54 protein-coding genes and 2 pseudogenes (1 of these 56 cut by a window edge) are annotated in these 55,876 nt (G+C 69.4%); 30 read left to right on the top strand and 26 right to left on the bottom strand.

The window, feature by feature from the left end; all coding sequences use genetic code 11:
- Together ABZ208_RS31215 and ABZ208_RS31210 are read left to right on the top strand one after the other, a co-directional pair.
- Positions 1-429: the 3' portion of a DUF4232 domain-containing protein gene (locus ABZ208_RS31215; RefSeq protein ID WP_356912813.1), read on the top strand. The gene continues 246 nt to the left of window position 1, outside the view; the window shows 429 of its 675 coding nt (coding positions 247-675); its start codon lies off the left edge, out of view; its stop codon occupies positions 427-429.
- Positions 430-568: 139 nt separating this feature from the next.
- Complete coding sequence (locus ABZ208_RS31210; RefSeq protein WP_356912812.1) at positions 569-1,078, top strand: DUF3592 domain-containing protein; 510 nt, start codon at positions 569-571, stop codon at positions 1,076-1,078.
- Positions 1,079-1,169: 91 nt separating this feature from the next.
- Here ABZ208_RS31210 and ABZ208_RS31205 read toward each other — a convergent pair whose 3' ends face one another.
- A complete protein-coding gene (locus tag ABZ208_RS31205; protein WP_356912811.1) occupies positions 1,170-1,586 on the bottom strand; it encodes a signal peptidase I in 417 nt (138 codons plus the stop codon).
- Between the two features lie 274 nt (positions 1,587-1,860).
- On the opposite strand from ABZ208_RS31205, the gene ABZ208_RS31200 reads away from it, so the two are divergent.
- A complete protein-coding gene (locus ABZ208_RS31200; protein ID WP_356912810.1) occupies positions 1,861-2,673 on the top strand; it encodes an SDR family NAD(P)-dependent oxidoreductase in 813 nt (270 codons plus the stop codon).
- 50 nt (positions 2,674-2,723) lie between these two features.
- Here ABZ208_RS31200 and ABZ208_RS31195 read toward each other — a convergent pair whose 3' ends face one another.
- Complete coding sequence (locus tag ABZ208_RS31195; protein WP_356912809.1) at positions 2,724-2,927, bottom strand: ferredoxin; 204 nt, start codon at positions 2,925-2,927, stop codon at positions 2,724-2,726.
- A gap of 349 nt (positions 2,928-3,276) precedes the next feature.
- Positions 3,277-4,524, bottom strand: coding sequence for a SpoIIE family protein phosphatase (locus tag ABZ208_RS31190; protein WP_356912808.1), 1,248 nt, complete (start codon positions 4,522-4,524; stop codon positions 3,277-3,279).
- 410 nt (positions 4,525-4,934) lie between these two features.
- Here ABZ208_RS31190 and ABZ208_RS31185 point away from each other — a divergent pair, with 410 nt between their 5' ends.
- The 3 genes from ABZ208_RS31185 (at position 4,935) to ABZ208_RS31175 (ending at position 7,147) form a co-directional block, all read left to right on the top strand.
- Positions 4,935-5,915 (top strand): alpha/beta hydrolase, encoded by a 981-nt coding sequence (locus ABZ208_RS31185; RefSeq protein ID WP_356912807.1) that lies wholly within the window; start codon positions 4,935-4,937, stop codon positions 5,913-5,915.
- A 153-nt stretch (positions 5,916-6,068) separates the two neighbouring features.
- Entirely contained in the window at positions 6,069-6,761 is a 693-nt protein-coding gene (locus ABZ208_RS31180) for a hypothetical protein (protein ID WP_356912806.1), read from the top strand.
- A gap of 236 nt (positions 6,762-6,997) precedes the next feature.
- Positions 6,998-7,147 carry a hypothetical protein gene (locus ABZ208_RS31175; protein ID WP_356912805.1) on the top strand — a complete coding sequence of 50 codons (150 nt, stop codon included), beginning with the start codon at positions 6,998-7,000 and terminating at the stop codon, positions 7,145-7,147.
- 167 nt (positions 7,148-7,314) lie between these two features.
- On the opposite strand, the gene ABZ208_RS31170 is transcribed toward ABZ208_RS31175, so the two are convergent.
- Positions 7,315-7,806, bottom strand: a complete 492-nt coding sequence (locus tag ABZ208_RS31170) for a hypothetical protein (protein ID WP_356912804.1) — start codon at positions 7,804-7,806, stop codon at positions 7,315-7,317.
- A 510-nt stretch (positions 7,807-8,316) separates the two neighbouring features.
- Entirely contained in the window at positions 8,317-9,276 is a 960-nt protein-coding gene (locus tag ABZ208_RS31165) for an NADP-dependent oxidoreductase (RefSeq protein ID WP_356912803.1), read from the bottom strand.
- A gap of 96 nt (positions 9,277-9,372) precedes the next feature.
- On the opposite strand from ABZ208_RS31165, the gene ABZ208_RS31160 reads away from it, so the two are divergent.
- Positions 9,373-10,470, top strand: coding sequence for a helix-turn-helix domain-containing protein (locus ABZ208_RS31160; RefSeq protein WP_356912802.1), 1,098 nt, complete (start codon positions 9,373-9,375; stop codon positions 10,468-10,470).
- Positions 10,471-10,711: 241 nt separating this feature from the next.
- Here the strand turns inward: ABZ208_RS31160 and ABZ208_RS31155 are convergent, their stop codons facing one another.
- Both ABZ208_RS31155 and ABZ208_RS31150 read right to left on the bottom strand, forming a co-directional pair.
- Positions 10,712-11,797 (bottom strand): crosslink repair DNA glycosylase YcaQ family protein, encoded by a 1,086-nt coding sequence (locus tag ABZ208_RS31155; protein ID WP_356912801.1) that lies wholly within the window; start codon positions 11,795-11,797, stop codon positions 10,712-10,714.
- A 142-nt stretch (positions 11,798-11,939) separates the two neighbouring features.
- Positions 11,940-12,296 (bottom strand): DoxX family protein, encoded by a 357-nt coding sequence (locus tag ABZ208_RS31150; RefSeq protein WP_356912800.1) that lies wholly within the window; start codon positions 12,294-12,296, stop codon positions 11,940-11,942.
- A 108-nt stretch (positions 12,297-12,404) separates the two neighbouring features.
- Between ABZ208_RS31150 and ABZ208_RS31145 the strand changes: the two genes are divergently transcribed.
- Both ABZ208_RS31145 and ABZ208_RS31140 read left to right on the top strand, forming a co-directional pair.
- A complete protein-coding gene (locus ABZ208_RS31145) occupies positions 12,405-13,307 on the top strand; it encodes a LysR family transcriptional regulator (protein WP_356912799.1) in 903 nt (300 codons plus the stop codon).
- Positions 13,308-13,462: 155 nt separating this feature from the next.
- Positions 13,463-14,284 carry a DUF427 domain-containing protein gene (locus ABZ208_RS31140; protein ID WP_356912798.1) on the top strand — a complete coding sequence of 274 codons (822 nt, stop codon included), beginning with the start codon at positions 13,463-13,465 and terminating at the stop codon, positions 14,282-14,284.
- Between the two features lie 135 nt (positions 14,285-14,419).
- Here the strand turns inward: ABZ208_RS31140 and ABZ208_RS31135 are convergent, their stop codons facing one another.
- On the bottom strand, positions 14,420-15,955 hold the full coding sequence (locus ABZ208_RS31135; protein ID WP_356912797.1) for a SpoIIE family protein phosphatase: 1,536 nt from the start codon (positions 15,953-15,955) through the stop codon (positions 14,420-14,422).
- A gap of 123 nt (positions 15,956-16,078) precedes the next feature.
- Between ABZ208_RS31135 and ABZ208_RS31130 the strand changes: the two genes are divergently transcribed.
- The 3 genes from ABZ208_RS31130 to ABZ208_RS31120 all read left to right on the top strand — a co-directional run bounded on the left by ABZ208_RS31130 (position 16,079) and on the right by ABZ208_RS31120 (position 18,609).
- A complete protein-coding gene (locus ABZ208_RS31130; protein ID WP_356912796.1) occupies positions 16,079-16,354 on the top strand; it encodes a hypothetical protein in 276 nt (91 codons plus the stop codon).
- 663 nt (positions 16,355-17,017) lie between these two features.
- Entirely contained in the window at positions 17,018-17,425 is a 408-nt protein-coding gene (locus tag ABZ208_RS31125; protein WP_356912795.1) for a YciI family protein, read from the top strand.
- A gap of 8 nt (positions 17,426-17,433) precedes the next feature.
- Positions 17,434-18,609 carry a DUF6596 domain-containing protein gene (locus ABZ208_RS31120; protein ID WP_356912826.1) on the top strand — a complete coding sequence of 392 codons (1,176 nt, stop codon included), beginning with the start codon at positions 17,434-17,436 and terminating at the stop codon, positions 18,607-18,609.
- Between the two features lie 406 nt (positions 18,610-19,015).
- Here the strand turns inward: ABZ208_RS31120 and ABZ208_RS31115 are convergent, their stop codons facing one another.
- From ABZ208_RS31115 to ABZ208_RS31105, 3 genes are all read right to left on the bottom strand, one after another.
- The gene (locus ABZ208_RS31115; RefSeq protein WP_356912794.1) at positions 19,016-20,683 is read right to left on the bottom strand and encodes a hypothetical protein; all 1,668 of its coding nucleotides are present in this window, start codon (positions 20,681-20,683) and stop codon (positions 19,016-19,018) included.
- 238 nt (positions 20,684-20,921) lie between these two features.
- Positions 20,922-21,635 carry a hypothetical protein gene (locus tag ABZ208_RS31110; RefSeq protein WP_356912793.1) on the bottom strand — a complete coding sequence of 238 codons (714 nt, stop codon included), beginning with the start codon at positions 21,633-21,635 and terminating at the stop codon, positions 20,922-20,924.
- A gap of 418 nt (positions 21,636-22,053) precedes the next feature.
- Positions 22,054-22,992, bottom strand: coding sequence for an aminoglycoside phosphotransferase family protein (locus tag ABZ208_RS31105; protein WP_356912792.1), 939 nt, complete (start codon positions 22,990-22,992; stop codon positions 22,054-22,056).
- Positions 22,993-23,482: 490 nt separating this feature from the next.
- Between ABZ208_RS31105 and ABZ208_RS31100 the strand changes: the two genes are divergently transcribed.
- The gene (locus ABZ208_RS31100; RefSeq protein ID WP_356912790.1) at positions 23,483-23,689 is read left to right on the top strand and encodes a DUF4236 domain-containing protein; all 207 of its coding nucleotides are present in this window, start codon (positions 23,483-23,485) and stop codon (positions 23,687-23,689) included.
- A gap of 214 nt (positions 23,690-23,903) precedes the next feature.
- Here ABZ208_RS31100 and ABZ208_RS31095 read toward each other — a convergent pair whose 3' ends face one another.
- Entirely contained in the window at positions 23,904-24,338 is a 435-nt protein-coding gene (locus ABZ208_RS31095) for a subtilase-type protease inhibitor (protein WP_356912788.1), read from the bottom strand.
- 668 nt (positions 24,339-25,006) lie between these two features.
- On the opposite strand from ABZ208_RS31095, the gene ABZ208_RS31090 reads away from it, so the two are divergent.
- From ABZ208_RS31090 to ABZ208_RS31075, 4 genes are all read left to right on the top strand, one after another.
- A complete protein-coding gene (locus ABZ208_RS31090) occupies positions 25,007-26,071 on the top strand; it encodes a tetratricopeptide repeat protein (protein WP_356912787.1) in 1,065 nt (354 codons plus the stop codon).
- Positions 26,068-27,117: a polyprenyl synthetase family protein gene (locus ABZ208_RS31085; RefSeq protein WP_356912786.1), complete on the top strand. Its 1,050-nt coding sequence runs from the start codon at positions 26,068-26,070 to the stop codon at positions 27,115-27,117. Before ABZ208_RS31090 ends, ABZ208_RS31085 begins: the two co-directional genes overlap by 4 nt.
- A 1,219-nt stretch (positions 27,118-28,336) precedes the next feature.
- Entirely contained in the window at positions 28,337-28,711 is a 375-nt protein-coding gene (locus tag ABZ208_RS31080) for a peptidoglycan-binding protein (protein ID WP_356912785.1), read from the top strand.
- Positions 28,712-28,957: 246 nt separating this feature from the next.
- Positions 28,958-30,328, top strand: coding sequence for a pyridoxal-dependent decarboxylase (locus ABZ208_RS31075; protein WP_356912784.1), 1,371 nt, complete (start codon positions 28,958-28,960; stop codon positions 30,326-30,328).
- Positions 30,329-30,395: 67 nt separating this feature from the next.
- Here ABZ208_RS31075 and ABZ208_RS31070 read toward each other — a convergent pair whose 3' ends face one another.
- From ABZ208_RS31070 to ABZ208_RS31040, 7 genes are all read right to left on the bottom strand, one after another.
- Complete coding sequence (locus ABZ208_RS31070) at positions 30,396-31,523, bottom strand: tetratricopeptide repeat protein (RefSeq protein ID WP_356912783.1); 1,128 nt, start codon at positions 31,521-31,523, stop codon at positions 30,396-30,398.
- Complete coding sequence (locus ABZ208_RS31065) at positions 31,520-32,833, bottom strand: ATP-binding protein (protein ID WP_356912782.1); 1,314 nt, start codon at positions 32,831-32,833, stop codon at positions 31,520-31,522. The genes ABZ208_RS31070 and ABZ208_RS31065 overlap by 4 nt, the downstream gene beginning before the upstream one ends.
- A 353-nt stretch (positions 32,834-33,186) precedes the next feature.
- Positions 33,187-33,789 carry a GNAT family N-acetyltransferase gene (locus ABZ208_RS31060; RefSeq protein ID WP_356912781.1) on the bottom strand — a complete coding sequence of 201 codons (603 nt, stop codon included), beginning with the start codon at positions 33,787-33,789 and terminating at the stop codon, positions 33,187-33,189.
- 108 nt (positions 33,790-33,897) lie between these two features.
- Positions 33,898-34,857 carry a threonine/serine dehydratase gene (locus ABZ208_RS31055; protein WP_356912780.1) on the bottom strand — a complete coding sequence of 320 codons (960 nt, stop codon included), beginning with the start codon at positions 34,855-34,857 and terminating at the stop codon, positions 33,898-33,900.
- 371 nt (positions 34,858-35,228) lie between these two features.
- Entirely contained in the window at positions 35,229-35,612 is a 384-nt protein-coding gene (locus ABZ208_RS31050) for a peptidase inhibitor family I36 protein (protein ID WP_356912779.1), read from the bottom strand.
- Positions 35,609-36,127, bottom strand: coding sequence for a hypothetical protein (locus ABZ208_RS31045; protein ID WP_356912778.1), 519 nt, complete (start codon positions 36,125-36,127; stop codon positions 35,609-35,611). The genes ABZ208_RS31050 and ABZ208_RS31045 overlap by 4 nt, the downstream gene beginning before the upstream one ends.
- A 26-nt stretch (positions 36,128-36,153) precedes the next feature.
- Positions 36,154-36,531: a hypothetical protein gene (locus ABZ208_RS31040; protein WP_356912777.1), complete on the bottom strand. Its 378-nt coding sequence runs from the start codon at positions 36,529-36,531 to the stop codon at positions 36,154-36,156.
- Positions 36,532-36,938: 407 nt separating this feature from the next.
- Here ABZ208_RS31040 and ABZ208_RS31035 point away from each other — a divergent pair, with 407 nt between their 5' ends.
- Both ABZ208_RS31035 and ABZ208_RS31030 read left to right on the top strand, forming a co-directional pair.
- On the top strand, positions 36,939-37,265 hold the full coding sequence (locus ABZ208_RS31035; protein WP_356912825.1) for a hypothetical protein: 327 nt from the start codon (positions 36,939-36,941) through the stop codon (positions 37,263-37,265).
- 447 nt (positions 37,266-37,712) lie between these two features.
- Positions 37,713-39,203, top strand: coding sequence for an FG-GAP-like repeat-containing protein (locus tag ABZ208_RS31030; protein ID WP_356912776.1), 1,491 nt, complete (start codon positions 37,713-37,715; stop codon positions 39,201-39,203).
- A 159-nt stretch (positions 39,204-39,362) separates the two neighbouring features.
- On the opposite strand, the gene ABZ208_RS31025 is transcribed toward ABZ208_RS31030, so the two are convergent.
- Both ABZ208_RS31025 and ABZ208_RS31020 read right to left on the bottom strand, forming a co-directional pair.
- A complete protein-coding gene (locus ABZ208_RS31025; RefSeq protein ID WP_356912824.1) occupies positions 39,363-40,295 on the bottom strand; it encodes a sensor histidine kinase in 933 nt (310 codons plus the stop codon).
- Entirely contained in the window at positions 40,295-40,588 is a 294-nt protein-coding gene (locus ABZ208_RS31020; protein WP_356912775.1) for an STAS domain-containing protein, read from the bottom strand. The genes ABZ208_RS31025 and ABZ208_RS31020 overlap by 1 nt, the downstream gene beginning before the upstream one ends.
- Positions 40,589-41,018: 430 nt before the next feature.
- Here ABZ208_RS31020 and ABZ208_RS31015 point away from each other — a divergent pair, with 430 nt between their 5' ends.
- The 3 genes from ABZ208_RS31015 (at position 41,019) to ABZ208_RS31005 (ending at position 42,288) form a co-directional block, all read left to right on the top strand.
- Positions 41,019-41,180 carry a hydrophobic protein gene (locus tag ABZ208_RS31015; RefSeq protein ID WP_356912774.1) on the top strand — a complete coding sequence of 54 codons (162 nt, stop codon included), beginning with the start codon at positions 41,019-41,021 and terminating at the stop codon, positions 41,178-41,180.
- 289 nt (positions 41,181-41,469) lie between these two features.
- Complete coding sequence (locus ABZ208_RS31010) at positions 41,470-41,826, top strand: PRC-barrel domain containing protein (RefSeq protein ID WP_356912773.1); 357 nt, start codon at positions 41,470-41,472, stop codon at positions 41,824-41,826.
- Positions 41,827-42,006: 180 nt separating this feature from the next.
- Positions 42,007-42,288 (top strand): hypothetical protein, encoded by a 282-nt coding sequence (locus ABZ208_RS31005; protein ID WP_356912772.1) that lies wholly within the window; start codon positions 42,007-42,009, stop codon positions 42,286-42,288.
- Between the two features lie 261 nt (positions 42,289-42,549).
- Here the strand turns inward: ABZ208_RS31005 and ABZ208_RS31000 are convergent, their stop codons facing one another.
- From ABZ208_RS31000 to ABZ208_RS30990, 3 genes and pseudogenes are all read right to left on the bottom strand, one after another.
- Positions 42,550-43,386: a hypothetical protein gene (locus tag ABZ208_RS31000; RefSeq protein ID WP_356912771.1), complete on the bottom strand. Its 837-nt coding sequence runs from the start codon at positions 43,384-43,386 to the stop codon at positions 42,550-42,552.
- Positions 43,387-43,416: 30 nt separating this feature from the next.
- Positions 43,417-44,419, bottom strand: a pseudogene (locus ABZ208_RS30995) (IS5 family transposase).
- 133 nt (positions 44,420-44,552) lie between these two features.
- Positions 44,553-45,656 (bottom strand): Ca2+-dependent phosphoinositide-specific phospholipase C, encoded by a 1,104-nt coding sequence (locus ABZ208_RS30990; protein ID WP_356912770.1) that lies wholly within the window; start codon positions 45,654-45,656, stop codon positions 44,553-44,555.
- Between the two features lie 345 nt (positions 45,657-46,001).
- Between ABZ208_RS30990 and ABZ208_RS30985 the strand changes: the two genes are divergently transcribed.
- From ABZ208_RS30985 to ABZ208_RS30970, 4 genes and pseudogenes are all read left to right on the top strand, one after another.
- Positions 46,002-46,622 (top strand): hypothetical protein, encoded by a 621-nt coding sequence (locus ABZ208_RS30985; protein ID WP_356912769.1) that lies wholly within the window; start codon positions 46,002-46,004, stop codon positions 46,620-46,622.
- A 43-nt stretch (positions 46,623-46,665) separates the two neighbouring features.
- A pseudogene (locus tag ABZ208_RS30980) lies at positions 46,666-47,432 on the top strand (transposase).
- Positions 47,433-47,975: 543 nt separating this feature from the next.
- Positions 47,976-48,407, top strand: coding sequence for an NfeD family protein (locus tag ABZ208_RS30975; RefSeq protein WP_356912768.1), 432 nt, complete (start codon positions 47,976-47,978; stop codon positions 48,405-48,407).
- 3 nt (positions 48,408-48,410) lie between these two features.
- Positions 48,411-49,439 carry an SPFH domain-containing protein gene (locus ABZ208_RS30970; RefSeq protein ID WP_356912767.1) on the top strand — a complete coding sequence of 343 codons (1,029 nt, stop codon included), beginning with the start codon at positions 48,411-48,413 and terminating at the stop codon, positions 49,437-49,439.
- A 395-nt stretch (positions 49,440-49,834) separates the two neighbouring features.
- On the opposite strand, the gene ABZ208_RS30965 is transcribed toward ABZ208_RS30970, so the two are convergent.
- Entirely contained in the window at positions 49,835-50,776 is a 942-nt protein-coding gene (locus ABZ208_RS30965; protein WP_356912766.1) for an AraC family transcriptional regulator, read from the bottom strand.
- A gap of 130 nt (positions 50,777-50,906) precedes the next feature.
- Between ABZ208_RS30965 and ABZ208_RS30960 the strand changes: the two genes are divergently transcribed.
- The 4 genes from ABZ208_RS30960 (at position 50,907) to ABZ208_RS30945 (ending at position 53,659) form a co-directional block, all read left to right on the top strand.
- On the top strand, positions 50,907-51,788 hold the full coding sequence (locus ABZ208_RS30960; protein WP_356912765.1) for an MBL fold metallo-hydrolase: 882 nt from the start codon (positions 50,907-50,909) through the stop codon (positions 51,786-51,788).
- Between the two features lie 522 nt (positions 51,789-52,310).
- Complete coding sequence (locus ABZ208_RS30955; RefSeq protein ID WP_356912764.1) at positions 52,311-52,790, top strand: VOC family protein; 480 nt, start codon at positions 52,311-52,313, stop codon at positions 52,788-52,790.
- Positions 52,791-52,810: 20 nt separating this feature from the next.
- A complete protein-coding gene (locus ABZ208_RS30950; protein ID WP_356912763.1) occupies positions 52,811-52,999 on the top strand; it encodes a bleomycin resistance protein in 189 nt (62 codons plus the stop codon).
- Between the two features lie 195 nt (positions 53,000-53,194).
- On the top strand, positions 53,195-53,659 hold the full coding sequence (locus ABZ208_RS30945; protein WP_356912762.1) for a hypothetical protein: 465 nt from the start codon (positions 53,195-53,197) through the stop codon (positions 53,657-53,659).
- 557 nt (positions 53,660-54,216) lie between these two features.
- Here ABZ208_RS30945 and ABZ208_RS30940 read toward each other — a convergent pair.
- The gene (locus ABZ208_RS30940; protein WP_356912761.1) at positions 54,217-55,656 is read right to left on the bottom strand and encodes an NAD(P)/FAD-dependent oxidoreductase; all 1,440 of its coding nucleotides are present in this window, start codon (positions 55,654-55,656) and stop codon (positions 54,217-54,219) included.
- Between the last annotated feature and the right edge of the window lie 220 nt (positions 55,657-55,876).

Genomic DNA, 55,876 nt, shown 5'->3' with positions numbered 1-55,876 from the left:
GGCACAGTGAACGCCGCCATGGGACTCCGCGCCATGCCCGTGACACTCACCAACTGCAGTGACCGCGACCACCGGCTGAACGGCTACCCCGACGTACGGGTACGGGACGTGGACCACGAGCCCATGGACGTAACGGTGCTCAAGGGCCCGGAACCGATCACACAGCTCGACGCCCCGGGACCGCACCCCGTGACGCTGCGGCCCGGGGAGTCCGCGCGCAGCGTGTTCGTATGGCGCTACTCGGCCGTCGACGCGGCGACACAGCGTGGGAGCGGCGTGTACGTGGAGATCGCCCCGACCGCCGGGGTGGACCGCCAGACTGTGCAGCCGGAGGGCGGCCTCGACGTCGGCGACACGGGACTGCTCGGCACGACGGCGTGGCAGAAGGCCGTCGACCAGGGCCTGTCCGACCGGTCACGCCAAGGCTGAGCGCAGGGAACGGGCCGGTTCGCCGCCTTGCTCCCGAACGGGAACCGCTGGTCCCCGCTGTGTATCTTCACAGGTGTCGTCGGCCCGGCGCGCAGAAGCGTGATGGCGGGCCATCAGCGGGGGATGAGGGATGTTTGCTGTGGGTGGAGCGGAGTGGGTCATCGGGACGATCGGCCTGCTGTTTGCGGCTCTTGGGATCGTGATGCTCGTTCTCACGGTGCGCAGGGTCCTGGAGTACAGGCGGACTCTGCGGGAGGGGCTTGTTGCGGAGGCCCGCTGTCTGGAGACGTTCGTGGTGCACAACCGCTCGTCGGAGGGGCACGGGCACAGCCAGCGGCGTCTGATCCTCGGGTTCCAGACGCCCGACGGGCGGGATGTACGGGCCGAGGTCACTTCGGAAGTGCCGTATGTGGTGGGGGACATCGTTCCCGTGCGCTATCTGCCGCAGCGCCCTGAGCGGCCGGTACCGGCCACGGCATCATCCGGGCTGGGGTTCGGTCTGTACCTGATCGGCGCAGTGGTGACGGTCTTCATCTGCGTGGGGCTCTTCTTCGCCGCGACCGGCTTCGGTCTTGCCGCGGCCACCGACGAAGTGGTCGATGACGGCGGGACCGTTTCCGACACGGAGGACTGGATCACCGAGCCCTAGGTTCTGGCCGGCGGCCCCGCGGTCGGCTGTGTGCCGCGCGGTCGGACTGCCGAGAAGTGCTCGGTTCAGCGGCCGTTCGCCGGGAGCCGGGTCAGGGCGCCGTCTGCCGGGCCGGGTCGGAGAGCGATGCCGCGTTCGGTTCCTCGTCGGTGACCTTGTAGCCGGGCATGGACGGCCAGCGAACCGTCAGCACGACGGATTCTTCCTCCGCGAACCACGAGTGATCGACGCCCCGACCCCACACGACGTAGTCGCCCTGCTGGGCCAGGAGCACACTGCGGCCGGGGAGTTCCACACGGAAGCGGCCGCTGACGAGGACCAACAGGGCGGTACGCTCCTCGCCGGTCACCCACCGCGCCCGCTCATCGCCCTGCGGGTGGACCCCCCACTTGATCTCAACGGCCTCCGTGTGTCGGGGGTCAGAAGCTTCCTTGAAGTGTCCGACGAGCCATCCCCGGTCCAGAAGTGCGTCCTCGCCCGCATTGCCCACGTACACACTGTCGTTCATGGTTTCGGAACGTAGCAGTCGACCACATCGGCTCCAGCAAAGGGCATGCAAGGCCGAAGGGCGCGTTTGAAGGTCCCGGTCCGGCCGGCAAGCAAACCGGTCGTCCACGGTGACGGACCCTGACGACCGGACCGCCCCGGCCACACACAGCAGACTGACGCCGTTCGATCAGGCCCCGTCGCGCACGGAGTGGGGCAATCCCCGGCTGGTGGTGGCAACACCAGGTTCAGTACACACTGCCGAGTACCGCACCCCGCCTGCCAGGATCGTGGCCATGAAGCGACGCACTACCTTGATCACCGGCGCGACCCAAGGGCTGGGCCGTGGTATCGCACTCGACCTCGCCGCACGCGGCGACACCGTCCTGCTCCACGGCCGCGACCGCACCCGCCTCGATGCCGTTGCAGCTGAGGTCCGCGCCGCCGCACCGCACGCCACGGTCCGCACCTACCTCGCGGATCTGGCCGACCTCGACCATGTGCACGCGATGGCCGCCCAGGTGCGTGCCGCGGAGCCCCGCCTCGACGCGCTGGTCAACAACGCGGTTGCCGGTGGCGGCTCCGAGCCCCTGCGGCGGGAACTGAGCCAGCAGGGACACGAGTTGCGGTTCGCCGTGAACCACCTCGCCCCGTACGCCCTCACCCGCGACCTGCTGCCGCTGCTCGCCGCATCCGCTCCGGCCCGCGTGGTGAATGTGGCTTCGATCGGGCAGGAGGCCATCGACTTCGACGACGTCATGCTGGAGCAGGGCTACGAGGGGCTACGCGCCTACTGCAGGAGCAAGCTCGCAATGATCATGGCGACTCTCGAGCTGGCCGCCGAACTCACCGGCACCGGCGTCACCGTGAACACCCTCCACCCGGCCCACCTGATGGACACCGACGGAGTGCGGGAGTACGGCCTCACTCCCGTGACAACCATTGACGAGGGTGTACGGCCGACGGTGCGGCTGATAACCGACCCGGACCTGGAATCCACTACCGGCCGCTACTTCGACCAGTTCACGGACACTCGCGCCCACGAGCAGGTGTATGACGTCGACGCCCGCCGGCGCCTCATGGAGTTGACCCATCGCCTGGTCGGATAGCTGAACCGAAGTGGGCAGTGGTCGAAGAGCTTGTGCCACGCGGGGAGCGGTCAGGCCTCGGAGAATTCGATGGCCTGTGCCGGGCAGGCCCTGACGGCTTCCCGCACCAGCGGATCTCCCGCCCCGTCTTCCCGCCCTGGCAGCACCGTCCCGAACCCGTCGTCGTCCTGGGTGAACACGGAAGGGGCTGTCAAGGCGCACTGCCCGCTTGCGATGCAGGTGTTGCTGTTGACGCTGATCTTGGTAGAGGACACTGGTCCATCCCTCCGAACGTCTGGCACACGGGGTCTCACGCCAGTGCATGATCGCGTGGGCCGACCCCGTCGCACGGCAAACCCGCCGTGCGTCACCCGGTCGGGGAACCGGGGCTGGATCAGACGGGCGACCTCGTCCCTGGTGTCCGCCCTGCGGCGGAGTCCGTATTCGGCGAGGGATTCCTCGAGAGAACCCCCGGTCTCTGCACCGTGCGGATGCCCGAGTCATCCCGACGCGGCGGCGGCTGAGACGGGACGCCGGGTCGGATCCGGGCGGGCTGCCCCGGCTGTCGACCTCTCACTGCCACCGGGCCGGATCACCTGCGGCGATGGCTGCCGCCCGCCGGGGTCACAGTCGGACGATGACCAGGGCGATGTCGTCGCTGGCGCCGCCGCTGAGGCCGAGGCGGGCCAGTAGCGTGTCTGCCAGGCGGTCCGGGTCCAGCCGTTCCTGCTGGGCGAGTGTGTCGGTCAGGCGGGTGAGCCCCGTGTCGATGTCTTCGTCGCGGCGTTCGATGAGCCCGTCGGTGTAGACCACAAGGGTGTCTCCCGGGGTGTACGACAGGCTGACCTGCGGGCGAGGGACATGGTCGGGGCGGGCGCCCAGTGGCGGGTCGGTCGCCTGGTCCAGCAGCGCGCAGGTTCCGTCGGCGTGCATGAGGACCGGCGGCGGGTGGCCGGCGCAGCTGTAGGTGATCAGGCGGCGGCTCCTGTCGATCAGGATCGCGACGGCGGTGGTGGCCAGGGCACCGACGACGCTGCGGGCATACAGACCGAGCACCTCCATGGCCCTGGCGGGGCCGTTGGCGGTGCGCATTGCCGCGCTCAGCGCGCTGCGGAGCATACCCATGACGCTGGCAGCCTCCAGTCCGTGGCCGACCACGTCGCCGACCGCCACGGCAAAGCTGTCTCCGGGCAGGTTGATCACGTCGTACCAGTCACCGCACACGTTCAGCGAGCCGGCTGCGGGCAGGTAGCGCACCGCGACGTCCGAGCGCTCATCGAGGTCCGGCGAATGGAGCATGGCTTCCTGCAAGGTCAGCGCGACCTTGCGTTCGCGGGCGTGGGCCTGCCGCAGCTCCTCGTTCAGCAGTTGCAGCTCCCGGGCCCGGGCGTACAGCTCGGCTTCCATGGTCTGTTCCCGCTCGCTCAGGTCTACGCCCTGGAGCCGGTGCCGATGGGTACGGACGAACGCGGTCACATCCTCCACCCGGTGGATGATCCACGCCACGGTGCCGTCGGGCCCAAGGACAGGCGTGTTGATCGGGCTCCACCAACGTTCCTCGAACGTACCGGGCTGGTCCATGAGCGGAATGTCGTACTTCTGCAGCGCCATGGTGTCGGGTTCCTGGGAGGCCAGTGCCCGGTGCAGCGAGGCGCTGAGATTCTGCACCCCGTCGGCCTTGGGGTCTGCGGGGTTGTCCGGGAACGCGTCGAAGATGTACTGCCCGATCAGGTTGTCCCGCGTGCGCCTGGTCGCCTCCAGATATGCCTGGTTGACACCGACGATGTCCAGGTCGGCATTCAGGACCAGGTACGGGCTCGGCGTCGCCGCGAACAGCGCCGCATAATCGATCTCTGGAATCGTCACATGCATCCCCTTGGACCGACGGACCACTACCAATCTAGGAGGCGCCCGGCGTTCTCGCCTGCCACGACGCTCTTCGCGTCGGCGCCGGCACATCCTTTGCTGCGCCGGGCGACATGCTGGTACCCCGCCGTCATCAGCTCGTGGAGCAGCTGCCCGGCGTCCTTGGGGCGCCAGGCGACGGCAGTTGATCCACATCGAGGGAACGCGGTTGTACCGCAGGCAGTCGATGCTCACGAGAACGGGAGGCGGAGGCACCGTCCGGTCATTGTGGCCGCGGGACGGCGAGGAACAGCGGGAACTCAGGCCGCTCGGGCACTTCTTGCTGGAGCGGCAACAAGGCTCGCCATGTCCCCGTTGATCGCGCACGATCAGGCACCCATGGTGGCGCATGACAGATCGAGAGTCCTGGAGTGTTCATGTCGCAGCAGGTCACGGCCCTCACGCATCGGCTGGTCTCCTCGCCCGCAGGCCGGATCCACTTGGTGGAGCAGGGCACCGGGCCGCTGGTGCTGCTTGTGCACGGATTCCCGGAGTCCTGGTACTCGTGGCGCCATCAGCTGCCGGCCCTGGCCGCGGCCGGGTACCGGGCGGTCGCCATCGACGTCCGTGGCTACGGCCGGTCCTCCAAGCCCGGCAACACCGGCGCGTACCGGATGCTCGATCTGGTCGAGGACAACGCCGCGGCCGTGCACGCGCTGGGCGAACAGTCCGCGGTGATCGTCGGCCACGACTGGGGGGCGGCCATCGCCGCCAACTCGGCTCTGGTCAGGCCGGACGTCTTCCGCGCGATGGGGCTGCTCAGCGTTCCCTACGCCCCGCGCGGCGGACCGAGGCCGAGCGAGGTCTTCGCGCGGATGGGCGGGGACGAGGAGTTCTACGTCTCCTACTTCCAGGAGCCCGGCCGGGCCGAGGCCGAGATCGAGCCCGATGTGCGCGGCTGGCTGGCGGGATTCTTTGCTGCCCTGTCCGCCGACACCATGCCCGCACCAGGCGCCCCCGCCCCGCACTTCGTCAGCCGGGGCGGGACGCTGCGTGACCGGTTCCCCACCGACCGGCTGCCCGCGTGGCTCAGCGAGAACGACCTCGCTGTCTACGCCGGGGAGTTCGAGCGGACCGGCATGAGCGGGGCACTGAACCGCTACCGGAACATGGATCAGGATTGGGAAGACCTCGCCGGCGTCGACGGCGCCCCCATCACCCAGCCGTCCCTGTTCATCGGAGGCAGCCTGGACGCCGCCACCACCTGGATGGCCGACGCGATCGATGCATACCCCACCACACTGCCCGGCCTGGTCTCCTCCCACATCCTCGACGGCTGCGGCCACTGGATCCAGCAGGAGCGCCCGGCCGAGGTCAACCGGCTTCTGACCGACTGGCTCGCCTCTCTGCCCTGCTGAATCCTCCCTTCGACCGGACGGCCAAAGGGACGCCGAAGCTCCGGCGCTCGCGCTGCTGCGCGAAGCCTGCGACCGGCAGGACCAGTTGTCATGCCTGCGGGTGGCGTACGTCCCCGTGCGGATCAGTCACTGGCACGCCCCGTGGTGTTCGGCGTGGGACTGCTCGTGGGCGAGGCGCCGGCACTGCCGGAAGGGCTTGCGGAAGCACTCGGCGTCGGCGCCGGCGTCGGTGACGCCGAGTGGCTGGGGCGGCCACTGGAAGGGCGGGGGGTCGGCCGGGCCTTCACGGGCGGCGGGCTGCTGCTGGCACGAGGAGCCTGGGAGGCCGGTGATTCCCGGGGAGCGGCCGTCGCGCGTGGACGCTGGGGCGCACCGCTGGTGCGGTCCCGGACGCCTCCTCTGGTCGGGTGCGTGGCCGCACGTTCCGGTGAACGGGTGTTCGGTGCTTTGGTGGCGGGGGCCGGGGGCTCGTCGGGGGATGCCTGTTCCGGGCTGGGCGCTGCTTGTGGCACACCTGCGGAGTGCTGGGGCAGCAGCATTGCCCCGGCCATGCCGCCGAGCACGGCCATGGTGGCCGCGGCGAGACTCCGACCGCCGTACTTCTTCACACGCGGCGGACACTGCCGCCGGGCTGCGGGCACCTCGGCCGAGGGGGCCGGTGACGAGGGAATGTCGAAGGACTCCAAGGAGCCCGGTCCCGCACTGAACAGGGCATCCGGCATCGTCGTGTCGACTGCCGGAGCACCGCCGCTCGGCTCGCTCGGCGGTGTCATGCGGGAGTCGTACGCCCCGCACTCCGGGCAGGTCACGGCGCCATTGAGGGTGCGGCGGCAAGGGGAGCAGTAGTCCATGGGCTCGACCGATCAGTAAGGGAGTCGCCGGCAGCAACCGCGGTCGGCCGACCGGGCTGGGCGGCAAGCAGCCGTCAGCAGGCGGCTCTTGGCGTCTATCGGAAGGACCGTTGACATGTGCGAACCTCACTCACTCACCGGTCTGCAGAAGGGTCACCGGTTACCGAGATAAACGGGACCGGACCGACCCGGCGTTCAATCAGCGGCCGAAACGTGGGGTACGCAACTCCCTTGACGCGGCAGCTGGTCATGCCGGCCCCCGTTCCGCACGGGCCGGCCATGCCCGCCTCGGCGGCGCGGACGAGTGCCGCGGTGGCCGTCGACCGGGACTGCTGGGGCCATGCCATCGTCCAGGGTGCGGGCGGCGCACCCGTGACGTAGCGGTGGGCGATGCCGAGCTGCCCCCGAGTGACATGGCCCAGGTCATGTCCGAAGCACTGCGGCGAACGATCCGCTTCCAGCAGATCAGCGGCGAGGCATACAACGCGACCTTTCAGCGGCGAGGCATACAACGCGACCTTGATGCGGGCGGGCTGTGGCGAGAGGAATCAGTGCACGAGATAGAGCGTGAGGGCGCCGCCAGGCTCAGAAATGCGGGCGACGTGACCATAGCCACGAGCCGTGGCGTAGGCGCCGGTGCCGCCGGTGATGGCGAGGTCGAAGTCGCTGGGTGGGGTGCCGACAGCGGTGGTCTGCAGGTGTTGCCACGTCACTTGCCCCCGGGGAAGGCTGAATGTGCCTGTGCAGAGGTTGGTTTGCGCCGACACTCGGGTGCACACCGCACCCTCGGTGCCATAACTGACGCCTCTGCGGAAGAGGTTCGCGGTGATGATGATCTGGTCGCCGATCCCTCGTCCGGGTGCCCCGTGGTCGACCATCGTGGTTCCTGTGCCCGTCGACGTCAGGCTGATGACCTCCGCGCGGCTCACGCTGCCCCAGTTCAGGGGGTACGGGTCGTTGGATGCAGAGGCGGAACCCGCGAGAGTTGCGAGCGACAACGCCGTTGCTGCCACCACGCCCCACTTAGAAATGGAAAGCATTGTTCCTCGCATGATGAACGCGGCTTCTTTGGTGCGCTCAGAATCTCATTGTGTGATTCGGTGTCAATTCCATAACTCGACCAAAGCGCCTGGTTCATCCATCCGGCGGCATCTCCCGCAATACGCCGAAGCTGACCAGCTCTCAGCCTTCCGGCAATGGGACGCCCGACCGACAACTGCCGGAGCGCCGGGTGCTGGGTGCGACCGGCGTCGGTGCGCGGGGAACGGCGGACCGAGGGCCAACTGCCCTGTGCCAGGCGGCGAGAGTGCGTGCTGCGGCCGGCGGTCCAAGCCTTGAAAGGCCGGAGCGGGGGCCGGGACGGTGGTCCCCGGTGCAGTTGCCGCGAGGCGCCGCCACGGTCCGGCCCCGGGCGAGTGAGGCCCAGGCGCGGGGGGCGTGGCCGTCGGTCTTCACCGAGGGCCCGTGCGAGAGCGGGCGACTTCTGACGGTCCTCGCCTCACGCACCCCCGCGCCCCAGCAAGACCGCGGGCGCGCAGCGCGTCGCTCGCTCAGTCCTCCAGGACCGAGAGCACGATCTTGCCCCGGGTGCGGCCGGCTTCGCCCAGCCGGTGGGCCTCGGCCGCACGCTCCAGCGGCAGCACCGTCTCGACGACGGGTCGCAAGCTGCCCTTCTCGGCGAGCCCGGCGAGGGCGATCATCCCGGTGGAGTCGGGCTCCACCAGCGTGAACCCGGTGCGAATCCCATGCGCGCCGTTCTCCTCGGTCGCGGGCACGTCGTCGGGGGAGGGCAGGGTGACGAGGGTGCCGCCGTCACGCAGCACCCGCAGCGACCGGGGCCCGTAGTCGCCTCCCACGGAGTCGAGGACCACGTCGACGCTGCGCCCGAGCCGCTCGACGAAGTCCTCGCGGGTGTAGTCGATCACCTCGTCGGCGCCCAGTTCCTTCAGCAGCGCGTGCTTCTCCTCCCGGGCCGTTCCGATGACGAACGCGCCCCGGGCCGCGGCGATCTGCACCGCGAGATGCCCGACGCCGCCCGCGGCCGCGTGGATCAGGACACGCTGACCGGCGTCGAGGCGTGCCGTCTCCACAAGCGCCTGCCATGCCGTGAGACCGGCCAGCGGCAGCGCGGCGGCCTCCAGGTGGGTGAGGCCGGCGGGCTTGCGGGCGAAGTGCCGCGCCGGGCCCGTGACGTACTCCGCGTAGCCGCCGGCCTGGCGCGGGAACTCTGGCATGCCGAACACCTCGTCGCCCGGCCGGTACAGCGTCACCCCGAGGCCGACCGCCTCGACGACGCCCGATACGTCGTAACCCAGCACCGGGGGCTCGCCGTGCATCCCGAATCCGCCCGTGGACCGTGTCTTCCAGTCGACCGGATTGACGCCGGCGGCGTGGACCCGCACGAGGATCTCCGTGGGCCCGGGCACGGGACGGGCGAGCTCGGCCATGGTCAGTACTTCCGGGCCGCCCCAGGAGGTGGGGGTGATCGCGCGCATCGTGGTGTCGTTCATGAGATGTCCTTCCCGTTTCTCGGTACGCCACCACCTTCGGTGCTTTCCCCGGCCCTCAGAACTGGCCGGATGGCCATGATGTGACAGAATCTGGCCATGACTGCTGCACAGGAGCCGAACCAGAGTGCCGAATGGACCGTGCGTGACGGCTGTGTCGTCCCTCCCGGCCCTGATCCGCACCGCGTCGTGGTTCTCGCCCTCGACGGAGTGATGACCTTCGAGCTGGGCATCCCCGCACGCATCTTCGGCACGGCTCGCTCGGCGGACGGACGCGCGCTCTACGAGGTGTCCGTCTGTACCCCCGACGGGCGGCCGGTGCGCACCGAGGCGGGCTTCTCCATCGACGTGGCGTACGGCCCCGAGGCCCTGGAACACGCGGACACCGTGGTCATCGCGCCGACGCACCGACTGGGTCCGGTCGGAGAGGAGGGCGTGCTGCCCGGACCGCTGGAGGCGGCTCTGGCACGGATCCGGCCGGGCACCCGGACGGTGTCCATCTGCACAGGGGCCTTCGTGCTCGCGGCGGCCGGGCTGCTCGACGACCGCCCCGCCACCACGCACTGGGCAGAGGTCACGCACTTCCGAAGGCTCTTCCCGCGGGTGCGCATCGACGAGGACGTCCTCTTCGTCGACGACGGCGACGTGCTCACCTCGGCCGGCGCGGCGGCCGGGGTCGACGTGTGCCTGTACCTGGTGCGACACGACTACGGCAGTGCCGTCGCCAACCAGGTGGCCCGGCGCTGCATCGTGCCGCCGTGGCGGGACGGCGGACAGGCGCAGTACATCGAGCGACCCGTACCGCCCCCGGCTGCCGCCACTACCGCTCCCACCCGTGCCTGGGCACTGGAGCGACTGCACCTGCCGCTGTCACTGGGGGAGCTGGCCGAGCACGCCCGGATGAGCGTGCGGACCTTCACCCGGCGGTTCCGTGACGAGGCAGGCGTCACTCCCGGGCAGTGGCTCACCGCCCAGCGGGTGGAGTTGGCCAAGCAACTGCTGGAGACCAGCGATCTGTCCATCGACCTGATCGCCGACCGGGCCGGTTTCGGCAGCGCCAACTCGCTGCGGCAGCACATGCGCGACCTTGTCGGTGTCTCGCCCGCCGCCTACCGACGGACCTTCCACGCCACAGCCGCGGATCGCCGCGACGGCCCGGCGTCCGGGCGGACGGAGCTCACCGCATCACGTGCGTGACGCCCCTGCAGTGCGGCAGCATGCGGGGCGCGGCAGTCGCGTGCCGATGACTGCGGCCCGGTGGTCGCGACCGGCCGGGGGTACGGCGGACCGCTGGCGCCGATCCCGCCGGGGATGCGAGCACACGGCAGCGGCCGCGAGCTGCGATGACCGGAGCCGTTCCATCAGGCTCAACGCTCCACCGTGCCCCGACCGGTCAAGCCTGCCCCGACCGTTCAAGATCGGCACAGGTGGCGAAGCGCTAGGCGAAGTGCAGCCTGACCTCCGCCGCGCCACGGGCGGAGGCCACGGTGCCGGCCTCCGCCTCCAGGGTCCTGCGGACGGCAGCGGACAGAGACCCGAACGGCGTGACGGTCAGGTCGAGTTTGGCCCCGGCGGCCTTGGCGCGCCAGGTCCCGGCGATCTCCGAACCGACCAGGAGAGCCCCGGGACCTCCGATCGCCCGCCAGATCTCTTTCGCCCGGTCCTTGTCGGGCACCAGCCGCCCGCGATCCCGCGCTTGCAGGAACGGATCGCCCGGCGGAAGGAGCCGGACGAGATCCCGGCTCTTCGCGGCACGCAGGGCGTCCAGTTCGGAGGCGGGCAGCCAGGTCTTCTCCCCGTCCACCCACACCTCGGCCAGATCCTGCGGCCACACCGCCTTGACGACGGTCGGCTTGGTGCCGAGGAACTTCGCGACGTCGGCGGGTGTGGCAGGACCGAGAAGACGCAGATAGGCACGCACCAGTCCGTCCGTGCCCGTGGCCGTGGACGGCACGGGGAACCGCTGCTCCAGCGGCGCGAGGAGGGTCCTGCCCCCTTCCGCGTCCACCCGGATCCCACCGAACAGTCCGGCCTGCTGAAAGAGCAGCCCGGAGATGTGCTGCGCCCCGCAGACGTCGCACCAGTACGTCAGTGACGCGGGCACCAACCTGCTCACCGCTGTACTGACCTCGCCCCTGACCATCGGCGCGGTCACCACCTCGCGGAAGGCGTCGGCAGTGGCCCGGAAGGCCCCGATACCGAGCCGCCTGCCCTCCTTGATCACAGCGGTATTGATCCGGGCCGTAGCGTCCGTGTCGTCGACGGGCCACAAGGCGGTGGCGAGGGCCGGGAGGGCGGCACGTCGGTGCAGATGGGGCGCGCCGCGGAACGACCACACGAGGTCCAGCCCGTCAGCGGACGCACCCCGCGAGGCAAGCGCCGCCCGTGCCGAGCCCTTCGGCGTGTCCTGTACCCCAAGATCGAGCACCTGGGGCGCGAGCGAGGAGCGGTCGAACCCATGAGCCGCCACCCGATGGGCCAGTACTTGCTCCCGGCCCACTTCGATCCGGTGTGCGCTGCTCACGACTCTGCCCCCTGCGTACGTCTGTCCGTACCGTACACACGACTGCGCCCGGTAGTCGCGTGGCCGCCAACCGCATCAGCGAACGTGGGACCCGCAGCCGGGGTTGGAAGACTTCGTGGGGCCGGTGCCGTCGGCGGGCGGGTCACCATGCGCCGTGGTGGGCCAGGCCCAGGGCCAGTACGGCGACGGAGAGCGAGAGGAACGCGGCCGCGGCGCCGAGCCTGCGGTCGCCCACCCGTAGGTGTGCGCCCACGGCTCCGAGGAAGTACAGGACGAGGCCTGCCGCGGCGGCCGTTCCGATCAGCGGCACGGCGAAGCCGATCAGCAGTCCGAGCGCGCCCGCGCCAAGGAGCGTGCCCAACGGGACCATCCATGACCGGGGCACACTCAGTCTGTCTGCGATCGCGGCGATCGACTCGTCGCGGACAAGGTCCAGACAGGCGCCGTAGCCGAGCGCAATCGCGGTCAGGACGGTGACTGTGGCGTACGCGGTGAACATGGATTCCTCCCCGGGCTGAGATCGAGGCGAATGTGCCTGCTCTCTTGTTCTCCACCTTCCTCACGTCCGGCGTTGCGGGTCCAATACCTGCATCCATAACCTGACGGCATGGATGTGGACATGCGGCTGCTGAGGTACTTCGCCGCCGTCGCGCAGGAGGGAAACCTCACCCGCGCCGCAGGGCACCTGTTCGTGTCGCAGCCGGCGCTGACCAAGCAGATCAGGCAACTGGAGGTCCAGCTGGGTGTGGAGCTGTTCACCCGCTCCCGGGCCGGGATGACGCTCACCGAACCGGGCCGTGCTCTGGCGGCCGGGGTGCCCGGGCTGCTCGCCGACTGGGACCGGGTGCTGCGGGCGACGAGGAGCGCCGCCGCCCGGGCCGGCCGTGTGCTGCGGGTCGGGTTCCTGGCCAGCGCCGCCAACGAGCTCACCCCGCAGATCGTCGCCGCGTTCGTCCGCCGCCGGCCGGGCTGGCGGGTGGACATGCGGCAGGCACCCTGGTCAGACCCGACCGCCGGGCTCGGCGACGGGACCGTCGACGCCGCGCTGCTACGGCTGCCCTTCCCCGGCCAGGACGAGCTGCGTGTCGAGGAGCTGCTGACCGAGCCGCGGTGCGTCGTGCTGGCCGTCGCACACCCGCTGGCCGGCAGGGACGAGATCCCGTTCCGGGAGCTGTGGGACGAACCCTTCGTGGCCGCCCCGCCCGAGACCGGCTCGTGGCAGGACTACTGGCTGGCCACCGACGAACGCGAGGGCCGCCCGGCCCGCATCGGAACCGTCACCGAGAACCCCGACGAGTGGCTGAGCGCGATTGCCAACGGCTACGGCATCGCCCTCGCCCCGGAGTCCGCCGCCCGCTTCTACCCCCGCCCCGGCATCGTCTACCGCCCCGTCACCGGCGTCAGCCCGAGCAGCGTCGGCATCGCCTGGGCGCCCGCTGCCGACACCGACCCGGTCATCCAGGACTTCGTCCAGTGCTGCCTGGACAACCGGCCGCCGGACCCGACGTGATGGGGTCGCGCGGGGCCGGCCCGAGGGCGCACCCCTCCGGGGGACAGCAGTGACGAGGAGCCAGTCGCAAGTGTCACGGGTCATGCAGCCCGCAGCCCGCAGGCCGCCCCGCTGTCAGCAGTGGCACCATGGTCTTGACGTATCGAGGAGGGCTCATGACCCCATCGGACGAGAATGCGCGAGTCGTGCCGGTCGCCCGCCGTCGGCCCGATCCGGACGACCGCGTGACCTGGGAACCCAGCGGGCGCTGGGTACGCGGGACGAAGGGTGAGGTCACGGTCGTCGACAGCCGACGGCCGGTCCTGGTGTGGGAACCCGGCCGTCCGGTACCGCTGTACGCCTTCCCGGCGGAGGACGTCCGGATGGACCTGCTGCGCAGGACGGAAAGACCGGCCACGAGACATCATGCGGGAGCGACCGTCTTCTACGACCTGGAGGTCGGCGGCGAAACCGTCCGAAGGGCGGCATGGACCTATCCCGCCGAGGAATTGGCCGACCACGTGTCCTTCGAGTGGTTCGGACGGGACGTACTCGACCACTGGTACGAAGAAGAAGAGGAGATCTTCGTACACCCGCGTGACCCGTACAAGCGGGTCGACGCCCTGGCCAGTACCCGGCACGTCCAGGTCGAGATCCAGGGCACGGTCGTCGCCGACACACGCACCCCGGTGCTCCTCTTCGAAACCCACCTGCCGACCCGGTACTACTTCCCGCGCGAGGACGTCCGGCTCGATCTCTTCACCCCGGCCGATCACCGAACCCGATGCCCGTACAAGGGCGTTGCGACCGACTACTGGTCGTGGGCCGGTGACGGGGACGTGCCGCGCAACATCGCCTGGAGCTATCCCGATCCCCTGCCGGCCATGAGCGCCATCACGGGGCGGGTGGCGTTCTACAACGAGGCCGTCGACATCGTCGTCGACGGCGAGCGGCTGGAACGTCCGGTCACCCCCTTCAGCGACACGCTGGCGCGGTAGTTCTCCGGCCAGAAGGCGGTCGCGCAGGTTCGCCGGTCAAAGGCGGTCCGTCCGCACCTTGTTGGGCCGTGGGCTCCGACAAGTCGCAGGCCGCGCCTGCACCCTGCGGACCTCTGCCGATGTCCCCTGCTTGCCTCAGGGCTCAGGCCGGGGCAGTTGCGTGCCGTTGGGGCTGAGCGTGGAGGGCAGGACCCGGGCGATGAGCAGCGCGACATCATCGGGGTCGCCGGGATGGCGCAGGGTGTTCAGGAGCACGTCGCAGGTCTCGTCCAGCGAGCGATGGGGGTCGTCCAGAAGGGCGAGCAGGCCGTCCAGGGATTCGTCGATGGCGCGGTCGCGCCGCTCGACGAGACCATCGGTGTACAGAACGAGCTGTTCGCCCGGGTGCAGGGCGAGCGTAGTGGTGTGGAAGGGGGCCTTTCCGACGCCCAGAGGTGTTCCGGTGGGCAGGTCGAGCAGTTCGGGCTTTCCGTCGAGGCGAAGGAGGGCGGGGGGCAGGTGGCCGGCGAGGGAGATGTGGCACTGCGCGCTGAGCGGATCGTAGACGGTGTAGACGCAGGTGGCGATGGTGTCCTGCTCCAGGCCTTCGGTGATGTGGTCGAGGTGCTGGAGGACCTGGGCGGGGTCGAGGTCGAGGCCGGCCAGGGTGCGGGTGGCTGTGCGGAGCTGGCCCATGGTGGCAGCGGCGCCGACACCGCTGCCCATGACGTCTCCGACGACGAGGGCGGTCTTGTCTCCGCCGAGTGGAATGACGTCGAACCAGTCGCCGCCGATCTCGCTGGCTGCCTGGGCGGGTTGGTAGCGGGAGGCGATCGCCAGTCCGGGCCGTGGCGGTGGCGGGTGAGGCAGCAGGCTGCGCTGGAGGGTGAGCACGGTGCGGCGTTGTTCCTGGACCGCACGATGCCGTTCGGTCACGTCCACGCTGGAGGTCACCACCCCGAGAACCGTTCCGTTGGGTGCTTCGAGCCGGTGGAAGGAGATCGACCAGGCATGCTCGTTGTCCGGGTCGGCCGGGGTACGGCCGACGGTGTACTGGTCCAGAACAGGGACGCCGGTGTCCAGGACCTCGCGCATCGTCGCTTCGAAGGACTCGTCCAAGAAGGGCAGCACCTCATGGACGTGGCGGCCCAGATGCTCGGCGGCAGGCACGCCGTTCATGCGCTCCTCGGCCGAATTGACCGAGACATAGCGAAGGTCGGTGTCCAGTACACCCAGTCCGATCGGCGACTGGGACACCAGCCGGGCGGACAACGCGAGGTCCCGTTCGAGCTCGCGCAGTGTCGTCTGATCCGCGGCAAGGCCCAGAGCCCAGTACTCCCGCTGGTCGTCCTGTAGCCGCATGTTCCGGAATTCCACCTGCCGCGTGCTGCCGTCCTTGTGTCGCACGGGGAACACTCCGGCCCAGCTGTTGCCGCCTTCCATGACCCGAATGAACATGTCCATCACAAGGCCGCGGTCCTTCTCGTGGACCAGCAAACGGGCCGCGTACTGGCCGAGAGCCTCCTCTGCGGTGTAGCCGAACAGGGCCTCGGCCTGCGGACTCCACAGATCGATCCTGCCCTCGGCATTGAGGAGAACGGCCGCCACGCTCAGTACATCGAGGAGGCCGCCGGACGTCGCAGCGACGTCCCCTGGGTCGGCGCCAGGCGGGAAGGACTTGGCTGCGCACATCCCAGGCCCTCCTCACTGCACACGTCGCCGCCCAGCGGTATCAGGACGGCGACCCACGACCGAGCCTCGGCTTCGGGGCTCCACCTCCTCCATCGTCTCCCCACAGGTGCCATTCGCGCAGCCATGGCGATCCTGTGCCCGGGCCTGCCGGCGCCGCTGGAGCTTGCCGAGGTCGTCCCCATCAGTGCCGAGTTCACCGCCTCCGAACAGCACCGGGCCTGCGTGGCGGCCGCCACCGAGCGGCACATGCGCACCATCCTGATCCGGGTGAATGAGGGCTGCCCACAAGCGCTCGCTGTGCCGCGGCTCGGCCGCCGTGACCGCCGTGCCATCCCTACGCCAGTGCGGTTCTCACGGTGGCAGTCGATGCCGTTCTCCTGGGCGTGCGGTCCCCGATGACCTGGGAGTTCCTGGAGGAGGCGGCTCCCCGCCGCTACGACGACCGGATTCGCGCCGATGTGCCGCCCGACGGCTGGAGGCGGCGCCGGCACGCGCTTTCGACGCGGCAGCGGCCTCGGCGTCCGTCGCTGGCGGCGCGGCGGTGGGTGAGGCCACCTGTCATGCAGTCGCCGACCACCTGTTGCAGGACGTCAGGGGGCGGTTACGGTCCACGCCCGTGCCGTCCGCAAGCGGCGCACCGTGGCGGCGCAGGTGCACGGCACATGGGACCGCGCCGGGCCGCCGCGAAGGAGCCGGCACGGTCCGAGCGGATCTGCTGGTAGACGTGCCAGGTGACCTCGACCTCGCCTGTTCGGCTCGCCGAGCGGGAGCCACTTGTCCCGTCGTGTGCGTTGCCGGTCGGTGAGGTGCTCGACACCACACGTACGGTGACGCACGCGAGGCCTTCCGTTGATTCGGTTGCTCGGTTGTTGCTGATCTTGGAAGGCTTCGCTCCGTCTCGCCCTCGCCACGCCGTGGACCCGGACACCGCGAGACGGCTCACCCAGGTTCATCTACGAGAGCCAAAAAAATTCGGACGGCGATGTCGAGAATGCGTGACTGGCTCCGTCCCCGCACTGAAGGCGACCACAATGGGTCGCACCAGCACCGAGGAGAACCACGATGGCCAAGTACCTGCTGCTGAAGCACTACCGAGGCGCCCCGGCTGCGGTCAACGACGTGCCGATGGACCAATGGAGCCCGGAGGAGATCTCGGCGCATATGCAGTACATGAACGACTTCGCGGCCCGGCTGGAGAAGACAGGCGAGTTCGTCGACGGTCAGGCGCTCGCCCCCGAGGGAGCGTGGGTCCGCTACGACGGTGAGGGGCGCCCGCCGGTCACCGACGGACCGTTCGCGGAGACCAAGGACCTCATCGCCGGCTGGATGATCATCGACGTCGACAGCTACGAGCGCGCCGTCGAGCTGGCCGGGGAACTGTCGGCCGCCCCTGGGGCGGGCGGCAAGCCGATCCACGAGTGGCTCGAGCTGCGCCCGTTCCTGGCCGCGCCGCCCACCATCACGGAGTGACCTCATCGATGAACGAGGCACTGCTCCGGAGCCTCACGCCGAGCGTGCTCGCCATCCTCGTCCGCCGCGGAGCCGAGTTCGCGGCGGCCGAGGACGCCGTGCAGGACGCGCTGGTCGAGGCGGTCCGCGTCTGGCCGGCCGACCCCCCGCGGGACGCGACGGGCTGGCTGGTCACCGTGGCCTGGCGCCGGTTCCTCGACGCGACCCGGGCGGACGCCGCCCGCCGCCGGCGTGAGGACCTCGTCGACGAGGAGCCGGCGCCCGGGATCGCGCCCGCGGTGGACGACACGCTCCAGCTCTACTTCCTGTGCGCCCACCCGTCGCTGACGCCGTCGTCCGCGGTCGCGCTCACGCTGCGCGCCGTCGGCGGGCTGACCACCCGCCAGATCGCCCAGGCCTACCTGGTGCCCGAGGCGACCATGGCCCAGCGCATCAGCCGGGCCAAGCGCACCGTCTCCGGCCTGCGGTTCGACCAGCCCGGCGACGTCGCCACCGTGCTGCGCGTCCTCTATTTGGTCTTCAACGAGGGCTACTCCGGTGACGTCGACCTCGCCGCCGAGGCCATTCGGCTCACCCGGCAGCTCGCGGTCGTGATCGACCACCCCGAGGTGGCGGGGCTGCTCGCCCTCATGCTGCTCCACCACGCCCGGCGCGCCGCCCGGACCGCGCCCGACGGCAGCCTGGTGCCGCTCGCCGAGCAGGACCGCGGCCGGTGGGACACCGAGTCGATCGCCGAGGGCGTCGAGATCCTGCAGGCGGCCCTCGCCCGCGACCGGCTGGGCGAATTCCAGGCCCAGGCCGCCATCGCGGCACTCCACGCTGACGCGCCCACCGCCGAGGAGACTGACTGGGTGCAGATCGTCGAGTGGTACGACGAGCTCGCGCGCCTGACCGACAGCCCGGTCGTCCGGCTCAACCGCGCGGTGGCCGTCGGCGAGGCCGACGGACCGCGCGCCGGTCTGGCGGCACTCGCGGCGCTGGACAACTCTTCCCCGAGCTCTTCGAGCAGGGGACACCCCATCCCCCGCCACGCCGCGGTGGCGGCGTATCTCCACGAGCGAGACGGCGACCTGGCGACGGCTGCAAGGCTGTACGCCGAGGCGGCCCAAAAGGCACCCAACCTTGCCGAGCGCGACCACCTGACGCGCCAGGCCGCCCGGCTCAACGCCAGCCGGTGTCGCTGACGGGTCGCGCTCGGACTGTCCCGCGTTCGTGGAGCGGCCCCGTGGCCAGAGCGGTCGCCTCAAGGCGAGCAGGCGGGTGGAGACCAGCTGCACGACGCGTTGCCGACGGGGAAGCTCTGCGGCGGCGACAGGCGCACTGGAGGCGTGGTGTCTCATAAGCCCTGGCCGGTGAAGGTTGTCCTTCCAGCGACGGTCCGGCTGCCCGCAAGTGGCTCACCCAGGCTCATCCACGAAGAGCCGGGAAAGGGAACGAACGGCGGGACCATGGCTGCCACCGCGTCGTGGCCGGGCATCACGGTGACGCGTGGTGGGGCGAAGTGTGCGGTCGCGGTGGCCGCGAGCGCTTGCGGCCTGACGATCGGCCACAAGCCGGCGGTCGCCGCCAGGAGGATGCTGCGGCCGTGGCTCACTCGACGACCTGGACGAGCCCTGGCTTGCCCACCGTCGCCTTGAGTTGCGTTCGCTTGCCCTCCACCGAGCCGTCCGGTGCAAGGACGCGCGTGCCGACTCGGACGGTCGTCTCCACCGACCAGGTGCCGGCCGTCGCCGACACCGTCCAGTCGGCCGGGACCACGTGGTCGAACGCGAAGAAGTGGGTGGGGACGCCGTTGCTCTTGAAGGGCTCCGCGTTGACGTCCTCCTCCGCCGCGGGAGCGAGGGGGACGTCGAACCGCACGAGGTCGCCCGCGTAAGTGGCGCGTACGGTCACTGGAGTCCCCGGCTGGAATTCCTCGGGGTGTTCCACGTCGATCGACAGACTGCCGAACTCCGGGACGTTGAATTCGGGCCGGCACACGGCGCATCCGTCGAAACCCGCCGCGACGGCAGCGGTCGTGGACGGGAACTTGCGCAGATTCACGAAGGCGATGAGATCCCCGAACTGGCATCCCTTGACGTGGAACTGCCTGCTGTCGACGTGGCCCCTGATGTACGGCGGCTGGATCTCGTTCGGCATCGAGACGTGCACGTCGAAGGGGATACCCATCCCGTTGGCGAAGACGTTGGGCAGCGATCCCGGGGTGGCGGGTGCCGACTCTTCCCTGCCGGGTGTCTCGGAGGCGAAGAAGTCGAGGCCCGAGATCGATCCCAGCGACAGTCCGCTGATCGCCTCCGGGAGGAGCCTCTCCATCAGCCGGGTCAGCGCTCCCGCGGTGATGAAGTCGGCGAAATCACTGCCCGCGCCGACGATGCTCTGCTGGGTGGAGATCACGTTGATACCGACGCTGCCGTCGGCGTTGACGAGGGGCTGGACGAAGGCCTTGAAGGTGAAGTCGGTGTCGATCGGGATGCCGAGGAATTCGGTCGTGTTCGTGCCGGATCCCTCGATGCGAATGTGCCCGTTCTGGAGCGAGACTTGCAGGGAGTTCACCTTCACATCGTCGTTGAGCTTGGCCGGCAGGGAGGCGAGCCCGGCCTGCTGCAGCCCCCTGTCGATGGCCGGATTCACCAGATCATCAGGCACGAGCAGCATCGCGTCGGAGGAGAAGAGCCGCTCGGTGACTGTGGGGGGAGCCGGCGGCTCGCCGAAGGCGGCGATGAACATCACCAGCAGGCCTTCCGGATGATCCGGGACGTTGAAGTAGGTCCGGTAGAACCGCTTGCCGCTCTCGTCGGCCAGGGGGCCGAGAGCGAACGGCGACGACTCCTTGAGCACCTTCTTGACTCCGGTGGTCACGACGTCGTCGTACTCGCTGTTCGTGGTGAAGGTCTGCACGAAGTCGGTGGGTACCGAGTCCTTGAAGTCCACCGACGGGCACGCGCGGGTGTCCGCGCTGGCAAGCAGCTTCCGGTCCTTGACGGTTCCGCGGGCGGTGAAGAAGACCCGGGCCTCGTCGCTGCGGTCAGAGAGCCGGGCGATCAGCCGTAGCGTGACCTCGACCCGGGCCGCCGCCGGGTCCGGGTTGTTCACCAGGGCAACCACAGGCTGGTCGAACCACATCGACAGATCCCCGTCGGGGAGTGACATCTGCACCATCCCGGCGCGCTCCAGGAAGTTGGCGGCGAAGACCTGCTGCACTGTCTGCGTGTCGAACTGGACTTCCCCGAGGAATCCGTGGCTGAGGTCGAGCGACATGGGCCACTCCTGCCCGAAGACGATGCGCTTCCCCTCTTGGCAGTCTGACGTAAGGGCGCCGACTCGGCAGCTCAGGCGGCGGCTCGGCCGCACCCGGGCCGCCGGGCTCGGTGCGCCCCTGCCGCTCGCACGGCAACGGCGGACCGCCTGCCGCGTTGAGCGGCAGATGCACCGGCACAGGCATGGCGGTGCTGTGGCAGTCCCGCTGTCACAGCACCGGCACTGTCCTGGACGAGATTCAGTTGGCGGGTGCTTGGTAGAGGCCGCGGCCGGCGCGGTGGGCGCGGGAGGTGGCGATGAGGCGGTCGAGGGTGCTGCGGATGGTGTTGATGTTGCCGGTGGTGTCGTCGCGGCCGAGTGCCTCAGCGACGTCGCGTGCGCGCAGCGGAGTCTCGGGGGTGCGGGCCAGGACGGCGATGACCTGGTCGGTGAGGCCGCTGCCTGCCACCACGGCCTCGGAGGCGGGCGTGCGCCGTGCCGCCTTGGTCGCTGTGGCCTTGGCCGCGGTCTGCTTCTTGGACGGTTGCTTCGCCGCCTTGCCGTTCGCAGAGTTCTTGGGCGCGGCCTTCTTCCTGGAGCCCCCAGTCGTTTTGTTCGTCGCCGGGGGAGTCTGGGCCTTCGTGGTCTGAGCGGCGGCAGTGCTCTCGTCCACCGGCACGGGCACGGGCACGGTCTCGACCGACGGCGTCGGCTCCGGCTCGGTGTCGGTGGCAGGTTCGTCCGGCACGGACGGTGCAGCCTCGGTCTGCGGCTCAGCTGCTCGCGGCTGGGGGAAAGTGGCCGCCGACAGCGCGTTCAGCGCGGACAGCGCGCTGCGCACCGCTTCCAGTCGTTGGGAGACCGCGGCGAGGTGTTCTTCGAGTGTCTGCTGATGCTTCTCGAGTTGGGGAAGCTCCGCCTGCAGCAGCGCCGTTGTCGACTCGATGCTGTTCGTGTCTGCCGTCGCTGTCATGGTGCGCTCCTGGTGGGGTCGGCTGTGCACGCCGTCTGCTGTGACATGCAGGGGTGTTGTGATGCAGGGTACGGGGTGCGTTGTGATTCGCACCTGTCTGAGGCGTGGTTGAACAGAAGTACCCACCGCTCGACCCGGCATCGCTGCGACGCATCCGCGAACGGCCTTTCGGACAGAGAGTCTCCACTTCGTCCCGCAGCGCGCCGTCGCGCAGCAGCGCGTCGGGGCCCAGCAGGTCCTCGACGACGGCCAGGGCACCGGCGGTGACTACGTCCCGGACTCGCCGCCCGAGTGGGCACGAGTGGTGACCATCGGGTCGGCTCCCACTGCTCGGTGAGGTGAGCCCTCTCAGGATGGCGCGGACCTCAGCTCCTGCTGGGCAGCTCGGACAGCAGACCGGTACCGGGCCCACCGGAGATCACGAACACGAGCTTGTCGTGAGCAACTCTGCCAGGCGATCCACGAATTCGGTGAGCGAGTCCAATCGTGGTCCGCTGCGGGCAATGCGGAATCCGTGGTGGCGGCCCCAGAACGCAGCCTGGACGGCATGGAACTGGGCCCAACGCCGGGTGCGTTCGCGATCGAGTTCCGCAGCCTCGGCGAAGACGTCCAGAGTGCGATGGACAGCCTTGGCCGGGTCGTCCGCTGCGAGGAGTGTCAGCGCGCGCGACTTGAGCAGGGTGCCGCCGTCGTAAGCGGGATCTCCTGCGTACCCCTTGGGGTCGACTGCCAGCCATGGTTCACGGTCGGCGCGCAGGATGTTTCTGGCGTGGAGGTCGCCGTGGATGAGGATGTCCGGCTGGACACGGCCCAGCTCGCGGACCGTCGCCACGGCGGCGTCCACCACATGACGCGACAGTGTGTGCGTCAGCTCCTCGGCATCCTTGCGTAGCTGCTCCTCCCAGGCGTCGGCCTGCTCCCGCAGCCGGGGCAGACCAGGCGGCGCGGGGACGGCCAGCCGGCGATTGATCCGCCCTGCGACCGTCACCACCTCATCGCCGTCCTCGACCTCCGCCAGGGTCGACGTCCGGACCCGCTCGAGCAGCATCGCGAAACGCTCGTCGTCGCGCTCGTGCAGCAGAACAGCTCCGCGCCCACGCCACGCCACGAATGCGTCCGGCTCGTACACGTTGCCGGAATGTGGAAACGACACCTTCAGCACGGCGGTCCCGCCGGCCGGCCGTCGCACCGGGACGATGACCCCGACACCCCCGTGCATGACATCGCCGTCCGGCACGCACTGCCAGCGCTCCAGCAACTCGTCCACGATCGTGGGCAGTTCGGCGAGCCACGCCGCTCCAGACCCTCCTTCGCGCTGGACAGTGCTCCGCGCGAACTCCTCTGGTATCCAGATCATTGGGGCACTTTACGGCCTGCCCCGACGCCGCCACCAGGCAGCCTGATCTCGGTGACGGGCGTGCGTCGCCCCTGAGCAGCGCGTGCCCGCGAGTGTCAGCGAGCGCGTGAAACGGCAGGACTCGTCCGTCCGGGTGCCGTCCGTGTGCCGTCCGGGTGTCGGGGGGGGGAAACCGGTCTCCTGGCAGAACACTCTGTTGCCCCGCGGGCGGCGGGCACTGGGTGCGGCCGGGTGGTGTAACGGTGTCCTTGCGGTGCGGGCGGCGTCGGGGTGTGCCGGGGCGGGTGCGTGAGGCGGTGCAGGGGGAGGGGGAGAGGATGCTGTCGCCCGGTGGAGGTCCGGTCCAAGGCGACGCGTTCACGTCGCCGGACTGACGCGGCTCGCCGCCCCGCACCGAGGTCGGCGATGAAGAGCGGCACGGCTTGTACCGTGAGTCCGGCGCCCCTCGGATTGCCTGACCCGCAGCACTCGACCGTCTGGAGCCCGAACCGTGCCCTTCACCTTCCGCAAGAGCTTCCGGATCCTGCCCGGCGTCCGCCTCAGCATCGGCCGCGGTTCCTGGTCCGTCACTCTCGGGGGCGGCCACGGCCCCCGCCACACCATCAGCAGCACCGGACAGCGCACCACGTCGGTGAACCTGCCCGGACCGTTCGGCTTCCACCGCACCACGCGCCGTCGGCGCAGGACCGGTCAGTAGGCGGTACCCGCACCACCCTCCGACACGATCCGCTGCTGCTTGCCAGGGACGTAGGGGAGCTCTTGGCCGGGGTCTGCCGGCAGGGGGCGAGCGCGGGCCCGGTCCCGCGCCCCGGCCGTCCCCCGGCCCGGGGGACGGCCGGGGCCGCAGGCCCCGTCGTAGGAAAGACCGAGGCCCGGCCCCGGAATGCCGGGGCCGGGCAGGCGAGGGCAACTCAGAAGCTGAAGAGCTGGGTCACCTCTCCTTGCATCACGCAGCTGTTGGCGAACGTCGCCTCATGGGAGATACGGCGTCCCTCCCACACCCCGTCGAGGGTGACCGTGACGGGATCGTAGATCCGCGTGCAGTAGCGAGAGGGTTCGTCGTTCGACAGCAACGCAGGTCGCCCCTCCACGCTCTGCAGCTCCGCGCATGCGGCAGGTGCGTCGGGGTGGTCCCCGCCGGGGTTCGGGTTGCACCGCAGCGTCACCGCTCGCTGCACTGTCGCGCTACGCGCGGTCTCTCCCTTGCCGATGGTCAGCACCATCGCCGACGGTGCGTACAGGCTCTTCGGCTGGGCCGGCTCGGCATGCGCCGGGCCGGCGAACAGAACGCTCAGGCCCGTCACCAGTCCTGCGGCTCCCAGGGCCTTTCCCGCGAGTCGTCGCATGGGATCACTCCTTTGTTCGCGACATCAGGGGGCGCCAAGGAGCCTTGCGCACATATGAGCTGATAGCACATCGGACATGTCTTTCCTGGACACGTCTCTCCGCCGGCGCGTGGCCGGTATCCACATCCTTCGAGGTCGGGTGGTCTGCGACTCCGGCTGAACGTCACTCCTGACACACAGTTCCCTTGCCTTCGCACCGCTCCTTCCGTCTTCCCACCAGCCGCCTGACGACGCACCACCCTGGCATCGGCCGCCGCACCTCGGCCGAAAAGTCGCTCCTCATCCGCGCTTCATGGTGGCCGTGAGAGGGGCCGTGCCGGCGGCCCGGGGTGGTGTCGGCCACCGGCGGCAGGCGTTGCTGCGCCGCGCGCCCCGCCGGGCCTCACGTCCGCCGTGGCCGCGGGGGGCCCTCGTGCCCCTGTAGGTCGTGGGCTTTGATGCCGTCGTTCCGGTTACGTGAGGGAATCTTGCCGCGACGAGCAACCCCGGGCGTGCGGCAGCCGTCTTGATCCACAGCAAGGCCGTTCGCCGCACCCGCCGAAGGTGACGGGCGGCTCCCCGATTCCCAAGTGCCGGACCCAGAGCGCCAGGCGACTATACACAGTATGTATACATGTTGTGTATAGTCGCTCGGTGGCCGGTGTCCTGGCCGCGCACGGAAGGCACCCATGCACAGCAAGGCATTCGCACCCGAGTACCAGGGCGCCCTCACCGATCTGTCGGTGAACTCCTCCCTGACCGACGTACTCGCCAAAGGCACCCAGCACTTGAGGGCGGCCCAGGTCTCCGGCTCACAGCAGGAGGTGGCACGCTCCGGGCTCGCCGTCGCCGAGGCACACCGCAGACTGGGCAACGTCGAGGAAGCGGATCAGGCGTGGAAGGCCAGCTACCGGGCCGCCCGCTCGGCCGGTGACATGGGGGCGATGGCCTGGGCGCTGTGGAGCGGCGGCACACTCGCCCGCCAGCGGGGCGCGCTGGCGCTCGCCTTCCGGCTGCTGGGGCTCGCCGCCGAGATGGGCAAGCGCGGCGGCGACATCGTGGCCCGCGGCTACTCCCTCGCGGGCCTGGCGGAGACCGGACGCATCCAGGGCGACTACGAGGCCGTCGCCGTCCTGCACGAGCAACTGCTCGCCGAGGCACGCAAACGCGGCGAAGCACGCCACACCGTGTGGGCGCTGGAGGGCATCGCGCAGATTCACCGCAACACCGGCTCGTACGACACGGCCCTTGCGATGTTCGAGGAAGCGGCCGAGATAGCCGGGAAGGCCGACGACCGGCGCGGCCGCGCGTGGGCCTTGCGCGGCATGGCCGACATCGTTTCCCTGCGGGACGACGACCCGAAACGTGCCCTTGCCCTGCTCGCCGAGGCCGAACTCACCTGCCGCGAGATGAAGTTGTCCAGCGCTCTCGCCTACAACCACAAGATGCGCGCCAACGTGCTCTTCCGGGCCCGTCGCTACGACGAAGCCTGCGACGTCTACGAGGAAGCGCTCGCGGAGTTCCGCGCCATGAGCGAGCCGAGGGGCGAGGCACTGGCCCGGCTCGGGCTGGTCAAGGCGCTCGCCCATCTCGGCCGCGACCACGCCGAGACCGCAGCGGACCTGGACGAGTTGCGCCGGACTCTCGACCGGATCGGTCTGCGTCACGCCCGGGACATGGTCGACAAGGCGCATGCCGAACTCGGAATAGCGCCGCTTGCCACCCTGGCAGCCGAGGAAGGCGGCCACCGATGACGCCGTCGGCAACAGCCCGGACCACCGCACCCCAGATCCTCGCCCGCTGTCGCGACCTCGTACGGCCCTCCCTCGCGGAAGCCGTCCAGCGTCTTCATCCGTGGCCGGCCGAGATGGCCGCCTACTCGCTCGGCTGGAGCGATGTCGACGGCACGCCCACCCCCGGCTCGCAGGGCAAGGGAGTACGTCAGGCGCTCACCGTGCTCTGTTCCGAGGCCGCCGGCGCGCCCGGGGAGAACGCCGTCGTCGGCGCGGTCGCCGTCGAGCTGATCCACACCTTCTCGCTCCTGCACGACGACATCATGGACGGCGACGAGACCCGGCGGCAGCGCCCGGCCGTGTGGAGGGCGTACGGCACCGGCCCCGCGGTGCTGGCAGGGGACGCGCTCTTCGCCATGGCCGTGGAGACGCTGGCCGACTCCCGCAACGTACACAGTGCAACAGCGGTGCGGCACCTGGCCGGGACGCTGAACGACCTGGTGCGCGGTCAGGCGGAGGACCTGCTGTTCGAATCCCGGCCCTGGACGGGTCCCGACGCGGTACGGCCCCACGAGTACAGGACCATGGCGGACCACAAGACCGGCGCCCTGCTCGGCTGCGCCACCGGCCTGGGTGCCGTGCTCGCCGGGGCCCCTGTCCCGACCGTGAACGCCCTCGCCCGGGCCGGCCGGCATCTCGGGGTGGCCTTCCAGGCCGTGGACGACCTGCTGGGCATCTGGGGAGACCCGCAGGTCACGGGCAAACCGGTCCATAACGATCTACGCCGGCTGAAGAAGACGTACCCCGTCCTCGCCGCCCTGTCCACCGACAGCCCGGCCGCACGGCGCCTTGTCGCGCTCCTCACCTCGGACCGTCCCCTCGACGACACCGCCGCCCGCCGTGCTGCCGACCTCATCGAGGACGCGGGCGGACGCTCCGCCACCCTGACCGAAGCCCACCACCACCTGGAGAGCGCCCGAGACTGCCTGACGAGCATCCCGCTGGTACCCATGGCGGTCGAGGAGATCCTCACGCTCGTGCCGTTCCTCATCGACCGCAGAATGTGACGGCCCGCCACCCGCATGCCCAGGCCGCGCCCGGACGCGGGCGTGGCCACGGCTTCGGACCTGCGCGCGAAGGTCCAGCGGTGGCGGTCCCAGCAACTGCGAGGTCTCTGCAGTCGTAGCCCTTGTCGGTGGAGCCCTCCCTGCTTCCTCCCGCCACTGTCCACCGCGGGAGTGCCGACCCACCGGCGGGAGGCTGCCGGCGCCCGGCCGGTTGTCACAGGCGGTCAACTCCTCGAGGAATGCGACGAGATATGTGCTACATCCTGGCAGGCGGGATGAGACAAGACCGCACGGGCTGCGTATCGCCTCACAACAGAACAGCGAAGACCGACCCGTGCAGCCCAGCTTCCCGTCACAACCCTTCTGCGATCACCACCCAACATCTTCGTGCGCATCCGTTCAGGAAAGACATCGCTGGTCTGTCCGAGACACGACATTCCACGGACGTTGGTTGAGGAGACCGCCAGTGGGATCCAACGACCCCGAACCTCAGCGAGCTCACCATTCAGGTCCTGATATCGCCCAAGAGATACGGGACTCGTTTCAGGCCGTGCTGGACGCCTTGGACGCCGCACGCGCCGACCTCTACAAGTCCGACGGTCAGGAGGGCTGGGCCGAGGGCCCGCCGCCGTCCTGGCGTCAACGCGGCGAACCAGCCGGGGACGCCAGCTCCACTCATCTGACCCCGACCCCGACCCCGCCTTCGGCTCCGTCCCCACCCCGACCGACACAGCCGGTGAGCCGGGGGCCCGCGCGCCTGGATCCCGCCCCTGCACACGCCACCTCGCCGCCTGTCGTGGAGCCGCCCCTCACCGGTCGCCTGCGCCGGTCCGACGCTCCGCAGGACGGGGCGGTGGAGGAGCTCTGGTCGCGCGGCATAAATCTGGAGCCTGTCCCGCCCCCGAGGGTGGGAAAGCCGCCTGTGGCCCGCGGCGCAGGCACGACGCACGCCGCGCCGCCGGTGACCTTCCCGCCCCCGGCTCCCGTGCAGGAGGGCGCACACCACGGGTCCGGCCCACGCCCGGACACCACCGGGTCGGCCACCCCCCGACGCCCGGCTCCGCCCCCGCCCCCGGGCCAACTTGACGCCCCGCCCTCGACAGCATCACCGTCACCCGTCCGCGCGCACGCGCGGAACAGACGTCGGGGGTGGCGGGCCTTCATCGACCGGCCGGACACCCGTCGTGCCGTAGCCATCGGAGGGGTTGCAGCCGGCGGATTGATCCTCGCCTCTTCGCTGCTGTTCAACGACGACCCCGCACCGGTGGTCCCCTCCCCGCCCCCCGGGCAACTGGGCCCGCCGCTGCCCGGCGGCCCGGCTCCCACGCTCCCCGCCGGCCCGGCTCCCACGCTCCCCGAGATCCCAGGCACAGGAGTGCTGCGCCAGGGCGACAGCGGCCATGGCGTGTACGAGTTGCAGGTACGTCTGCTCCAGGTCCCGAACATCTACGAGGGCGGCGCGATCAGCGGCCGATACGACAGGGAGGTCCGGGCGGCCGTGACCAGATTCCAGAAGCAGTACGGCATCCTCGGCGACGAGACCGGCGTCTACGGTGACCACACCCGCCACGCTCTTATGCTGCGAACCAAATGATCAGCGCCGACCATGCCGGGACCACCGGGACGCTCCGGCCCGCCTTCTGCGGGCCGCCGCAGAAGTTCGAGTCACCGCGCACGGCCGTCGTCGCCCTGGACTGCCGGTCGCCCGCGGCTGCGCGCGACGCGAGCCTGACCGTGGTCCTCATCCGGCGGTGGGACGATCTTGACCGCGTCGGTGAAACGCGGAGCTGCCGGAGGGGTTGTGTTGCGGGCCCCGGCCCGCAGGTTCATAGTCCGAGACATGGATGCGCGCGAGGCAGCGCTGCAGCGGGCACACGACCATGCCGTGCGCTGGCTGGCGAGTCTGTCCGAACGCCCGGTTCCGGCGCGTGCCTCGGTCGAGGAGGTCGTGCGCGCGCTCGGCCCCGGCTTGCCGGACGGTCCCAGCTCGCCCGCGGATGTCGTGGAACTGCTGGCCACCGCCTGCGAGCCGGGCCTCACCGCTTTTCCTGGTGGCCGCTTCTACGGATTCGTGATCGGTGGCAGCCTGCCGGCCGCACTGGCCGCCGACTGGCTGGTGAGCGCCTGGGACCAGAACTGCGTGATGCGCAGGGTGACACCCGCGCACACCGCGGTGGAGGACATCGCCGGGGCGTGGCTGCTGGACCTGCTGGGGCTGCCGACGCAGAGCGCCGTCGGCTTCACCACCGGCGCCACGACGGCGAACTTCACCGCTCTTGCCGCCGCCCGTGACACGGTCCTGCGGCGGGCCGGCTGGAACGCTGCCCGCGACGGGCTCACGGGCGGGCCCCGCGTACGGGTCCTCGCCGGCGAGGGCCGCCACATGGCGATCGACCTGGCGCTGCGCTATCTCGGACTCGGCGAGCCCGAACTGGTGGCCGCGGACGATCAATGGCGCATCAACCCCGACGCGCTGCGGCAGGCCCTGACCAGCGCAGACGGACAACCGACGATCGTGGTTCTCCAGGCGGGAGAGATCCACTCCGGTGCGTTCGACTCCTTCGGCGACACCGTCGAGGCCGCCCACACCGCCGGTGCGTGGGTGCACGTCGACGGCGCGTTCGGTCTGTGGGCCGCCGCGTCCCCCGCCTACGCACACCTGACGGAAGGCTGCGGGCAGGCCGACTCCTGGGCCACCGACGCCCACAAGACCCTGAACGTCCCCTACGACTGCGGCCTCGTCGTCGTAAGGGATCCCTCGACGGTCCGGGCCGCGATGGGGCAGCGCGGCGATTACCTGATCCACGACGAACGGGGCGACTCCTTCGAGAAGGTCCCCGAGCTGTCCCGGCGCGGCCGTGCCTTCACCGTCTGGGCCGCGCTCAGGTCGCTGGGCCGGTCGGGAGTCGCCGCGCTCGTCGAGCGGCTGTGCCGGCACGCCTCGGCATTCGCCGCCGGCATTGCCGACATCGACGGTGCGCGAGTGCTGAACGACGTGATCTTCACCCAGGTCTGTGCCACGTTCGGCGATGACACGCGCACGGAACAGGTGCTCGCCCGGCTGCTCGACGACGGCACGGCCTGGATCAGCGGCTCGGTCTGGCACGATCGCCGTGTCGTGCGGATCTCGGTCAGCAACTGGTCCACGACCGACGACGACGTGCGTCGCACGCTGGACGCCATCCGCCGTGCGGCGGCCGCCGGACCCTGACACGACACGCACCGTGACCGACCGCGGGGGTGCTTCGATCGGTGCCGTCTGCCCTCCGACGTAGCGATCAGCAGGCCTTCTTCCGGTCGAACCAGATCGTGGCGAACGTCGGCGTGAGCCCTGCCCAGAAAAGAACCTGGGGCAACAGCCGCTCGGTCCAGGGGACTTGGGCGATCAGCAACGCGCACAGCATGGACCAGGCCGCCTGGACAACCACGAGGCGGGCCCACCGGCCGCGGCGCATCAGCGACTGAACATTGAGCCGGACGCCGGTGCGCCGCCGGCGGTAACGCAGCAGGGCGCCGACGATCCAGATGGCGGTCATCGGCACGAGGTACCACAGGCGCTGGCCGAGCGAGAGCGGCAACTCCCGCTGCACCTCGCCCTCGACGGCGAACAGGTCCGTCATCGCCCCGGCGAGGCCGAGACAGAGCAGGGCGAGCCAGCGCACGCCGCGCAGCATGCGGTACGTGGCCTGGTCGAGTCCGCGCTGCATCGCCTCGGAGTCCGGAGCGGCGGCGAGCCCGCCGGCGTACAGGTCGGCGGCCCGGCCGGCCTTGACGCCCGGCGCGTCGGCAGCCTTCCTGGTCTGCGCAGCCAGGGCCTGCGAGTGAGTGGGGTCGATTCGGAGGATGGCGCGCTCGAGCTGGTCGACGACCTTGCTGTGGCCCGAGAAGCCGGCGATCCGCTCGGCCACTTCGTGGGCGTAGACCTCCTCGGGGCCAAGGCGCAGTGCCACCGAGACCAAGTCGGCCGCCTCCCGGGAGACGTGTTCGAACTCGTGGTGCTCGATCTTCCTGGCGCCGGTCGCCTGGGCGTAACGGACCACTGACATGCGCGTCACGGCGTCCGCGAGCATGGCATATCCGTACCAGTGGTGGGGGTCGATGCGGACCGCTTCGCGCAGTACGGGCTCGGCCTCGCGCCACGACCTGCTGGGCACCCGGATCAGCGCCTCAGCGCGCAGGATGAGTGCGCCGTAGTCCTCGGGCGCGAGTTCGAGCGCCTGGTCTGCAGCCTCCAGTGCCTGCTCCGGCCGTTGCGTGTTCAGGTGGCAGTAGCCGACCTTCACCCAGGCGCGTACGTCGCCGGGGTCGTCGGCGAGGTGCTGCCCCAGGAGCGCCTTGGCCTGGTCGTAGCGTTCGAGCTCGATGAGGCCTTGGGCCCGTTCGACGGTCGGGTGCAGTGTGGTCACAGCTTCCGCTTCTTCTTGAGGTAGGCCACCAGGTCGTCGTACATCCCGCCCTCGTTCGCGTACATCGCCACGTTGCGGGCGGCCGCGAACCACGGCTCGGTCGAGGGCACGATCTGCCTTGCCGCGGCCAGCAGGTCCGGCATGCCGATCATGCGCACCGTGCCGGTGCGGGACGAATCGAGCAGCGCGTACTCGGCCGCGGCCTCGCACAAGTGGGCCAGATCCGCGCCGGACAGGCCGTCGGTGGCCTTGACCAGCTTGCTCACGTCGACGTTCTCGATGGGCCTGTCGCGCAGGTGATAGCGGAGGATCGCCTCCCGCGCCGGGCCGTCGGGCGGCAGCACCAGCAAGGTCCGGTCCAGTCGGCCGGGGCGACGCAGAGCGATGTCCACATCCCAGGGCACGTTGGTCGCGGCAAGTACGAACACGCCTTCGTTCGCTCCGGCGTCGATGCCGTCCAGCTCGGTCAGCAACTGATTGACGGTGTTGCGCATGGGGCTGCTCTGGGTGCGGCTGCGCTTGCCGCCGAGCGCGTCCAGCTCATCCAGGAACACCACGCACGGAGCCTGGCGGCGGGCGGTCTGGAAGACCTCGTGCATGTTGCGCTCGGAGTTGCCGATCCACATGTCGAGCACGTCGTTGACCGACACGGACAGGAAACTCGCCCCGAGCTCACCGGCGACGGCCCGCGCGATGAAGGTCTTGCCACAGCCAGGCGGCCCGTACATCAGAAGACCGCCGCGCAGACTCTTGCCGTACAGGCGCCGCAGTTCCGGGTTGCGCAACGGTGCCAGAAATGCGGCCTCCAGGCGCTCCTTGACCTCCTGCATACCGCCCACATCGACGAGGCGGACGGTCCCGGGCAGCTCCACTTCCCAGGCTGCGGCATCCCCGGGATCGGCCTTGCCGTCCACGGTGAGCGGCGCCTCGGTGAACCGGGGCGGCACGACATCGCCGACCTGGTCCTGGGCGGCCTTCCAGTCGAAGCCCACGGTGGATTGAGGGGCGGGTGCCGGAGGCTGCTCGGGCGCCGGGGCTCGCGGCGGGGCGGTGGGGGAGTCCGGGGGAGGCGCGGCAGCCGTGGCGTCATCGGGCCCGGGCGCCGGGGCGCCCATGGCCCGGGTCATCAGCTCGCGCGCCTGGACGTCACCTGGCGCGTGCTGCAGTGTCACGGCAACTTCCGCCACTGCGGCGTCGGTGTGTCCCGCATCCAGCAGCAGCTCCGCCAGGTGCAGCCGCAGGGGCACGTCGTCGGGCGCGGCCGCAACGGCCGTACGCAAACTCTGTATCAGTGGAGATTCCGCCAGCATGGCCCACACTTTACGTATGCGACACGTGGGACCTTCAGGTGCCCATGTGCCCTGACCCATGGCCTGTCTTGAGGAGGCCGGTGGCCCACGGCTGTGCACTGGGCCGCCGCTGTCGCCGGTCGGTCCGTTCCGCAGAGAGTGCGTTGGTTGGCCAGGGGCTACGAACGCCGTCGCGCGGTGAGGCACGGGGCGGCGCAACGCCAACGCTCGCCACCTCGACGTGCTCGCCGCCCAGCTCATGGAACGTGCCCGCATCCACAGCGCACGACGCGTCCACTGGGGGCCGGCCCAGGGCGTCTGTCGAAAGCGCCTGGTGAGGCCGGTGTTGTGCGTCGGTAGTACGCCACGGCCGATCAGCCGGTAGCGGGCCGCTGGTGCGCGAGGCGAGCGGTGAGGGACTTCTTGGTGCCCGACCAGTCAGAGCCGGTGATGCTGTAGAGCGCGGAGTCACGGATCCGTCCGTCTCGCATGACCATGTGCTGGCGCAGGATCCCCTCATGTGTTGCGCCGAGGCGGGTGATCGCGGTCCGTGACGCGTCGTTACGGACGTCGGTGAGGAACTCGACCCGGTTCATGTCGAGCGCCTCGAAGGCGTGGGTGAGCATCAGCAGCTTTGCCTCGGTGTTGACGGCCGTACGCTGCCAGGACCGGCCGAGGAAGGTGAAGCCGATCTCCAGCCTGCGATGCGGCAGGTTGACCGCCATGAACCGGGTCGATCCGGCTATGCGCCCGGTGGCCAGGTCGATGGTGGCGTACCCCAGCTGGCTCCCGGCGGCGTGAGCGGCGAGCGCATCGTCGATGAATGCGCTCACATCGCGGGGGTGGGGGACGAGCGTCACCTGCAGTTTCCACAGCTCGCCGTCCTGGATTGCCTCGCACAGGCCGTCGTGGTGCCCATGGGTGAGCGGTTCAAGCCGCACATGTGCACCCACCAGCGGCACCGCTTCCAACTCCACAGCCTGCGCCCTTGTACTCGTCCCATGCCGGACGGACGCTGCCGGCGTCCGTCGGCGCAGTTCCTGACTCACGTATCCGCCTCGCCTGGTGCCGGCATTTTGCAACGGTCAGCAAGAGTGTGTACTGGTCGTCAGATCGCAGGGATCCGTATTCGCACCGCACAGGATCACCGCCACTCGCTCGCCGGGTGCAGGCCGGTACACGCCGGACGTGAGGGCGGCCAACGCTGTGGCCGCCCCGTGCTCCACTGCGATCCGGCGGTGGTCCCACAGCGCCTGACGGGCGGATGTGATCGCCTCGTCGGTCACCACCACGGACCGTACGCCGTCCTTTCGAGCCCATTCCAACGCCATCTCGGATGTGCGGCGCGCCCCGAGAGAGTCGGCCGCGACGGACTCGACCGCCACATCGACCACCGCGCCGGCGTCCAGGGCAGATCGCAGGGCGCAACAGCCTTGTGGTTCCACGGCCACCACCCCCACGCCGTGTTCGAGGGCCGACACGGCGACCCCCGTGAACAGCCCCCCGCCCCCGACCGCGAGCACAACGGTGTCGAGGCCGGGCCGGGCCTGGACGATCTCTTCCATCACCGTGCCGGCACCGGCTGCGATCAGTGGGTGGTCGTAGGCATGTGATTGCAGGGCTCCGCTTTCTGCGGTGAACTTCTGTGAGGCAGCCAGCGCGTCGGCATACTCCGCGCCGATCTTCCGGACTGAAGCGCCCAGTTGCTCGAGTCTGCCGACCTTCACCGCGGGTGCCGTCACCGGCACGAACACGGTGGCCATTACCGAGTGCTGAGCTGCAGCCCAGGCGCAGGCGAGCCCGGCATTGCCTCCCGAAGCAATGACCACGCCGGCGTCCGGCATGAGGCCCACGTCGATGTACCTGCTGAGGAAGTTGATGGCGCCGCGCGCCTTGAACGAGCCGGTGTGCTGCATGAATTCCAAAGCCAGCCACCCCTCGGCCTCGCCGAGCGCTCCTGGATCCATGGGGGTCAGCACGACAGGCCGTGTGCGCCCGGCGATGCGGTCGGCTGCGGCTCGTACGTCGTCGAAGGCAATGGTCACGAGAGTCTCCAGGCATGAGCAGACACGAGCCGTGCGGTGGCATGCGGTTCACTGATGCGCCGATTGTCCTCGCGGCCGTCGTCCTCCGCCCTCCCTTTTCTGGGCAGAGGTTGGGCTCGTTCTGTCTTGCAGCCCCTGCACAAACTGCCTCACCCCTCACCCTCACCCTCGACACGCATCGGATGGGGGAGGAGGCCACACGTCTCCTTCCCGCCGTCTCTGCACCAGGACGCGCGCCGAGACGTCATGATGGCCCGACGGGAGACGGGAACGCGTTGCCGATCCTCTGGGGAGACCTGCGGTTCGACGAACAGCATGCCCTGGACACTCACAGGCGGGTCTCCCTCCAACAGCCAGGTGCTCCTGGAGTGCTAACAGCCCGTGGCCCATGTATGGGAGTCGCCACGGTCGTTGGCGGTGGCGTTGTAGCGGACTTCGTCGCCGGGGCGGAGGCAGATCGTCATGTCGCCGCCGGTGGACGGGAACTGCACGGCGTCCTCGTAGACCTTGACGTGGTCCTTGATGCCGGGGCCGGAGATTCCGTGGTTCGCCCAGGAGGAGTCCTGGTCGGCGATCCAGCTTTCCCACCATTCGTCGTCGCCCGAGGCGTTCATGCGCTGTCCGCCGAAGTCGGCATCGGTCCAGACACAGAAGTTGCCGCTCGGACAGTTCGCGGCCGACGCGGGTGCGGCGGTGGCCAGGCCCGCGCCGGTGGCGAGCAGGGCGGCGGCGAGCAGGGCTACAGGTTGCTTCACGACGGGTGCCTTTCCTTGCGTACTGCGGTGATTTCGTTGTGCCCCGCGGACAGCCCGGCGTGGGCAGCGGTGAGCAGCGCCCTCGCCTCGGCGAGTGCGTGTGAGCGCAGCTCCCGGTAGGCGGCGCGGTCGCGCGACGGGGCCTTGGTCTTGAGGTTGTTGACGGTCGTGACGGTCCGGAACCAGCGACGCTGGTCGCCGTACAGGCGGCGCTCCGCGGCCGCGAGGCAGCCGTCGGTGTGGTGGCCGATGACGTGCCCGCTGGGCAGCGTGAGCGTGAGCTCGGCCGGAGAGGTGCCGAACAGCGCGCGGTCGACGCGGCGGGCCTCGGCGGCGCCGGCAGGCGGGTGGTCGGGGCGCGGAGGGGTGAGCCCCTGGCGGGTCAGGCAGCGGTCGGTGAGCAGGCGTTGGGCGGCCTTCAGCGTGTCGTCCGGGCTGAGTGAGAGGGCCGGTTCGCGCGGTGTGCCACAACCGGTCAGGCCCGTGATCGCCGGCAACAGGACTCCGGTGAACACGGCGGCGCGTGTGCGCGCCGTGATTCTCACCCCGGCTCGCAGTCGGCGTGCGGCGTCGTGTCGACCGCGTCGAGCTTGTTCCACCACTCCCAGTTCTCGGAGTGGTCGCCGCCCCAGAGCGTGCGCTGCAGGCAGGGTCCCTGGTTGGGGAAGTGGAGGGCGTACATGCTCTTGTCGACCTGCGAGCTGAACGACCTGGCGTGTCGGAGCACGTGGTCGGCGGGCACGGCGAATCCGCCGGCCGCGGGGTTGTAGCACCAGCCGCCTCCCGGGCCCGTCTCTCCAGGTTCGGGCCAGAAGCAGACGTGTCCGGGTAGTGCTGAGGCCGGGGGAGCGAGCGGGGGCAGTGCGGTCAGCGCGAGCGTCGCGAGGATGCCGGCGAAGGCGAGGGTGGAGCGTCTCAATTCAACCTCTGGGCAGGGTGGTTATACGGTGCACGCGCTGCCTTCCCCAGCGTTGTTGCAGGTAAGCGCAGTGAGCGCGTGCGTCACCCGTGGTGGTGGGTAGTCGTACTGCAGCCGCCGTCCCCACGACCCCACGGCCTCGCGAAAAGGACCGGCACGCAGGCTCGCGCACTTGGTCGATCGGCCAGTGCGTGAAGAAGCGGCAGAATCCCGGGGCTCGCCCCGCATGTGAGTACCCACACTCAGGGGTGGTCCCGCTCAGATCACGCACATGCCCCGTCGAGGATGGCAATGCGATTCGCGGTGGCTCACGGCCCGCCTGCTACGGCCGAGGAACCTCCGGCGGCAAGGTTGCGTCTGTCGCGGGCATGAGCCGAAGGATGGTCATGAGCAGCGACCCGAGTGACATGAGCCAGGAGACCAAGGGGGGCGGAGGATTTCTTGTGGCGGCCCTCGGCGCCACGGTCGCGGTGCTGGCCTGGGCGCCGCCGGCACGGATCAGCATCGACGGCGGGTTCGAGCAGCAGCACCGGCATCTGAGCGTGCTCTACATCGACTTCCCCGTCATAGCACTCGGCGGCGCCCTTGTGCCGCTCGCCGTAGGGCTGCTGACCTTGCGCTGGCTGCAGCGCCCGTGGGTCGCGACGCTGGCCGCCGTGGCCGCGCTCGCCCTCGGCGTGTGGGGGCTCACCAGCTGGTGGGCTCCCTACCAGCAGCCGGAGATCGTGTACTGAAAGGATTAACCCCTACGAACCTGGCTGCCCTGCACACCGGCGGCTGGACCAGTCGCAGGGCGGGTGAACAGCCGGTCATCCCCGGCCGCGGGACAACTGGACGCACGGTGCGCCTTGCCCAAGGCCGCCTGCGCCTACTGCCGCGTCGGCGATCCGGCACGCACATCCGTCCCAGGTGCCTTGCCCCGCCGCGATCGGCACGGGCTGCGACAGGCAGCGGTAGTCCTTGCGCCAAGGGTCGGCTCCGTGGTCGCGCACTGGAGGGCGGAAGGCGTACAACCGTTTGGCCACGCCACGGGTCTTGTCGTTTGCGGATTCGTCAGGGATCCCGTTCACCGGTTGGCCGCAAGGAGGAGGGTGTGCCGTGCCGCAGCGCCGGCGACGCACCCTCTCACGTGCACCGTCGGGCCGGTACACGCATGTGCAGCACACAGCGGCTGGAGTGGCATGAACAGACGTGGACTGCGATGGAAGCTCGGACTGGCGAGCGCGATCGCGGTGACCAGTGCGGTGACCGGCCCTGTTGCCGCGCAGGCGCAGGGGACCGCGCCTGCGCGGATCGCCCTCGCCGCGGAACTCCGGGACGATTTCAACGGCGACGGGTACTCCGACGTGGCCTTCCCTGCACCCTCGGGGACCGTCGGCGGCAAGGCGCAGGCGGGATACGTGGCCGTCATGTACGGCTCGTCGACGGGCCTGAAGACCTCGACCAAGCAGGTGTTCCACCAGGACAGCGCAGGCATCCCTGGTGTCGCCGAGGCCGGGGACGCGTACGGGAGCTCGGTCACCACGGGTGATCTGGACGGCGACGGCTACGCGGATCTGGTCGTGGGCGCGTCCGGTGAGGACGTCGGAACCATCTCCAACTCGGGCTCTCTCGCGGTTGTCTGGGGCGGTGCCAAGGGGCTGTCGGGTTCCGGTTCCGCGACGCTGGCCGTCGGCGACGAGGCCCACGACCGGCTCGGCTGGACGGTCAGGGCCGGGGACTTCGATGCGGACGGTGCCATCGACGTCGTCGGGGTCGAGAACTACCTGAATCTGAGAGTGCTGTCCGGGCCGTTCGGCCGCGACGGCTCGTCGCGGAGCACGGCATCGATCACCGACATGGAGGACATGCGGCTCCTGGACCTCGCCGCGGGCGACATCAACGGCGACGGGGTAACCGACCTTGTCGCCGTGGTCAACTCGCTCGACGAGTACGACTGGCGGCACATCCGCTACTGGACGGGCACGAAGACGGGACTGACCGGACCCGCCTCGGTCAAGCGAGCGAACGGGTTCCGGCTCGAGGGCGGCGAGAGACTCGACGTCGGCGATGTGAACAACGACGGCATCGACGACATCGTCGTGGGGCGGGCGCTCGACGGCTACGACAGCGACTTGGGGATACCGACCGCCAACGGCGGCATGATCACCTACGTCCCCGGCAGCAACAACGGCCCGGTCGGGACCCGGGCGAAGGTCTTCAACCAGGACAGCGCGGGCATCCCGGGTGTCGCGGAGAACAACGACGCCTTCGGTGAGTTCATCCAGGTCGCCGACATCAACGGCGACGGCTACGCGGACGTGTCGGTCGGCGTCCCCGGTGAGGACTTCGACGGCAGGAACCAGGCGGGAGCGGTCGTCACTCTCCGAGGCACGGCCGCCGGGCTCACCGGCACGGGCGCCAGGAGCTACTCGCAGAACACCGCGGGCGTTCCCGGCACCGCGGAGAACAACGACGGCTTCGGCGCGGCCGGCAAGTTGGTCGACACCAACGGCGACGGGCGCGCCGAGCTGGTTGTCGGTGCCCCCGGCGAGAACGCCGACGCCGGCTCGGTGTGGGTGTTCAAGTCCAACTCCTCCGGGGTGACGCCCACCGGTTCGTTCACCTTCGGCGCGGGCACGCTCGGCACGGTCGCGACGGGTGCACTGCTCGGCTCGACGTTCAACTACTGAGCCACGGCCGCCGTGGCGGTCACGGGTGTCGGCGACGCCCTTGACCGCCACTCCTGGAGTTCACCGACCCGTCGCTCCGCCTCATCTGGTGCGGGAGACAGGCCCAGCTCCACGCCATCAGATCCCCGCCGGAGAACCACAGCCGACGCCGCCAGCCTTCTAGCAGGCCATGTAGCAGCGGATGGTCGTGCCGTCGGGGCCGGTGTGGATGCGCACGAGATCAGCGAGCAGATGCGCGAGGAGCAGGCCTCGTCCGCCTCGTTGGTCCAGGGCGGGCGGCCGGCGTCCGGCGAGCGGGTCACTGATGTGCCCGCGGTCTCGGACCTCACACACCACCTGGGAGCCCTCGGCCCAGACCCGCATCGCGCCCGAGCCGCCGCCGTGCACCACGCTGTTCGTGGTCAACTCGGCCACCACCAGAGCGAGATCCTCCAGGCGGGTCCCGGACAGGCCGAGCCGCGCGGCCCGCTCGACCGCGAAATGCCGGACAGCCGACAGCTCGTCGACGCCGAAGACATGCGCCTCGGCAGCTCCTTCCGTTGGTGAGAGCGGCAGGTTGTACCGCTCCACGACATGCCCGGGTGCGTAGGAGGGGCTGGGCTGCTGATGGCCGCGGGAGACGACGACGGGGTGGGTGGCGTACGCGTCGGTGAGCACCTGCTCGTCGAGCCGGTCGGCGTCGTACGGGCACAGGATGGTCGCGTTCCTACCCCGGAACGCGGGGTTGATCAGGGCCTCGTGCTGGGCGCAGGCCGGGTACTCCAGGCTGCTGCGGCCGGGCCAGATCGGCTCGCCGATGATCCGTACCCGCGTCTTCGGATGGGCGTCGGCGAAAGCACGCAGTACGCCGGGGATGATCCGGCCGGGGTTGCGTCCCGCCGTGGTCATGTCGACGAAGTGCACGGTCGTGGCGTCCTCGTCGAGGGCTTCTTGGAGCAGGGCCAGGTTCGGGCCGGGTACGGCGACCGCCACCGGCTCTCCGGTCTTCAGGCCGTCGCGGATGAAGGGCACCGTGCCGTTCAGGTACTCCTGCTCGCCCCGGTAAAAAAGGGCGGGGTGTACAAATGCCTCAGGGGAAGTCGGGGCCGTCATCATGCCGCCACCTCGATCGCGGCCAGGTCCGGCCAGAACATCTCCAGCAGCCGCCGCATGGTGGCGGGCGGTTGGTCGAGCACGATACGCCGCCCCGCGGGCAGTTCCTGGGCGGTCACCGCCAAAGCGGAGACGCCGGCGATGTCGATGAAGGTGACTGCGGAGAGCTCCAGGTGGCACACCTCCTCATCGCGCAGGGTCAGGCGATCCAGCGTCTGCTCCCAGGCTGGACAAGTGGCGAGAGTGATCTCGCCGGCCGCCCGCCACCCCGTCCGGTCGGCCAAGGGGTGCACCTGCAATGCGTCCGTGGAGCCGACGGACGATGCCGTAGTTGCCGTCGATGCATCCGCGGCCCGCGACCTGCCCACATTCATCACCCCCGGATTGCGACCGGTTCTCGGCCCAGTATGCCCGTGTGCCGTGCGGGCGACAGGGATCACCTTGCCGGTGACGATACTCGCCGAGCGCCGCCATGGTCTGCGCGTCCAGCAGTAGCGAACTGGAAGCGGCAGGCGACGGCGACAAGGTGCGGACGAGTGCGACGGCCCGCAGAGGGGTCGCTTCTGTGATGTTCATGGCCCAGTGGTGCCCTTCGTTCCAGCCGCATTCCAAGTTCAGTAACGAGGTCGGGCTGTGTGCCCGCGTTCGAATGCAGGCGGATTGTCAATTCGTGCGCGTGGACGGACATCAGCTGGGCAGACGGTGGTTCGGAGGTTCTAAATCATGATTCCCCTGCTTCTCGTTCTCCTGCTGGTCCTGATCCTCTTCGGTGCGGGTTTCGCGCTGAAAATTCTTTGGTGGATCGCGATCGCCGTGCTGGTCTTGTGGTTGATCGGCTTTGTCGCCCGCCCGAAGGGTGGAAGTGGCCGCTGGTATCGCTGGTAGCCGATCGGCATCGGTGCAGTTCAAGCGGTGCATGGCGGTGGCTCGTCGTCCTCTTGACGAGGAGGCGGGCCATCGCCATGACAGCAGGGCGTTGCCGCTGGTTTTCCGATGCCGGAATATTTCCACGCCGAAGATCCAGAGGATCCCGGCTTCAATGGAGGCGTGAAACCCTGGACGCGGGGCACCCGCAACGAAGGCGGTCACAGAAACCGCTGTGCACGACGTACGAAAAAGGAGGAACAGCGGGGATCCCTGCTGTCCTCTGTTCACCGGAGGAGTTGTTTTTCGCGTGACTGAAAATGTGTGGAGTTACAAGTCGACTGCAGGCCGTCTGGCGGGCGCCGACCTCACCGGTTACAAGGTCGAGGCCACGGACGGCAGCATCGGTAAGGTCGACAAGCACTCCGACGAGGTCGGTGACGCCTACCTGGTGGTGGACACCGGTGTGTGGATCTTCGGCAAGGAGGTCCTGCTTCCGGCGAGCACGGTCGTCAGCATCGACCCGGATGAGCAGAAGGTCTTCGTCGACCGCACCAAGCAGCAGATCAAGGACGCTCCTGAGTTCCACCGCGACAAGCACCTCGGCGACCGGGCCTACCACGACGAGCTGGGCACCTACTACGGCACCGGCGGCCCGTTCGCCTGATCCAACGGCTGTTCTGAGCAACGCGGCCCCGGGACTCTTCGAAGAGTCCCGGGGCTTTCTCGGTGGTCGCGGTCAACCGGCCCGACAGGGCCGAACGGCGTCGGCTCGGCAAGTCCGACCCGATGGACGCCGGCGACTTCCGCCCCCGCGGCTCGGCTGCCTTCCAGTTCACAACTGCGAGTGGCGAGGCCACGAGCGCCGGCCATCACCGCCACACAGAACACCGACCAAGGTCAGCTCAGCTGGGGTTCCGAGAACACCCGCCGACCGGCCGGTGAGGGGTTCTCGCTGCCCTACGTCGGCGTGATGGGTGTGGGGACAGAGGCGCTGATCGTGGACCGGGCGCGGATGAAGACCGCCGCGGCCGGCGACCGGGAAGACCTGCTGATCGATGCCGCTCTCGGCGAGGTGTACAGCGACGACCCCTTCCCATCGAACTCGGCGGACCCGAGGCCCTGGTAGAAGGCACGTGCGCCGGGGCTGTGCCGGTCCGTCATCCACTTGGTGCGGCTGCACGCGGGCCTGGCGGCGGTCCCAAGCACACCGATGGGGAACCCACCGGCTGCGGACGGTACCTGGGGCCGTTCATGGTGGCGTCATGGTGACGCCGCCATGAACGGTTGCGCCGGACGTCCGACGCTCGTGTCCCTCGGATCCGGAGAGGTCACGAGTCTGGTGGTGCCCGGCGGCATCCGGCGCTGAGGTGTCGGCGGCGTGTTCGCTTCAGGTGCGGGGCGAAGCGCCCAGGAACCGATGGAGGGATGCCGTCATGCTGGTCACGAAGTCGTCGCGGCTCCGGTCGGAGACCAGGTCGAGGGACAGATATGGGTTGAGGTCCTCCAGCTCGACCAGGAGCAGTTCGCCTTCCTGGGTGCGGCAGGCGTCCACGCGCTGGATGCCGTGGTCAAGGGTGTTCCACTCGATGAAGCGGTGGGCGAAGGCGAGGTCGGCGTCGGTGGGACGGTAAGGCTCAAGGACCCAGCGCCGGTCGGGGGCGGGCGCGTGGAGGGCGTATTGGAAGGCGTCGTCGACATAGTAGAAGGACACCTCGTAGCGGAAGTCGATGCGCGGCTGGACCAGGATGTCGCCGTAGGCGAGGCCGCTGAGCTGGTCCCGGGGCACGAAGGTCAGGCCGATGGAGTCGGCGCCGGCCTTCGGTTTGACCACGTAACTCCCGGTCTCGGGCAGCAGGTGAAGGTCATGGGGCCGGTCGATGGTGGGGATGACGGGGTACCCGGCAGTCGTCAGATCCAGCAGGTACTGCTTGCCGGCCATGTCGCCGCGCCCGGACAGCGGATTGTAGACCCGGGTGCCACGTGCAGCAGCCTGCTCCCGGAAGGCGTCGTACTTCTCCTGGTAGTGCAGCACGGGGCCGCTGTTGCGGACGACGACCGCGTCGAAGGCATCCATCAGCGCCGCAGCGTCCAGGGGGTGACACAGGGCGAGGTCGAAGGCGTCGCGCAGACGGGAGGTCAGGAAGGTGTCCTCGTCGCCGTAGCGCCGTCCCTGGGCCTGGTAGGCGAGATCGGTCACGAACAGGACGCTGGGGCGGCCGGGCACGGTGTATCTCCTTACGCGGTGGCCACCAGCCTAAACATGCTCGCAGGGCACGGCCGGTGCAGGACCGTGCCCCCGCCCCTCCGCTCGATGGCGGCGACGAGGACGGTCGCTTTCGTGGCGGACCGCGCGCCTGTCGTATCTCGTGGCCACGGCCCGGTGCCTCTTGAGGCGGTTGATGCCGCACTCGACGGCGTGCCGCTGGCGATAGTCGACCGGACCGAACTCCGGCGGCCGACCGCCACGGCCAGCCGCGTTCTTGCGGTTGCGGGCTCGGTCAGCTTTGTTCGGGATGGTGCAGCGGATCCCGCACCGCTGCAGGTGGGCGTGGTTGGTGCGGGAGGCGTACGCCGTGCCGTACGGATCGCCGCGGAGTTGGAGGACCGGATCGCGGGCGTCTACTCCGACCTCGTCCGGGCAGCGGAAGGCACGCTGCCTTGTCGGCACGGACCCGTCTCGGCCGGGTGCGTGGTCGGCCAGGTCTGAGACGGGAACCCGGACGCGGCCCAGGACGACTTTGAACTGCGGGGAGTCCCCCGCTGCCCCGGCCTGACGATGACGATCGACATGGGCTTTTGCCGCTGCTCGACGGCCAGGTGCAGCGTGGTGGTCAGGCCGCCGCGTGAGCATCCGAGTCCATGGTCAGGGGGTTCGACGGCGACGCCCCCGGGCGGTTCCCTCTGGAAGTCCCCCTTTGCGCGCCCCGGCGGCGTGCCGGTGGGGCGCGGACGATGGTGGAGTCGCCATTCAAGTCCCAGGTGATCAGGTCCTTCGCTTTCGTCCTGGCCTGGAGGTCGGTGAAGATTCTCTGCCAGGTGCCGTTGCGCTGCCGGCGGCGCAACAGTTCGTACACCCGGCCCCACGGCCCGTACTCCTCGGGAATGTCCCACCATGGGATGCCGATGCGGACCCGGGCCCGTATGCCGTCCATCAACTGCCGCGAGGTCGAGAACGGCGAACGGCCAGGCTTCTTCCCCAGGGGCAACAGTGGCTCCAGCACCGCCCACTGCCTGCCCGTCAGATCTCCACGCGCCACGAATCAAGATCATCTCGCGATCAAGATCCAATTTCGGTACACGGCCTGGGGGAGAAGCGTGAGCGAGAACCTTCACCTGGCCGTCGAGGTCCGTACGGCGGCGCTTGTCACCCGGGGCGGCGATTTGGGGGTATCAGCACTCACGGGACCGGACGGTGAATGCGGCGGGTGCGTTCATCCAGTCGTGGGTGACCGCGCTGGCGCCGTGCTGCGCGAGATGGGTGACGCGTTCCGCGGCCGCGGTCGGGTCCGGGTCGGTCTCGTCCAGGGCGGGGGGAACGTTTGCTGCCGCGGTGGCCGTGGTCAGGTAGTGGTTGGAGCAATACCAGGCCATGTCATATCCTCCGCCCAGCCAGTTGACCGCCTGGGTATCGAACATGACGAACCAGGGGCGCAGCGAGGGCTCGTATTTGGTGCGGGGGTCGCCGGTGCCGGATGTGGGGTGCATGTCCGGCCACATCATCGCCTGGTCGAGTCCGCCCGTGCGGGCCAGGTCCCGCACGTGCCCCGCGTACTCCTCGGCGGTGGAGAGGTTGTCCAGGTCGTAGCCGGCGAGCTTGTTCTCGATGGTGCCGGTGATCGGGTAGAAGATGAACTTCCCTCGCAGCTGCTGCCAGGTCGGCCAGGCATCGGCCTTCGCGGCGGCGTCGAGGGTGGGGTACGTCGTGCCCAACATGTCGCTGGGCTTGAAGACCCGTTGAGCGCCGATGTGGTTCTTGATGAGCGAGTCGAGGTCGGCGGGTCCCTTGCCGGCCTTCTTGCGGAAACCCCATTTCAACTCGAGCTTGATGTAGACGGGGTCGTGATGCGGGTGGGCCTCGCTCCAGTCTCTGAGGTTGTCCAGGCAGGTTCGCAGATTTCCGTTGCTCTGGGTGGTCTTGAAGATCCAGGTGCCGACCTTGTAGGTGCAGTTGTTGTCGTTGATCAGAGGGTTGGAATGGCTGACGACCCATCCGCCTGTGCCGCTGTAGGTGCTGTAGACGTCGATCTCCAAAAGGCGAGCGCCTTTGTCCAGCGCTTTGGTGAGCTTGCTGGATTTGTCTTCCTCGAAGGCGTTGTGCAGTCCGGAAACGGTGATGCGGTCCAGCCGCGTGTCCTCGAGACCCGACGACACGCTCGTGGCCGCATTGGCCGACACGTCTGACGCACCCGGCAAGACGCCGGCAAGCAGCAGGGCACTGCCCAGAACGCAGGCTCTGGGAAGCCATTTGCCTGAAGCGGCGATCTTCACGGGCATCGAGACTCCCTGAATCCGAAGTGACGGTGCATCTACAGGCGGTGGGCGGCCCCCCAACGCCCCACGCCAGCCGTATGCCGCGACCATTCCGCGGTGCTTCGCGAACGCGCGGCGGGCCGGCCGAGACTGCTGCAAGGAGTAGCACTGGGTGGAGCCGTGGGCCGGTCTACCCCGCGCAGGAGCGCCGCGGAACATGACTGAGCGACAGTAGCGGCGACGGCGTACCAGGGGTAACCCTCCGGCTGGAATTCACAGCTGTTCCCTATAAGACCTGTCCCGTAGCTGGGCGGCGTTCATACCAATCCCGGATCGGACCGTGTCAGTGGCTGGTGACAGGATGCAAGGGTGCTGATCAAGGGATACGACGGTCCGCTGGTTGCGGGCGAGTCACTGCTGGCCCGTCCGGGTTTCTGGTCGAACTACCTGCTAGAGATGTGCAGTGACGGGGCGTGCGCCGAGCGCCCGGTTCCGGAGTGGTTCGGCGATGACGGCGCCGATGTCGATGCCATGTCCGAGGTCCTCTTCGATCCCGAACACTGGCCGGTCTTCCGGCTGCCGGCCGAAGAGGGTCCCGGAGCTGTGGTGATCTACCGCAACCTGGTCGGCGACTACGGCACCGACTACCTCCTCACCCATCCAGACAGGGCGTACGCCCAGCAGATCGCCAGCTGGGAAGGAGATTTCTCGGGGATTGGGCTGACGTGGCACGAACTGGTCCGAATCGCCGACTACCCGTCCTCCATGGCAGGAGGCGTCCAGGACACAGCCGCCCGCCTCCTGCTGGCCCTGCCCCTTCTTACCGACCTGGACCTGGCAGAGGCAGCCCCGGCAAGGCTCGCCGCCGCCCTGACCGCGGTCGGCGCGCCGCAGCACAGCGCCTCCACCACGGCGGAGCACCTGCTTGCCCACCTCAGGAGAAGATCCTGGCACGATCCCACGTGGGAGTCTCCTTTGAGCGGCAGCTAACAGGCAGGTCAAGCATCCGACCGCCCCATGGGGCGATCTTGGTATGGCTGGTGTGATTGCGGCGGCAGAGCGATCCTGGATAGCCCCGTTCACCGGGCTGAACCCGCGCCAGTTCGGCAAGCTGGTGACCGTGCTGCGCCGTGGGGGTGCCGACGCGGTCTGCAAGGGCCGGCCATGGGGCCTTCCGCTGGAGGACCGGACGCTGTTGGTCGCGGCCTACTGGCGGACGGACCTGACTATGCGGCAAATCGCCCCGCTGTTCGGCATTTCGAAGTCGGCAGCTCACCGAATCATCGATCATCTCGGTCCGATGCTTGCGCTCCAGCCACGCAAACGGTTCGCCAGGGACACTGTGCTCATCGTGGACGGAACCCTGGTGCCCACCCGCGACCACGCCATCGCCGCACAGTCGAAGAACTACAGGTACTCCACCAACCACCAGGTCGTCATCGACGCCGAGACCCGACTTGTCGTCGTGATCGGCCAGCCTCTGCCGGGGAACCGCAACGACTGCAAGGCATGGGAGGAATCCGGCGCCAAAGCCGCCGTCGGCAGGACCACAACGATCGCTGACGGCGGCTATCCCGGCACCGGACTCGTCATGCCCCACCGCCGCCACAAGGACGAAGACCTGCCGGCTGGAAGGAAGCCCACAACACGTCCCACAGGCAGGTCCGTGCCCGCGTCGAGCACGTCTTCGCCCGCATGAAGACCTGGAAGATCCTCCGCGACTGCCGTCTGAAGGGCGACGGCGTCCACCACGCCATGAACGGCATCGCCCGCCTCCACGACCTCGCCCTTACCGGATGAACGGGCATGCCGGACCTCGACCGACAGCTGTTGCGCCCATGATTCAGGTGGTGGCCGGCCGAGCGGTGGCGTCCACCGTGGCGTCCGTGGGGGTGTCGCCCACCGAAGCCCTCCGGGCTGATCTTTGGCCTGCACAGGAGCGCGGCGGAGTGCTGCCGGGCCGCGGCGCATGCGCGCACTCTGCGAGACTGAAGGGGCGGCCCGGTGGACATATCCATAGCCGGGTCCACCGGACCAACATCACCGGTGAGAACATCGCCGAGGCCGGCTCGGGAGGCTGCACAATGATCGACGATCCCCGGGGCGCCACGAAGCTCGAGGTCGGATGTCTGGCCCGCACAGGGAATGGTCGATTTTTCTGCATTCCGCATGGGTAAACACGTTTTAGGTAAGTGAGAAACAGTCGCCTGGGGCGCGGTGCGCCAGCACAGTTCCGTTCGTAAGGCAAGTTCTTTCTCTGAGGTATGCGGCTGCCCCGCATCGGCCGCCAAAGGGGCATTGCTCAGCCATTTGCGCACCCGCACCCGTCAGGAGGGGCACGCAATGGATCTATGGCTGATCTGGTTGATCGCCGCAGCGATGTTGGCTGTGGCGGAGATCTTCACTCTCACTGCTGCGCTGGGAATGCTGGCCGGTGCCGCGTTGGTCACGGCAGGATTTGCCGCAGTCGGACTTCCGCTGCCCTTGCAATTCTTGGTGTTCACCCTGGTTGCCACGCTCAGCGTGCTGTTCGTGCGCCCCATCGTGCTGCGCCACGTGCTCCAGCCCCAGGCGGAGCGGTTCGGCGTGGACGCACTGGTCGGCAGGACCGCCTACGTCGTCTCAGAGGTGACAGGCCTGGGCGGCAGAGTCCGCATCGGCGGCGAGGAATGGACGGCCCGCGCCTATGACGAGACGCTGGTGATTCCTCCCGGAACGACCGTCGACGTCATCGAAATCAGTGGCGCCACCGCACTTGTCTATCCCCGGGAGTGAACCATGGAAGCTTCGGCGCTCCTCGTCGCCGGCCTGATCGTCGCGCTTTTCGCAGTTTTCACTGTGCTGCGGGCGGTTCGTATCGTGCCCCAAGCACGCGCTCGCAATGTCGAACGACTTGGCCGCTACCACCGCACACTGCAACCCGGACTCAACGTCGTCATCCCCTACATCGACCGCGTCTATCCGGTGATCGACCTGCGGGAACAGGTCGTCTCCTTCAAACCGCAGCCAGTCATCACCGAGGACAATCTGGTTGTCGAGATCGACACTGTCCTGTACTTCCAGGTCACCGATCCACGAGCGGCCGCCTATGAGATCGCGAACTATCTTCAGGCGGTCGAGCAGCTCACCGTCACCACCCTGCGCAACGTCGTCGGATCCATGGACCTGGAAAAGGCTCTCACCTCACGCGACACCATCAACAGCCAGCTCCGTGGCGTGCTCGACGAGGCCACAGGCAAGTGGGGGCTGAGAGTCAACCGCGTGGAGATCAAGGCCATCGATCCCCCGCAGTCCATCAAGGACGCGATGGAGAAGCAGATGCGGGCCGAGCGGGACAAGCGGGCCGCAATTCTCGGAGCCGAAGGACAACGACAGGCACAGATACTCACCGCTGAAGGTGACAAGCAATCTGCCGTGCTTCGCGCGGAGGGCAACCGCACTGCCGAGATCCTCAAGGCCGAGGGCCAGTCCCGGGCCATCGACGAGGTGTTCCAGGCCGTGCACCGCAACGACCCCGACCCCAAACTACTCGCCTACCAGTACCTCCAGGCGCTGCCGCAACTCGCGCAAGGCTCGGGCAGCACATTCTGGATGATCCCCAGCGAGGTCACCTCCGCCCTCCAGGGCGTGTCCCGCGCCTTCAGCGAGGCGCTGCCCCAGTCGCCGGCCACCCGCGAGAGATCCTCGGACGACAGGGCGGCCCAGAAGGCGGCCGACGACACGGCGCAGGCCGCAGAAGCCGCCGCCGAGGCCCTCGCCGACGCAGCCAAGGCCGATGGCGCTGCCTCCGGCACCCTCCCCGGCTGACCCCCTCGCCGGCGGTGGATGAAAGCCGGCACCCTCGATCGGCACCATCGACCGAGCGTGCGGTACTGCGGACAAGCCGCGACCAGTGCCCGGGGGCACAAGTGGCCGACAGAGGCAGGACGGCCTGGTTGCGCAGGTACGTGGACGTGATCTCCGCCCAGCGGGCGGCTTGCTCCTTGGTGAGTTGGATTCGGCTCCGGTGGTGAGGGTCTGGGCCTCGCCCGTGAAGTGGTCGTCGATCACGGTGGCAAGCTCGGCGTCGTTCATGACCGGGCTGATCCGCTGGGCGATCTTGTTCATGTTCCGGTAGGAGCCTTGGAGCTGGAAGGGAGGTTCGGCGCGGCCGGTGTTCGGCATCACCGTGACCTGCACGGCCACGTTCCCCAGAACCCCGGTCACCCCGCAACGGGTGCCGCCGCGCTCCGGGAACGGTACCGGCCCGGTGTCGTACCGAACTGGCGGCTGAAGGCGTGCGACAGCGCGTACGGGGAGCTGTAGCCGACCCGGCGGGCGATCGCGTCGAGCGGCTCGGCGGTGCTGCGCAGCAGGCCGGCCGCACGGGTCAGTCGCCACCAGGCCAGATACGCCATGGGCGGGCGCCCGACCAGAGCCGTGAAGCGGCGCGCGAGGGTTGCCCGGGACACCCCGACCCGGGCCGCGAGCAGCTCGTTGCTCCACGGCTCGGCCGGGTCCTTGTGCAGCGCGCGCAGAGCGCCGGCCACCACGGGGTCGGCCAGCGCGGCCGGCCAGCCGCCCGCCCGGGCAGCACCCTCGTCCATCCAAGCGCGGATCATGTAGACCAGCAGCAGATCGAGCAGGCCGGGCACGACCACATCAGACCCCGGTCGTGCCGCCCCCACCTCGCGGCCCAACAGGTCGACGGCCGAGCGCAGTTCGGATTGGCGCCCGACCCGGTTCGGCAGATGGACGACGTCCGGGAGCTCGGCCATGAGCGGGTGGGTGTGGCGGTGGTCGAGCCGGTACTTGCCGCACAGCAGCTCGGCTGCGCCGGGAGCGCCGGCGGGAGGCGGCGTTCTCGACCCGCCCCCCTCGAGCCACGCCTCGAACGGCACCGCGTCCCGGACCGTGCACGGGTCCGCGGGTGCGTTCGCGACCACATGGCCGGTGCCGTGCGGCAGCAGGACGACATCACCGGCACCGAGCGACACCGCCGGGCCGCCGTCGGGCAGCAGCCAGCAGGTTCCCTCCAGGACGACGTGAAAGCCCGCCCCGCCGTACGACGCGAGCCTGCTGCACCATGTCCCGGCGATCCGGACCCGGTTGGAGGAGGGCTGCCCGATGCGTATCGCCGCGATGGCGTCGCTGACCACGTCCATGGCGAGAAGCGTACCGAGGCGCCACAGGGTGAGGCGTATGCGTATTCAGACGAGTAGTTGAGGCATTGAGCCGCTCAACTGCTGCTTCCTAGCCTGAAGAAGAACGACGGGCAAAGGAAGGTATTCAGTCATGGAACGCATCGTTCTGGGAGACGTCGAGATCACCAGGATCGTGGAGTGGCAGGGGCCGTTCGGCCCGGCCCGCGCGATCGTGCCGGGCGCGGGGCCGGAGGTCTGGCGCGACCACGAGAAGTGGCTCGCCCCGGAGCACTGGGAACCCGGGACCGACAACTTCGTGGCGGCGCTGCAGACGTGGGTGCTGCGCAGCGACGGGACGACCGTGCTGGTGGACACGGGCGTCGGGAACGGGCGCGAGCGTCCGCATACACCTCAGTTCGCCCACCGGCAGACCGACTTCCTGGGGCAGCTGGCAGCAGCGGGGGTACGGCCGGAGGACGTCGACGTCGTGGTCAACACGCACGTCCACGCGGACCACGTCGGCTGGAACACGGTGGAGCGGGACGGGGAGTGGGTGCCGGCCTTCCCCAACGCCCGGTACCTCATCGCGGCCGCGGACTACGCGTCCGTCGACCCACAGAGCGACCACTCGCTCGGCCGCCCCGACGACCACCTGGTCTTCGCCGACAGCATCGCGCCCGTGCGGCACGCGGGCCAGGCCGTGCTCTGGGAGGACACGCACCGCATCGACGCCCACCTCACCCTGGAGCCCGCACCCGGCCACACCCCCGGCTCGTCGGTGCTGAGGCTGGCGTCCGGGACGGACCGGGCCGTCTTCGTCGGGGATGTGCTGCACAGCCCGGTGCAGATCCTCGCCCCGTCCTGCAACAGCTGCTTCTGCGAGGACGAACGGGCTGCGGCGGCGACCCGCCGCCGTCTCCTGGAACGTGCGGCGGACGAGCGCGAGCTGGTCGTCCCGGCACACTTCGCGGGCTCCGGGACGGCGGAGGTCCGGCGCGCGGGCTCCGGGTTCGCGATCACGGGCTGGGCGTAGAGCGAATCGCGGCGGGCGGCCCCGCGGACAATGCTTTGCCCGACGCGACAGCCGGCCCGCAGTCCGTCCACCACAGGTCCGGCCGGCCGAATCAGGCCGCCGAAAGAACTCACGACCCGTCACGAAAGTTCGAAGTCAGTGCGTTTACGAATTCTTGACATCCGGGTGGGCCGTGCCACCGCTTCCTACGAAGTCCAGCCCCCGGCGGTGCAGCCATGGGACGCGTCCCGGGGTTCTTCCCGGGTGCATCGTGTACCCCATCGGTCTAACGTGGAGATGAAGGTGGCACGGGGCTGACTGCAACAAGCTGCCCAAGGACGGACACTTCGCCGCCTGGGAGCAGCGGGAACTCCTCGTGGAAGAGTTGCGCACGGCCTTCCGCTCCCTCCGGTGGACCGTGCCCCCGACCGACGACACATGCCCTCGCGCGGCAGGGCGTCAATACCGAGCCGCTCGGCCGCCCAGAGCTGCGCGGCCACGTCGTCCTCATGGATTTCTGGGCATCGGGCGCAGGAGAACGATATGAGCACTCAAGAGCAGGGCGGCGCGCAGGGCGGCGTCAAAGAGCCGACCGTGGACATGAAGATCGAGGTCCACATCATTCCCGTCGCTGACGTCGACCGTGCCCTGCGCTTCTACCAGAGCCTGGGATGGCGGCTCGATGCGGACTTCGAGGCCGGCCCAGAATTCAGGATCGTTCAGCTGACGCCGCCTGGGTCGGAATGCTCGATCATCTTCGGTCGCGGGGTCATCTCCGCGGCGCCTGGATCCGCGGAGGGCTACCTCGTGGTCTTCGACCTCGACGCAGCCCGCGCCGACCTCGCCAGCCGCGGTGTTGAGGTAAGCAAGATCTTCCACAAGGTCTACGACACCGGCACTGAAGTACGGGTCGACGGCCGCGATCCGGACGGCCGCAGCTACGCCTCCTACGCCTCGTTCAGCGACCCGGACGGAAACGGGTGGGAACTGCAAGAGGTGCAGGAGCGACTACCTGGACGGTGACGAGTCAGGAGGCTTTTGCCGTGGACGTAGCTGCGTTGGCAGAACTTCTGCACGAGACGGCGGAGCACCATGGCCCGTACGAGGCATCCGCCCCCGAGCACCACTGGTGGGACTGGTATGCCGCGTACATGGTCGCCCGTGAGAACGGTCGGACATCCGATGAGGCGTCCGACGACGCCGCGCGCCACATGGAAGCACTCTTGCAATAGTGGCCGACTACTGAGGGCGTCACTCTGCAAGGACATCGGCCCCCTCATATGCCTGACCTCGTGCTTTCACCAAGGGAGCCAGTGGCAGCCGTGCTGCGCGAGGCGCCGTCCAGTCGGCCGCACATCGTCCGTGATCCGAGTGGTCCGGTGCCTGTGGCTGTTTGGGTGCGGGCAGCGGCGGGGACTGCGTGGAGCATGATCCGAACCATTGTGCGTGGCTGCGCAGCGGGAGCCGCAGGGACGACCGCCTTGAACGCCGTGTCCTATGCCGACATGGCTTTGCGCGGCAGGCCCGCCAGTACTGTGCCGGAGACTTTGGTGGAGACGATCGCTACTCGGATCGGGCTTCCGCTCCGGGACTCGGCCGAAAAGGGCAACCGGCTCATCGGTCTGGCAGCGGTGGTGGGTGTCGCCGTGGGAAGCGGGACGGGCGCCGCTGTAGCACTGGTCCACCGGGCAGGCGTTCGGATGCCTCTGTGGTTGGGAGGGGCTCTTACCGGAGCATTGGTGATGGTCGTCGCAGACGTGCCGATTGCCCGCCTCGGGATCAGCGATCCTCGCACCTGGTCAGCCGGCGACTGGGCCTCGGACGTGGTACCGCACTTTGTCTTCGGCCTGGTCACCTACGGCCTGGTGACCGCATGGGATCAGCAGCCGTGACGATGCGTCGCGGATGGCGGGATCCAGGGCCTGAACACCGGTGTAGGTGCCGGTCAGGATCGGCGGGACGGCGAGGGCGAGCAGGACGAGCAGGGCCGGGACGAAGTAGGGGCCGGAACCCGGGGCGATGATGCCGAGGGCTCCGGCCCGGACGAGAGCGGTCCCGCGCCCGGTGTGGCCGATCAGCAGATCCGGGTGCCCAGCACGTCGGGGATCGTCAGGAACCTCACCAGGGCCGGCACGGTGTACCGGTGCCATCGACAGCTCCCACGTGTGGAGTGCAGTCAGGCCCGGATGTGGGAGCTGCGAGGCTTCGCAGCCCCGCAGCTCCACCAGCAGGCCATGCCGGAGCCCCGTTCAGCGGTCAACTGCTGCACCGGACGTCGGTGAAGAGGAGTTCCGTACAGCACCTTGCAGTCATCCGGAGCCCTCGCTCTGATCCGCGTTCGCGGGACCGCCACTGCCGGCCACCGGGACAGGAGGATCGCTCCTCACCCGCAGACGACCGAGTCACCCGGCGGAGGCCAGGACCGCCCCGCATGCGGGCTGGAGCATGCTCAGCCGCGGTAGGTCTCCAGCAGCCGCAGCCAGACTTCGCCCAGGGTGGGGAAGGCGGGGACGGCGTGCCAGAGCCGGTCGAGGGGCACCTCGCCGGCGACGGCGATGGTGGCCGAGTGCACCAGTTCCCCGACGCCGGGGCCGGCGAAGGTGACGCCCACCACGGTGTTGCGGTCGGTGTCGATGAGCATACGGGCCCGGCCGCGGTAGTCCTCGCCGTACTGGTGCGCGCCGGCGACCCGGGCGAGGTCGTGGTCGACGACCTCGATGCGGCGCCCGCTCCGCTCGGCCTCGCGGCTGGTCAGGCCGACGGAGGCAATCTCGGGGGTCGTGAAGACGACTTGGGGGACGGCCGCGTGGTCGGCGGTGGCGACATGGGCGCCCCAGGGGGCGTCGTCGATGGGCTCTCCCTTGGCGCGGGCGCCGATGACGGTGCCGGCGACGCGGGCCTGGTACTTGCCCTGATGCGTCATCAGGGCGCGGCGGTTGACGTCGCCGACGGCGTAGAGCCAGCCGCCGTCGACGCCGGCGACACGGAAGGTGTCGTCGACGGTCAGCCAGTCGCCGGGGGTGAGACCGACGGTCTCCAGGCCGACGTCGCGGGTCTGCGGGGCGCGGCCGGTCGCCAGCAGGATCTCGTCCGCGGCCAGCTGCCCGCCGTCGGAGAGCGTGATCCGCACCTCGCCGTCTTCGCCGCCCTCGCGGGCCAGGGAGGTGACGGTGGTGTTGAAGCGGATGTCGACGCCTGCTTCGCGCAGTCCGTCAGTGACCAGTTCGCCGGCGAACGGCTCCATCCGCTCGAGGAGTCCGTTCTCGAGGACGAGCATGGTGACCTGGGAGCCGAGGGCCTGCCAGGCGGTGGCCATCTCGACGGCGACCACACCGCCTCCGACGACGGCGAGGCGGCCGGGCACCTTGTCGGCGCTGGTGGCCTCGCGGCTGGTCCAGGGGCGGACGGTGTCGAGTCCGGGGATGGGGGGCAGGGCGGCGCGGGTGCCGGTGGAGACGGCGACGGCGTGCCGGGCGGTCAGGGCGATGGTGTCGCCCTCAGGGGTCTGCACGGCCACCTGCTTGGGGCCGGTGAGGCGGCCGTGGCCGCGTATGAGGTCGACGGAGACCGAGTTCAGCCAGTCGACCTGGTCCTCGTCCTTCCAGTACGAGGACATCTTGTCGCGGTGCGCGAGGACCGCCTCGACGTCCAGCGGGCCGGCCACCGCCGGGTTGAGTCCGGGTACGCGGCTCGCGTCGGCACGTGCCACCACCGGCCGCAGCAGCGCCTTGCTCGGGTCGCAGGCCCAGAACGAGCACTCACCGCCGAGGAGTTCGCGCTCGATGATCACGGTGCTGAGGCCTGCGGCGCGGGCGCGTTCTGCCACGTTCTCGCCGACCGGCCCCCCGCCGATGACGATCACGTCGTAGGTACGGGCTGTCTCGTTCATCACTGCTGTGTTCCTCACTGATTCGTTCCTCATTGCTTGCATGACTCGGCCGGACGCTCCGGCGGCAGCGGCCCATTGCCGGCCGTGTTTGCCGTTCCCCGCCGCCGGACGGCCTCGGGCCGCGACACCGCACGGGGTCGAGGGGCGGTCACGGGATGGGACGGCCCCGGCGGCAAGGCCGTCTGTCGGCGGGGAACGGCAAACACGGCCGGCAATGGGC

Origin of the sequence: Streptomyces sp. NPDC006208 (genome assembly GCF_040613775.1) — a bacterium.
GTDB lineage: Bacteria > Actinomycetota > Actinomycetes > Streptomycetales > Streptomycetaceae > Streptomyces.
This window is presented reverse-complemented; position numbering and strand designations above follow the sequence as displayed.

What these genes read in the sequence shown, in the direction of transcription:
- ABZ208_RS31105 (WP_356912792.1), bottom strand. Translation starts at nt 22,992, where the DNA reads ATGATCTGGATACCAGAGGAGTTCGCGCGGAGCACTGTCCAGCGCGAA.
- ABZ208_RS31075 (WP_356912784.1), top strand. Translation starts at nt 28,958, where the DNA reads ATGGATGCGCGCGAGGCAGCGCTGCAGCGGGCACACGACCATGCCGTG.
- ABZ208_RS30940 (WP_356912761.1), bottom strand. Translation starts at nt 55,656, where the DNA reads ATGAACGAGACAGCCCGTACCTACGACGTGATCGTCATCGGCGGGGGG.
- ABZ208_RS31025 (WP_356912824.1), bottom strand. Translation starts at nt 40,295, where the DNA reads ATGACGGCCCCGACTTCCCCTGAGGCATTTGTACACCCCGCCCTTTTT.
- ABZ208_RS31205 (WP_356912811.1), bottom strand. Translation starts at nt 1,586, where the DNA reads ATGAACGACAGTGTGTACGTGGGCAATGCGGGCGAGGACGCACTTCTG.
- ABZ208_RS31035 (WP_356912825.1), top strand. Translation starts at nt 36,939, where the DNA reads ATGAGCCAGGAGACCAAGGGGGGCGGAGGATTTCTTGTGGCGGCCCTC.
- ABZ208_RS31170 (WP_356912804.1), bottom strand. Translation starts at nt 7,806, where the DNA reads ATGCTTTCCATTTCTAAGTGGGGCGTGGTGGCAGCAACGGCGTTGTCG.
- ABZ208_RS31145 (WP_356912799.1), top strand. Translation starts at nt 12,405, where the DNA reads ATGGATGTGGACATGCGGCTGCTGAGGTACTTCGCCGCCGTCGCGCAG.
- ABZ208_RS31030 (WP_356912776.1), top strand. Translation starts at nt 37,713, where the DNA reads ATGAACAGACGTGGACTGCGATGGAAGCTCGGACTGGCGAGCGCGATC.
- ABZ208_RS31120 (WP_356912826.1), top strand. Translation starts at nt 17,434, where the DNA reads ATGAACGAGGCACTGCTCCGGAGCCTCACGCCGAGCGTGCTCGCCATC.
- ABZ208_RS31095 (WP_356912788.1), bottom strand. Translation starts at nt 24,338, where the DNA reads ATGCGACGACTCGCGGGAAAGGCCCTGGGAGCCGCAGGACTGGTGACG.
- ABZ208_RS30955 (WP_356912764.1), top strand. Translation starts at nt 52,311, where the DNA reads ATGAGCACTCAAGAGCAGGGCGGCGCGCAGGGCGGCGTCAAAGAGCCG.
- ABZ208_RS30975 (WP_356912768.1), top strand. Translation starts at nt 47,976, where the DNA reads ATGGATCTATGGCTGATCTGGTTGATCGCCGCAGCGATGTTGGCTGTG.
- ABZ208_RS31125 (WP_356912795.1), top strand. Translation starts at nt 17,018, where the DNA reads ATGGCCAAGTACCTGCTGCTGAAGCACTACCGAGGCGCCCCGGCTGCG.
- ABZ208_RS31200 (WP_356912810.1), top strand. Translation starts at nt 1,861, where the DNA reads ATGAAGCGACGCACTACCTTGATCACCGGCGCGACCCAAGGGCTGGGC.
- ABZ208_RS31115 (WP_356912794.1), bottom strand. Translation starts at nt 20,683, where the DNA reads ATGTCGCTCGACCTCAGCCACGGATTCCTCGGGGAAGTCCAGTTCGAC.
- ABZ208_RS31150 (WP_356912800.1), bottom strand. Translation starts at nt 12,296, where the DNA reads ATGTTCACCGCGTACGCCACAGTCACCGTCCTGACCGCGATTGCGCTC.
- ABZ208_RS31065 (WP_356912782.1), bottom strand. Translation starts at nt 32,833, where the DNA reads ATGCTGGCGGAATCTCCACTGATACAGAGTTTGCGTACGGCCGTTGCG.
- ABZ208_RS31190 (WP_356912808.1), bottom strand. Translation starts at nt 4,524, where the DNA reads ATGCATGTGACGATTCCAGAGATCGATTATGCGGCGCTGTTCGCGGCG.
- ABZ208_RS30970 (WP_356912767.1), top strand. Translation starts at nt 48,411, where the DNA reads ATGGAAGCTTCGGCGCTCCTCGTCGCCGGCCTGATCGTCGCGCTTTTC.
- ABZ208_RS31085 (WP_356912786.1), top strand. Translation starts at nt 26,068, where the DNA reads ATGACGCCGTCGGCAACAGCCCGGACCACCGCACCCCAGATCCTCGCC.
- ABZ208_RS30965 (WP_356912766.1), bottom strand. Translation starts at nt 50,776, where the DNA reads ATGGACGTGGTCAGCGACGCCATCGCGGCGATACGCATCGGGCAGCCC.
- ABZ208_RS31090 (WP_356912787.1), top strand. Translation starts at nt 25,007, where the DNA reads ATGCACAGCAAGGCATTCGCACCCGAGTACCAGGGCGCCCTCACCGAT.
- ABZ208_RS31140 (WP_356912798.1), top strand. Translation starts at nt 13,463, where the DNA reads ATGACCCCATCGGACGAGAATGCGCGAGTCGTGCCGGTCGCCCGCCGT.
- ABZ208_RS30945 (WP_356912762.1), top strand. Translation starts at nt 53,195, where the DNA reads ATGATCCGAACCATTGTGCGTGGCTGCGCAGCGGGAGCCGCAGGGACG.
- ABZ208_RS31185 (WP_356912807.1), top strand. Translation starts at nt 4,935, where the DNA reads ATGTCGCAGCAGGTCACGGCCCTCACGCATCGGCTGGTCTCCTCGCCC.
- ABZ208_RS31160 (WP_356912802.1), top strand. Translation starts at nt 9,373, where the DNA reads ATGACTGCTGCACAGGAGCCGAACCAGAGTGCCGAATGGACCGTGCGT.
- ABZ208_RS31015 (WP_356912774.1), top strand. Translation starts at nt 41,019, where the DNA reads ATGATTCCCCTGCTTCTCGTTCTCCTGCTGGTCCTGATCCTCTTCGGT.
- ABZ208_RS31110 (WP_356912793.1), bottom strand. Translation starts at nt 21,635, where the DNA reads ATGACAGCGACGGCAGACACGAACAGCATCGAGTCGACAACGGCGCTG.
- ABZ208_RS30960 (WP_356912765.1), top strand. Translation starts at nt 50,907, where the DNA reads ATGGAACGCATCGTTCTGGGAGACGTCGAGATCACCAGGATCGTGGAG.
- ABZ208_RS31135 (WP_356912797.1), bottom strand. Translation starts at nt 15,955, where the DNA reads ATGTGCGCAGCCAAGTCCTTCCCGCCTGGCGCCGACCCAGGGGACGTC.
- ABZ208_RS31165 (WP_356912803.1), bottom strand. Translation starts at nt 9,276, where the DNA reads ATGAACGACACCACGATGCGCGCGATCACCCCCACCTCCTGGGGCGGC.
- ABZ208_RS30990 (WP_356912770.1), bottom strand. Translation starts at nt 45,656, where the DNA reads ATGCCCGTGAAGATCGCCGCTTCAGGCAAATGGCTTCCCAGAGCCTGC.
- ABZ208_RS31130 (WP_356912796.1), top strand. Translation starts at nt 16,079, where the DNA reads ATGGCGATCCTGTGCCCGGGCCTGCCGGCGCCGCTGGAGCTTGCCGAG.